The organism is Acinetobacter seifertii (assembly GCF_016064815.1).
Lineage (GTDB): Bacteria > Pseudomonadota > Gammaproteobacteria > Pseudomonadales > Moraxellaceae > Acinetobacter > Acinetobacter seifertii.
Genome location: NZ_CP065820.1, coordinates 115,344 through 173,014, shown reverse-complemented (window position 1 = coordinate 173,014; position 57,671 = coordinate 115,344). Strand labels below are relative to the sequence as shown.

Annotated in this window: 56 protein-coding genes and 1 pseudogene (2 of these 57 cut by a window edge); 26 read left to right on the top strand and 31 right to left on the bottom strand. The window is 37.9% G+C overall.

The window, feature by feature from the left end:
* Positions 1–19: the beginning of an orotate phosphoribosyltransferase gene (gene pyrE, locus I8T81_RS00810; RefSeq protein WP_151792161.1), read on the bottom strand. The gene continues 632 nt to the left of window position 1, outside the view; only the first 19 of its 651 coding nucleotides appear in the window; its start codon is at positions 17–19; its stop codon lies off the left edge, out of view.
* 38 nt (positions 20–57) lie between these two features.
* Here pyrE and I8T81_RS00805 point away from each other — a divergent pair, with 38 nt between their 5' ends.
* Positions 58–882: an exodeoxyribonuclease III gene (locus I8T81_RS00805; RefSeq protein ID WP_004704909.1), complete on the top strand. Its 825-nt coding sequence runs from the start codon at positions 58–60 to the stop codon at positions 880–882.
* Between the two features lie 456 nt (positions 883–1,338).
* Complete coding sequence (locus tag I8T81_RS00800; protein ID WP_039251932.1) at positions 1,339–1,689, top strand: arsenate reductase; 351 nt, start codon at positions 1,339–1,341, stop codon at positions 1,687–1,689.
* Between the two features lie 39 nt (positions 1,690–1,728).
* On the opposite strand, the gene I8T81_RS00795 is transcribed toward I8T81_RS00800, so the two are convergent.
* Positions 1,729–2,166: a DUF2147 domain-containing protein gene (locus tag I8T81_RS00795; RefSeq protein WP_004704906.1), complete on the bottom strand. Its 438-nt coding sequence runs from the start codon at positions 2,164–2,166 to the stop codon at positions 1,729–1,731.
* 149 nt (positions 2,167–2,315) lie between these two features.
* On the opposite strand from I8T81_RS00795, the gene I8T81_RS00790 reads away from it, so the two are divergent.
* A complete protein-coding gene (locus I8T81_RS00790) occupies positions 2,316–3,227 on the top strand; it encodes an alpha/beta hydrolase (protein ID WP_004704904.1) in 912 nt (303 codons plus the stop codon).
* A 176-nt stretch (positions 3,228–3,403) separates the two neighbouring features.
* Entirely contained in the window at positions 3,404–4,585 is a 1,182-nt protein-coding gene (locus I8T81_RS00785) for a sensor domain-containing diguanylate cyclase (RefSeq protein ID WP_198071920.1), read from the top strand.
* An 11-nt stretch (positions 4,586–4,596) separates the two neighbouring features.
* Here I8T81_RS00785 and dsbD read toward each other — a convergent pair whose 3' ends face one another.
* The 4 genes from dsbD to I8T81_RS00765 all read right to left on the bottom strand — a co-directional run bounded on the left by dsbD (position 4,597) and on the right by I8T81_RS00765 (position 8,261).
* The gene (gene dsbD, locus I8T81_RS00780; protein ID WP_198071919.1) at positions 4,597–6,408 is read right to left on the bottom strand and encodes a protein-disulfide reductase DsbD; all 1,812 of its coding nucleotides are present in this window, start codon (positions 6,406–6,408) and stop codon (positions 4,597–4,599) included.
* An 18-nt stretch (positions 6,409–6,426) separates the two neighbouring features.
* Positions 6,427–7,194 (bottom strand): transporter, encoded by a 768-nt coding sequence (locus tag I8T81_RS00775; protein ID WP_198071918.1) that lies wholly within the window; start codon positions 7,192–7,194, stop codon positions 6,427–6,429.
* Between the two features lie 12 nt (positions 7,195–7,206).
* Positions 7,207–7,752, bottom strand: coding sequence for an ankyrin repeat domain-containing protein (locus tag I8T81_RS00770; protein WP_004704896.1), 546 nt, complete (start codon positions 7,750–7,752; stop codon positions 7,207–7,209).
* A gap of 158 nt (positions 7,753–7,910) precedes the next feature.
* Positions 7,911–8,261 (bottom strand): HPF/RaiA family ribosome-associated protein, encoded by a 351-nt coding sequence (locus tag I8T81_RS00765; protein WP_004704894.1) that lies wholly within the window; start codon positions 8,259–8,261, stop codon positions 7,911–7,913.
* A gap of 252 nt (positions 8,262–8,513) precedes the next feature.
* Here I8T81_RS00765 and puuE point away from each other — a divergent pair, with 252 nt between their 5' ends.
* From puuE to I8T81_RS00740, 5 genes are all read left to right on the top strand, one after another.
* The gene (gene puuE / locus I8T81_RS00760; protein ID WP_191103249.1) at positions 8,514–9,479 is read left to right on the top strand and encodes an allantoinase PuuE; all 966 of its coding nucleotides are present in this window, start codon (positions 8,514–8,516) and stop codon (positions 9,477–9,479) included.
* A gap of 99 nt (positions 9,480–9,578) precedes the next feature.
* Positions 9,579–10,082 carry a 2-oxo-4-hydroxy-4-carboxy-5-ureidoimidazoline decarboxylase gene (uraD, locus tag I8T81_RS00755; protein WP_100193413.1) on the top strand — a complete coding sequence of 168 codons (504 nt, stop codon included), beginning with the start codon at positions 9,579–9,581 and terminating at the stop codon, positions 10,080–10,082.
* Entirely contained in the window at positions 10,079–10,402 is a 324-nt protein-coding gene (uraH, locus tag I8T81_RS00750) for a hydroxyisourate hydrolase (protein WP_039251947.1), read from the top strand. Before uraD ends, uraH begins: the two co-directional genes overlap by 4 nt.
* 23 nt (positions 10,403–10,425) lie before the next feature.
* Positions 10,426–11,793, top strand: coding sequence for a nucleobase:cation symporter-2 family protein (locus I8T81_RS00745; RefSeq protein ID WP_198071917.1), 1,368 nt, complete (start codon positions 10,426–10,428; stop codon positions 11,791–11,793).
* A gap of 121 nt (positions 11,794–11,914) precedes the next feature.
* Positions 11,915–12,640: an outer membrane protein OmpK gene (locus I8T81_RS00740; RefSeq protein WP_039251953.1), complete on the top strand. Its 726-nt coding sequence runs from the start codon at positions 11,915–11,917 to the stop codon at positions 12,638–12,640.
* A 53-nt stretch (positions 12,641–12,693) separates the two neighbouring features.
* On the opposite strand, the gene hpxO is transcribed toward I8T81_RS00740, so the two are convergent.
* On the bottom strand, positions 12,694–13,851 hold the full coding sequence (gene hpxO / locus I8T81_RS00735; RefSeq protein WP_039251955.1) for an FAD-dependent urate hydroxylase HpxO: 1,158 nt from the start codon (positions 13,849–13,851) through the stop codon (positions 12,694–12,696).
* Positions 13,852–14,050: 199 nt separating this feature from the next.
* Here hpxO and alc point away from each other — a divergent pair, with 199 nt between their 5' ends.
* Both alc and I8T81_RS00725 read left to right on the top strand, forming a co-directional pair.
* Positions 14,051–15,061 (top strand): allantoicase, encoded by a 1,011-nt coding sequence (alc, locus tag I8T81_RS00730; RefSeq protein WP_198071916.1) that lies wholly within the window; start codon positions 14,051–14,053, stop codon positions 15,059–15,061.
* Positions 15,058–15,561 carry an ureidoglycolate lyase gene (locus I8T81_RS00725; RefSeq protein ID WP_198071915.1) on the top strand — a complete coding sequence of 168 codons (504 nt, stop codon included), beginning with the start codon at positions 15,058–15,060 and terminating at the stop codon, positions 15,559–15,561. Before alc ends, I8T81_RS00725 begins: the two co-directional genes overlap by 4 nt.
* 264 nt (positions 15,562–15,825) lie before the next feature.
* Here I8T81_RS00725 and I8T81_RS00720 read toward each other — a convergent pair whose 3' ends face one another.
* Positions 15,826–16,290, bottom strand: coding sequence for a 3'-5' exoribonuclease (locus tag I8T81_RS00720; protein WP_198071914.1), 465 nt, complete (start codon positions 16,288–16,290; stop codon positions 15,826–15,828).
* A gap of 191 nt (positions 16,291–16,481) precedes the next feature.
* Between I8T81_RS00720 and I8T81_RS00715 the strand changes: the two genes are divergently transcribed.
* Positions 16,482–17,678 (top strand): AAA family ATPase, encoded by a 1,197-nt coding sequence (locus I8T81_RS00715; protein WP_198071913.1) that lies wholly within the window; start codon positions 16,482–16,484, stop codon positions 17,676–17,678.
* Between the two features lie 4 nt (positions 17,679–17,682).
* Positions 17,683–20,091 (top strand): S8 family peptidase, encoded by a 2,409-nt coding sequence (locus tag I8T81_RS00710; protein ID WP_198071912.1) that lies wholly within the window; start codon positions 17,683–17,685, stop codon positions 20,089–20,091.
* A 304-nt stretch (positions 20,092–20,395) separates the two neighbouring features.
* Here the strand turns inward: I8T81_RS00710 and I8T81_RS00705 are convergent, their stop codons facing one another.
* From I8T81_RS00705 to I8T81_RS00690, 4 genes are all read right to left on the bottom strand, one after another.
* Entirely contained in the window at positions 20,396–21,025 is a 630-nt protein-coding gene (locus tag I8T81_RS00705; RefSeq protein ID WP_061524342.1) for an NAD(P)-dependent oxidoreductase, read from the bottom strand.
* Between the two features lie 69 nt (positions 21,026–21,094).
* Positions 21,095–22,171, bottom strand: coding sequence for an alkene reductase (locus I8T81_RS00700; protein WP_133237657.1), 1,077 nt, complete (start codon positions 22,169–22,171; stop codon positions 21,095–21,097).
* A gap of 70 nt (positions 22,172–22,241) precedes the next feature.
* Positions 22,242–22,823, bottom strand: a complete 582-nt coding sequence (locus I8T81_RS00695; RefSeq protein WP_061524344.1) for a TetR/AcrR family transcriptional regulator — start codon at positions 22,821–22,823, stop codon at positions 22,242–22,244.
* A gap of 127 nt (positions 22,824–22,950) precedes the next feature.
* Positions 22,951–23,838 (bottom strand): LysR family transcriptional regulator, encoded by an 888-nt coding sequence (locus I8T81_RS00690; protein WP_133237658.1) that lies wholly within the window; start codon positions 23,836–23,838, stop codon positions 22,951–22,953.
* A gap of 153 nt (positions 23,839–23,991) precedes the next feature.
* Between I8T81_RS00690 and I8T81_RS00685 the strand changes: the two genes are divergently transcribed.
* The 4 genes and pseudogenes from I8T81_RS00685 to I8T81_RS00670 form a co-directional block, all read left to right on the top strand.
* Entirely contained in the window at positions 23,992–25,056 is a 1,065-nt protein-coding gene (locus I8T81_RS00685; protein ID WP_133237659.1) for an alkene reductase, read from the top strand.
* Positions 25,057–25,085: 29 nt separating this feature from the next.
* Positions 25,086–25,814: a pirin family protein gene (locus I8T81_RS00680; RefSeq protein ID WP_198071911.1), complete on the top strand. Its 729-nt coding sequence runs from the start codon at positions 25,086–25,088 to the stop codon at positions 25,812–25,814.
* A gap of 13 nt (positions 25,815–25,827) precedes the next feature.
* A complete protein-coding gene (locus tag I8T81_RS00675) occupies positions 25,828–26,415 on the top strand; it encodes an isochorismatase family protein (protein WP_065343444.1) in 588 nt (195 codons plus the stop codon).
* Between the two features lie 224 nt (positions 26,416–26,639).
* Positions 26,640–26,747: pseudogene (locus I8T81_RS00670) on the top strand (IS6 family transposase); the annotation flags it as partial.
* Positions 26,748–26,821: 74 nt separating this feature from the next.
* On the opposite strand, the gene I8T81_RS00665 reads toward I8T81_RS00670, so the two are convergent.
* The 8 genes from I8T81_RS00665 to I8T81_RS00630 form a co-directional block, all read right to left on the bottom strand.
* Complete coding sequence (locus I8T81_RS00665) at positions 26,822–27,079, bottom strand: helix-turn-helix domain-containing protein (RefSeq protein ID WP_061524414.1); 258 nt, start codon at positions 27,077–27,079, stop codon at positions 26,822–26,824.
* Between the two features lie 150 nt (positions 27,080–27,229).
* The gene (locus I8T81_RS00660) at positions 27,230–28,693 is read right to left on the bottom strand and encodes a TniQ family protein (protein ID WP_061524349.1); all 1,464 of its coding nucleotides are present in this window, start codon (positions 28,691–28,693) and stop codon (positions 27,230–27,232) included.
* Between the two features lie 38 nt (positions 28,694–28,731).
* Complete coding sequence (locus I8T81_RS00655) at positions 28,732–29,289, bottom strand: hypothetical protein (RefSeq protein WP_133237662.1); 558 nt, start codon at positions 29,287–29,289, stop codon at positions 28,732–28,734.
* 28 nt (positions 29,290–29,317) lie between these two features.
* Positions 29,318–30,313 carry a TniB family NTP-binding protein gene (locus I8T81_RS00650; protein ID WP_061524351.1) on the bottom strand — a complete coding sequence of 332 codons (996 nt, stop codon included), beginning with the start codon at positions 30,311–30,313 and terminating at the stop codon, positions 29,318–29,320.
* The gene (locus tag I8T81_RS00645; RefSeq protein ID WP_133237663.1) at positions 30,313–32,229 is read right to left on the bottom strand and encodes a Mu transposase C-terminal domain-containing protein; all 1,917 of its coding nucleotides are present in this window, start codon (positions 32,227–32,229) and stop codon (positions 30,313–30,315) included. The genes I8T81_RS00650 and I8T81_RS00645 overlap by 1 nt, the downstream gene beginning before the upstream one ends.
* Positions 32,219–32,854 (bottom strand): TnsA endonuclease N-terminal domain-containing protein, encoded by a 636-nt coding sequence (locus I8T81_RS00640; protein ID WP_133237664.1) that lies wholly within the window; start codon positions 32,852–32,854, stop codon positions 32,219–32,221. The genes I8T81_RS00645 and I8T81_RS00640 overlap by 11 nt, the downstream gene beginning before the upstream one ends.
* A 113-nt stretch (positions 32,855–32,967) precedes the next feature.
* Positions 32,968–34,851 carry a DNA topoisomerase IV subunit B gene (parE, locus tag I8T81_RS00635; RefSeq protein ID WP_004704878.1) on the bottom strand — a complete coding sequence of 628 codons (1,884 nt, stop codon included), beginning with the start codon at positions 34,849–34,851 and terminating at the stop codon, positions 32,968–32,970.
* A gap of 14 nt (positions 34,852–34,865) precedes the next feature.
* Entirely contained in the window at positions 34,866–35,447 is a 582-nt protein-coding gene (locus I8T81_RS00630) for a YqiA/YcfP family alpha/beta fold hydrolase (RefSeq protein WP_198071910.1), read from the bottom strand.
* A 211-nt stretch (positions 35,448–35,658) separates the two neighbouring features.
* Between I8T81_RS00630 and I8T81_RS00625 the strand changes: the two genes are divergently transcribed.
* Positions 35,659–37,002, top strand: a complete 1,344-nt coding sequence (locus tag I8T81_RS00625; protein WP_004704875.1) for a PGAP1-like alpha/beta domain-containing protein — start codon at positions 35,659–35,661, stop codon at positions 37,000–37,002.
* Between the two features lie 114 nt (positions 37,003–37,116).
* Here the strand turns inward: I8T81_RS00625 and I8T81_RS00620 are convergent, their stop codons facing one another.
* The 10 genes from I8T81_RS00620 to gshA all read right to left on the bottom strand — a co-directional run bounded on the left by I8T81_RS00620 (position 37,117) and on the right by gshA (position 49,075).
* On the bottom strand, positions 37,117–37,782 hold the full coding sequence (locus I8T81_RS00620; RefSeq protein WP_198071909.1) for a hypothetical protein: 666 nt from the start codon (positions 37,780–37,782) through the stop codon (positions 37,117–37,119).
* Positions 37,783–37,902: 120 nt separating this feature from the next.
* Complete coding sequence (locus I8T81_RS00615) at positions 37,903–38,334, bottom strand: hypothetical protein (RefSeq protein WP_227602147.1); 432 nt, start codon at positions 38,332–38,334, stop codon at positions 37,903–37,905.
* A gap of 391 nt (positions 38,335–38,725) precedes the next feature.
* Entirely contained in the window at positions 38,726–39,079 is a 354-nt protein-coding gene (locus I8T81_RS00610) for a DUF5991 domain-containing protein (protein ID WP_198071908.1), read from the bottom strand.
* Positions 39,080–39,303: 224 nt separating this feature from the next.
* Entirely contained in the window at positions 39,304–39,756 is a 453-nt protein-coding gene (locus I8T81_RS00605; protein WP_227602146.1) for a hypothetical protein, read from the bottom strand.
* Between the two features lie 291 nt (positions 39,757–40,047).
* Positions 40,048–40,773, bottom strand: a complete 726-nt coding sequence (locus I8T81_RS00600) for an SH3 domain-containing protein (protein ID WP_198071906.1) — start codon at positions 40,771–40,773, stop codon at positions 40,048–40,050.
* A gap of 112 nt (positions 40,774–40,885) precedes the next feature.
* Positions 40,886–41,626 (bottom strand): lysozyme inhibitor LprI family protein, encoded by a 741-nt coding sequence (locus tag I8T81_RS00595; protein ID WP_198071905.1) that lies wholly within the window; start codon positions 41,624–41,626, stop codon positions 40,886–40,888.
* Entirely contained in the window at positions 41,613–43,517 is a 1,905-nt protein-coding gene (locus tag I8T81_RS00590; protein ID WP_198071904.1) for a glycoside hydrolase family protein, read from the bottom strand. Before I8T81_RS00590 ends, I8T81_RS00595 begins: the two co-directional genes overlap by 14 nt.
* Entirely contained in the window at positions 43,507–46,800 is a 3,294-nt protein-coding gene (locus tag I8T81_RS00585) for a type VI secretion system Vgr family protein (RefSeq protein ID WP_198071903.1), read from the bottom strand. Before I8T81_RS00585 ends, I8T81_RS00590 begins: the two co-directional genes overlap by 11 nt.
* Before the next feature lie 167 nt (positions 46,801–46,967).
* Complete coding sequence (locus I8T81_RS00580) at positions 46,968–47,483, bottom strand: disulfide bond formation protein B (RefSeq protein WP_004704854.1); 516 nt, start codon at positions 47,481–47,483, stop codon at positions 46,968–46,970.
* Positions 47,484–47,497: 14 nt separating this feature from the next.
* Complete coding sequence (gene gshA, locus I8T81_RS00575; protein WP_198071902.1) at positions 47,498–49,075, bottom strand: glutamate--cysteine ligase; 1,578 nt, start codon at positions 49,073–49,075, stop codon at positions 47,498–47,500.
* A 168-nt stretch (positions 49,076–49,243) separates the two neighbouring features.
* Between gshA and I8T81_RS00570 the strand changes: the two genes are divergently transcribed.
* The 5 genes from I8T81_RS00570 (at position 49,244) to I8T81_RS00550 (ending at position 54,386) form a co-directional block, all read left to right on the top strand.
* A complete protein-coding gene (locus tag I8T81_RS00570) occupies positions 49,244–49,783 on the top strand; it encodes a DUF924 family protein (RefSeq protein ID WP_198071901.1) in 540 nt (179 codons plus the stop codon).
* Between the two features lie 60 nt (positions 49,784–49,843).
* Entirely contained in the window at positions 49,844–50,407 is a 564-nt protein-coding gene (locus I8T81_RS00565; protein WP_004704850.1) for a CC0125/CC1285 family lipoprotein, read from the top strand.
* A gap of 13 nt (positions 50,408–50,420) precedes the next feature.
* The gene (locus I8T81_RS00560) at positions 50,421–51,731 is read left to right on the top strand and encodes a DUF445 domain-containing protein (RefSeq protein WP_198071900.1); all 1,311 of its coding nucleotides are present in this window, start codon (positions 50,421–50,423) and stop codon (positions 51,729–51,731) included.
* Between the two features lie 27 nt (positions 51,732–51,758).
* Positions 51,759–52,913 carry a pyridoxal phosphate-dependent aminotransferase gene (locus tag I8T81_RS00555; RefSeq protein ID WP_198071899.1) on the top strand — a complete coding sequence of 385 codons (1,155 nt, stop codon included), beginning with the start codon at positions 51,759–51,761 and terminating at the stop codon, positions 52,911–52,913.
* Between the two features lie 105 nt (positions 52,914–53,018).
* Positions 53,019–54,386 carry an MATE family efflux transporter gene (locus I8T81_RS00550; RefSeq protein ID WP_198071898.1) on the top strand — a complete coding sequence of 456 codons (1,368 nt, stop codon included), beginning with the start codon at positions 53,019–53,021 and terminating at the stop codon, positions 54,384–54,386.
* 56 nt (positions 54,387–54,442) lie between these two features.
* Here I8T81_RS00550 and I8T81_RS00545 read toward each other — a convergent pair whose 3' ends face one another.
* On the bottom strand, positions 54,443–55,276 hold the full coding sequence (locus tag I8T81_RS00545) for an SDR family NAD(P)-dependent oxidoreductase (protein WP_198071897.1): 834 nt from the start codon (positions 55,274–55,276) through the stop codon (positions 54,443–54,445).
* A gap of 196 nt (positions 55,277–55,472) precedes the next feature.
* On the opposite strand from I8T81_RS00545, the gene I8T81_RS00540 reads away from it, so the two are divergent.
* The 3 genes from I8T81_RS00540 to phoR form a co-directional block, all read left to right on the top strand.
* Positions 55,473–56,144: a TetR/AcrR family transcriptional regulator gene (locus I8T81_RS00540; RefSeq protein ID WP_198071896.1), complete on the top strand. Its 672-nt coding sequence runs from the start codon at positions 55,473–55,475 to the stop codon at positions 56,142–56,144.
* Positions 56,145–56,399: 255 nt separating this feature from the next.
* Positions 56,400–57,110: a phosphate regulon transcriptional regulator PhoB gene (gene phoB, locus I8T81_RS00535; RefSeq protein ID WP_000650776.1), complete on the top strand. Its 711-nt coding sequence runs from the start codon at positions 56,400–56,402 to the stop codon at positions 57,108–57,110.
* Positions 57,111–57,119: 9 nt separating this feature from the next.
* Positions 57,120–57,671: the start of a phosphate regulon sensor histidine kinase PhoR gene (gene phoR / locus I8T81_RS00530; protein ID WP_049066296.1), read on the top strand. It continues 807 nt past the right edge of the window; 552 of the gene's 1,359 nt are visible here — the first part of the coding sequence; its start codon is at positions 57,120–57,122; its stop codon lies off the right edge, out of view.

The following is a 57,671-nucleotide window of genomic DNA, read 5'->3' as shown; positions in this document are numbered from 1 at the left end:
ATGACACAGGCGTTGTCATGAGGTGCTCCAAATTCACAATTGAGGTTAAATTTTCGCATGATACCAAAGGATCAGTATCCAAGTGATGTAAAAATTCTTCGAGTCGTTTCCATTAACGTAAATGGCTTACGTTCTTCAGTAACGAAAGGCTTACTTGAATGGTTAGAACAATCCGATGCCGATGTCGTATGCATGCAGGAAAGCCGCATTACCCATGAACAATGGACTGAAAAATTTAGACCCGAAGGATGGCATACCCATCTGTTTCCAGCAGAGCGTGCAGGCTATGCAGGTACTGCAATTTATAGCCGCTTACCCTTTGTCTCTATTAAAGATGGTTTAGGGTTTGAATTGGCCGATAGTCAAGGCCGCTTCATTTCTGCCGAATTCGATTTAGGTTTGTCACATCCCGTACATATTGCATCATTATACTTACCTTCGGGCTCAAGTGGTGAAGAAGCGCAAGCACGTAAAGATTTATTTTTGGGTGAATACGCAAAAATCTTAAAACAATGGCGTGATGAAAATAAGTCCATCATTATTTGTGGCGATTACAATATCGTTCATAAACGAATTGATATTAAAAACTGGTCGGGTAACCAGAAGTCGTCTGGCTGTTTACCACATGAACGTGCATGGCTTGACCATATTTATGATGAACTTGGCTATGTAGACACCTTCCGTGTGGTAAGAACAGAAGCCGAATTGTATTCATGGTGGTCAAATCGCGGTCAAGCGCGTGCGAAAAATGTAGGTTGGCGTATTGACTATCAAGCTTGTTCACCAGACTGGAAAACACGTACAACAAACGCATGGGTCTATAAAGATCAATGGTTTAGTGACCATGCTCCAGTTATTGTTGACTATAAAATTCAAGAATAAGTGAACACATGTTCACTTACATTGTCGTTTTTGCTTACAGCACATGTCGTTTTTGAGTATTTTTCTTACACACGTTTAACGGCATTATAGCCCCACGGCACAGGGAAGCAGTCAGGATGACGCGAAAGGATAGGACGCCGTAGGAAGATAAAATAAACTTATGATAAGTTTATTTGCAAGGATGTGACAATGGACGTTGAAATGAGACCCGCATGATCAGGATGATTAAATGCGGGTTTTCTCTTTTCTATCTCTTATTTTTTGCGCTAAGTTCTTTTAGTTTTCTAGATTCTTCTTGTTGGGCTCATTATTACCTCGTCTTATGACAGTAACATGACATTGTTTATTGTTTTAATCATTATTTTTCATTTGTTTTAAAACTATCTGTATAAAGTAGTCCTTAAAAGCATTTTGGGTTAGGCTGTGTGTTCTTTCTTTTTGACATGGTCCGATAAAATGTTAAAAATTTATGGTATTAAAAACTGTAATTCAATGAAAAAAGCATTTGATGCCTTACAAGCAAAAGGTTTGAGCTACGAATTTCACGATTATAAAAAACAAGGAATCGATGCCGACACCCTCAAAATCTGGTTAAAAGAAATAGGACAAGATACTGTTCTCAATAAAAAAGGAACCACGTGGAGAAAACTATCTGAAGATGAACAGACGCGTGCATTAAGCAGTGAAGATCATCTTATTGAAGCTTTAATTGCTCAACCAAGCTTAATTAAACGACCAGTTCTACAGACGTCTAAAGGTTTTCTGGTAGGTTTTGATGAAACTGCCTATCAAAATCTAAGTGCATAAAAAAACGAGCCATTTGGCTCGTTTTTTTTATTTACAGATTTAGTTCGCACGAATCCATGTTTGGTTACGGCCTAATGCTGACACACCAATATAACCGCGTAATTTAAGCTTTTTACCGCCCTCGGCCAACTCACCTTTTAATTTATAAGTTTTGCCAGATTTAGGGTCTAAAATTGTACCGTTTTCATAACTGGTGCCACCTACATTTTTTAGATTATGTACAATGGTCACACCTTTAAGCGGTTTGTTTTTATACGGCCCTTCACATTTTGTACAGGAGTTTTCTTCACCTGGTGTCAAAATGTTTTGAATGGTTGCAGTTAAGGTTCCATCCTTCTGTTCCGTAAACTTTACTACGGCTTTGGGCTTATTGGTTTGGTCATCAATCGTTTTCCATACCGTTCCATTGAGTGGATCAGCCGCATTTGCAAATGCAGCCATACCAACAAGTCCTAAAGCTAAAGCAATCTTTTTCATTTTTGTAATATCCTTGGGTCTTTCAAGACTTCAGTATTCAAAACTCGCAACGATATTGCAATTTTTGAATGTGACTGTTTCGTGTAACCTTGTAACCTTGAAAAATAAAATTTATAGGGAAACAAGTTATTAACATAAGCGGATACTATATGAATATACCAAACGTTTTAAAATATTATTTAACTGAAACATTTCTAAAAACAGCGATTCGTAAACCAAGTCAGTTGAATTTACCTCCAACTGCCCTTCGTCCGATGCTTGAACAACTTTGCCGAGCATTTCCAAAACAAAAAAACGTAACTGTTCGTCCGATTCGACTTGCTGGTGTAAAGGGTGAAGAGATTAAAGCTCAGGATTCAGCGACGCAGCTTATTTTTCATATTCACGGCGGCGCTTTTTTTCTGGGCAGTGTAAAAACCCATCATGCATTTATGACGGATTTAGCGGCCCGTACTCAAATGCAAATTATTCACGTGGACTATCCTCTTGCTCCTGAGCACCCATACCCTGAAGCGATTGAGGCATTATATGATGTATATCAAGCGTTATTAGTTCAAGGTATTCAGCCCAAAGATATTATTTTATCGGGTGACTCATGTGGGGCCAATTTAGCTTTAGCACTTTGCTTACGCTTAAAAGAACAACCTGAACTGATGCCAAGTGGTTTAATTTTATTGTCTCCCTTTTTAGATTTAACCCTAACCAGTGAATCTTTAAGATTTAACCAAAAACATGATGCCCTACTTTCTTTTGAAGCCCTGCAAATCGGTATTCAACATTATATTGGCAATCATATTGGAGCAGATGATCCGCGTGTTTCTCCTATTTTCGATAACTTAGCAGGTTTGCCACCGACTTTAGTACAGGTGGGTTCTAAAGAAATTTTATTAGACGACGCAAAGCGCTTTAGAGAAAAAGCTGAAGAAGCAGGTGTCAAAGTACATTTTAAACTTTACACAGGCATGTGGCATAACTTCCAGATGTTTAATGCTTGGTTTGAAGAAGCAAAACAAGCGATGGCAGATATTTCTGAGTTTGCACATGAACTCGACAAAACTTAATTGAAATAAATGAAGTGACAAGTTTTAAATACTTTTCACTTCATTTTTTATAAAAACCCTAATCTTAAGGTTTAATAATTGAATCATGATATGTTTAGGTTATGAATCATTCCAACTCTCCCATTTTAGGATGATCTGAAGAGGAAACATCTCTATTTAGGAGTTCATCTATTATTATGAAAATTCGTTTCATCACTTATTCTATAAATAAAATAAAACAGGTGGTTCTCGAATTCATCCATAACAACCATATTATTAATTGGACCCCATTAGAAAAAAGCGCACTGATGCTTACACTTGCATGTGCAATGAATTTCAGTTGGATTTTATGGAAAGCTTATATTTTAATAACACCTAGCGTTTGGCAATGGGCAAATTTACCGCTCGTAGAGTCACAACTCTGGCTGAATTTATTGACCTTATTTTTATTGGCATTACTGATTATTCCTTGTTATCGCTACAAAGACCAAGAGTGGGCTCAAAATATTGTTCCTTTGGTTAGTGTACAAGTCTTCATGCTTATGCTGTGTCATGATGGATATTTAATTGGTAGTATCAGTCCTGCCACAATGGTTGGATATGTAGGCACCATTGGTGTAGGCCTGGTTTTATTTGAAAGAAAAATTGTTTATAGCGCCTTTATACCAGCAACAATTATTTTAGCAGTATGCACTTATTTAAGTATGAATGGCGTTATTCCCTACGCTCCTTTATTTAACTTCACCATAATTCGACACGCCCAAACCAATCCATTTTGGTTAGGAAGTATGGCTTTTTTTATTATGCCTATTTTATTGGCCTGTTTTATTTTATTTGAAATATTACTCACCCAATGGCGTCAGCGAGAAACTTATATTCAACGTCTAAGCCAAATCGACCCTTTAACCAATGTTTTAAATAGACGTAGTTTAAACACACATTTAGAGTCGCTACACCAACAACAATTCGATTATGCTTTAGTCCTTCTCGACATAGACCATTTTAAAAAAATTAATGATGTCTATGGGCATCATCAGGGTGATCAGGTCTTAATTAAAATTGCTCAATGCTTGTCTGAAAACTTGCGTAATGAAGACATTATTGGTCGATTTGGTGGAGAAGAATTTATTTTATTGCTCCCTCATACCGATATTACTCAAGCGGAAAAAATTGCAGAGCGTTGCCGACTTGCCTTACAAGAGCTGTCTATTTTCAACAATCAAAATATTCAGATTCATGTAAGTGCAAGTTTTGGAATTAGTAGTTCCGCTTTTGCAAACGATCCCTACCTCGTCATTCGACAAGCAGATGAAGCACTTTATGCGGTAAAGGCTTCAGGGCGCAATCAAGTGCGCACTTTTCAACAAATACACATATAGAATCAATTTAACTATTTAGCTTTCGATAAGCTTGCAAGCTGTTGCAACAGCTCTTGCTGACTAAATGCACCAGTTAACCGTAAAGAACGTATTTCTTGTTGATGCTCATTTAAAAACAGATAAGTTGGTGGCCCTAAAATACTCCACTGCTTGAGTAGAGCCTCATGTGAATGGTCATAATGACTCAAATCAAGCTTAATGAGATAGTAAGGCGCAAGAGCTGACTGAACTTCTGGTGCTTTTAAAATACGATGCTCAATAGGCTGACAAGCCACACACCAGTCTGCATAGACATCAATGACAATAGCCCGATCAGCAGGCGCTGCTGCTAAAATTTTCTGAAAGTCTGCTGCTGTTGTCGCAATGTGCCATTCAGCCATGTGCTCGGAACTTTGCAAACTGCGATTTTGAAAATGCTGATACTGGTTATAGGCAACAAACGGAGTAACCAATAAAAGTAGAAGCGCATAGAGCCACTGTAACTGCCCTTTTTTCCAAAAGAACTGATAAAGTGCGTAGGCAATAAAAGCGAGGCCTAGCAATAAACTAAGCACTTGCATGCCCCAATCTGGCAATAAAGGGCGAATAAAATAAAGACTTAGACCTAACATCAGAAAAGCAAAAATTACTTTAATCTGATGCATCCAGTCGCCAGCTTTAGGTAAAAATCTTGCACCTAAAACACTAGCGATGAGTAAAGGAATCCCCATTCCAAAACCTAAACAAAATAAAAGCAAAGCACCTTGCCATTGGTTTTGGGTTTGAGAAATAAATAGTAAAGTTCCAGCCAAAGGTGCGGTCATACATGGACCAACCAAGAGCGCAGAAACTACGCCCATGACTCCTGCACCAACTAAAGTACCACCTTGTTGCATGGACTGAATGCGATCGAGTCGATTTAACCAAGTTTGCGGTAAACGAATCTCAAATAACCCAAACAGATTTAGGGCAAAAACCACAAATAACAAACTAAACGCGATAAGCGTGGCGGGCTGTTGCAACCAACGTTGGAAATTTAGCCCTGCTGAAGAAGCAATTAAACCTAGACCTGCATAAACCAATGCCATACTACATACAAAAGTAAGTGCAATAGTCCAAGCCTTTAAACCTTTATGCTCTCGAATAATTAATGAAGTTAAAATCGGCAACATGGGTAAAGAGCATGGTGTAAATGCGAGCAACATGCCTAAGCCTAAAAATAATAAAACACCATACCAAAGCGAGTGTTCAATTAGTTTCGCCGACCAAATCTGGTCTTCTGCAATTTGTGGAGTAGTCGCATCTGCTTTAGTTTCTGAACTTGTCTGATTAGTTAGAGTTTCTTGAGACGATGCTTGTGTATTTGCCAAATCTAATAAGCGTTTCGGTGCTGCCCCTGCTTGGTTTTGCACACCAACCAATCCATCTGCATCGGTTTGAAACTCGATGGTTTGGGGTGGATAACAAATACGGTCTTTGGCACAGCCCTGCCAAGTTACAGTGTAGTGCTCTGAAGGCTTGGTTTTAATCTGGAAATTGATTTGATGATAATAAACCTGACTTTGCCCATAGTTCTCATCATATTGAGAAACTGCCTTAGGCAAATTCAAAGTTAAAGGTTGAGTACCCTGTTGTACGGTAAATTTATGCTGATACAAATAATAGTTCGGCTGAATCTGCCACGATAATTTCGCAGTATGCGATTGTGGCGACTCAACCGAAAATGAAAAAGCCTGTTCTGGTGCAAGTAGCTTATCTTCTGCAAAAACAAACTGACTAAATACCAACGTAGCCGCAGCTAGAAAATAAATAATTCCCTGAGAAAAAAGCTTTTTCATTAACATCTATTCAAGTTAGTTTTATCAGAATAAGAATGCCATACCCAAGCCACCGCGGTAGCCTTTATATTGACCATCTAGATCTACTCCAACACTTGCATCAAGCTGAGTACGCTTATTAACTGCATAAACTAAACCTGTGCCTAGGCTATATTGATAGTCTTCGCTTTCAGCTTTACGATATACAAACTCAGAATAACCAGAAAGTTTGCCGACAATTTTATAGTTGATGGTTGGAATAGCAGTCACAGCCCAGTTGCTGTTTTGCACTTCGTAACGCATGGTAATTGCTGTATTGATCAAATCATTATATTGATAAGCCACTGCCGAACTTAAACTATAAATATCGTCATGTGCAGTAAATTCATCATTACCTGTTGCAATAAGCGCTTGAGCCAATACAGCCATTGTTAAATTTTCATCATTTAAATCAATCGCTTTTTTTAAGCCGATGCTTACATCACCTAAACCAGAGGTATCTGTCTTTTTACCTGCGCGTTTAGTTTGAGTCCAAGCCGGACCTTGCCAACCTAATTGTAATTCTAGGTCCTTAGCCAAACCTGTACGGAATAACATATCTTCATTGACGGTTACGGTCTTTTCTCTCACACCATCAACATTTGATTCTGTATAAGTTGCACTTGGTAAGCCTTGTTCCCAAGCTAACTGCCCTACTGGAGTGATGCCTGTTCCAAAGCCTGAACCAGGACGGTCAAACGAGAACTCAGCAGCAAAAGTACTTCCTGCGGCAACAGTGGTCAGAGCAAAAGTTAAAATTTGAAATGTTCTCATTCTATTATCCAATCAAGTAGTTAGTTCTTTTGACATTTTTGCCCCATGATGGCGCAACAATTCTAATGTTTCACGCTCTTCTTGAAGCGCTTCTGACCAATCTATTTCATCAAAATCACAATCAAAGAACAACTGGCTGATTGAAGATAAAATGGTAAGTCCTTCTTCATCACGTGTATTTGGGTCAACTTTTTCATCAAGTAAACGTTGAACCGCTGGTGCGCATGCCGAACTTGCCGCATCCCATAGTGGGCCATAAAATTCTTCTGCATCCCAAAGATGAACATTTGCTTTAGCTTGGATTAAGGCATCAAGGATATCGAGATAAACTTGTAATGCATCTTGCTTTTCTTGTTTTGATAAAGGAGTACCCGCTTCATAAGCTTCTGAAACGTCTTCCCACCATTTAAAAATTCCATCACAGATAATTGACACGGGTGGCCCTTGTTCCGGATCAATGAAATTCGGATCAAGCCCCTCAGCAAGTAATTTTTGTACTTGCGTAAGTTCTAATTCTTCTATGGCTTGAATTAAAGCCTGCTGTTGGGTGGTTAACATGACCATCTCTCAAAAATATATTAGGGCTATTATGCCTAATCTCTGATAAAGATTTTAGAGGTCAATGCTATTGCATTGCAAACCAAAAGTTGTGAAGAGTTTTTATTCTTGTTTTTAATATTCCATAAAAAAAGCCCCGAAGGGCTTTTTAGCTATTTTTAAGCTTCATCATCAATGAATTCAGGTTGACCACCTCTCGGGTGTTCCTTTTTCTCAAACGTATGTTCAAGGCTGCGTTTTAGTTTTTCAATCGCGCCATGAATTGAAGCATCAATATTTCCTGCTTTATGGTGCACTGCAACTGGTTTCAAACCGGCAGGACGGGCTTCAATCATACAGTGGATATCTTTGTCACCACCTTTGTCCCCATTTTCATCACTAAAATGAACCGAAAAATGCGTAATACGTTCGCTATGACGTTGGAATTCTTGAGTAAGTTCTGCACGTACATAAGTAATTAAACGTTCACTATTATGGATGTTTTTATCTGTGCGGATTTCAATATTCATAAATACCATCCTCTCTTTCTTACTGTGGATCTTTTCTATGCAAAACTTTTTTATGTTGGCATGTTTTAAGCATGCATGAACTGACTTCAATTGTACATTTTGATGGTGTAATGGTTTGTTATCTCCTGACTTAAACGTACTGCTTTTAATTTATTTTGAAGATCTTCATATCTTCAATATCAGTCCATCTATAAAAATATGCAAGCTGATTTTTTAAATTTTTATGAAAAATTGAACAAAAGGAGAGCAATTGTGACCGAATCTTATCTATATGGAGCAGAACTCATTGAGCAGATTCAGAAGTCTCCTTATTCACGTGATTTAATCGGTTATCACGGACAGCCTCCAGAGGTGAAATGGCCCAACAATGCTAAGGTTGCAGTGCAATTTGTCCTGAATTATGAAGAAGGTGGCGAAAAGCATATCGAGCATGGCGATGAGGGTTCGGAACAGTTTTTATCAGAGATTATTGGTGCTGCAAGCTATCCAGCCAAGCATATGTCGATGGACTCTATGTACGAATATGGTTCACGTGCTGGTTTTTGGCGCATTCATAGTGAGTTCCAACGGCGCAAGCTCCCAATGACCATTTTTGGCGTTGCTATGGCGTTGGCGCGCAACCCTTATATTGTCGAAGCGATTAAAGAAGCTGATTATGATGTGGTTTCTCATGGCTACCGATGGCTTCACTATCAAGACACTGACATTGAAGTCGAAAAACAGCATATGAAACAAGCTTTATCTGTTTTAAAAAACTTGTTTAAAAATAAAACTATAGGCTGGTACACTGGGCGCGATAGTCCTAATACCCGTCAGTTACTCGCAGAGTTTCCGCAAATACAATACGACTCAGATTATTATGGCGATGATCTACCCTTTTGGACGACCCTTACCAATGAGGCAGGTTCATCCCGTCCGCACTTAATTATTCCTTATACCCTCGAATGTAACGACATGAAATTCTGCTCACCAGGTGGATTTAATAGCTCTGAACAGTTTTTTCAATATTTAAAAGATAGTTTTGATGTGTTGTATGCAGAAGGTGAAACTGCACCAAAAATGATGTCGATTGGAATGCATTGCCGTATTTTGGGGCATCCGGGTCGTTTTAAAGCATTACAAAGGTTTCTCGACTATATTGAAATGCACGATCGTGTCTGGGTCTGTCGCCGTCAGGATATAGCAGAGTATTGGTATAAAAATCACATAACTCGATAGTTGATTATTCATTTTGCTAATTCATTAGCGAAATATTAACCACTTTTGGCACTGTTATTGCTAAAACTCTATATCACTATATTGAGTTTAGGAATGACAGTGTTTTTAGCCGAGTTCAACCAAGCCCCACCCGATCAACTCAAGACTCTGTTAAATAACTGCGTCCATATTCCAGCTTGGGCCGAAAAAATTATCTCAGAACGCCCCTACTCATCAACGTCTGTTCTTTTAGGATATGCGGAACAATTGAGCCACACATGGTCATGGGAAGAGATTGAAAATGCTTTAACAACTCATCCAAAAATTGGTGAACGGCAAGCAAAAAAACAACTTAATGCAAAAGAACAAAATTTTTCAGCTCAAGAGCAAGCTGGCATTTCTTTAGATGAGCAAACACAACAAGCTCTGCTACAAGGCAATCTCGATTATGAACAGAAGTTTGGCTTCATTTTTTTAATTAAAGCCGCAGGTCTTAGTAGCGATGAGATTTTAAAAAAACTTAATCAACGTCTTCAAAACAACTTAGCTATAGAAAAAGTCATTGTACATGAGCAACTCGCAGCAATTGCTCTATTACGTCTATCTCAGGAAATACAAGCATGATCAGCACTCATATTTTAGATACAAATTTAGGTAAACCCGCTGCAGAAGTCGAAGTGAAGTTATTTCATGCAGCAACCCATGAACTGATTGCAACCGCAACCACCAATAAAGATGGTCGAGTAAGTGATTTTGGTATCAAAGATTTAACTGAAGGGCCATATCAACTTGAATTTGAAATTGCGCCTTATTTTTCATCAAAGCAAGTCAAAACTTTTTTCCCGCGTGTTTGCATTCAATTTTTTATAGAAGACATCAAGCAGCACTATCACATTCCACTACTCATTAGCCCGTTTGCTTACTCTACTTATCGTGGTAGCTAACTGAATTAAAATAGGAGAAAAATATGAATGATCGACAAAAGAATGCGATTTCTCCAGAGCATGAATATTTAGGAATCTCGAAAAGTTTTGCTTACGGTTTACAGCATGTGCTGACCATGTATGGTGGTATTGTGGCTCCGCCCCTTATTATTGGAACGGCGGCTGGCTTAAGCTCGGCACAAGTCGGAATGCTCATTGCAGCAGCCCTATTTGTAGGTGGGTTGGCAACACTCATACAAACCATAGGAACCAAATATCTAGGCGCAAAACTACCTTTAGTTCAGGGGGTGTCTTTTGCTGGCGTGGCAACCATGGTCGCCATTATTACCACTGGTGGCGGCTTACCTGCTGTGTATGGGGCGGTCATTGTAGCCTCTCTAGTTGGACTTTGCCTTGCACCTTACTTTTCAAAAATCATTCGTTTTTTTCCCCCTGTTGTGACGGGATGCGTCATCACGATTATTGGGCTATCTCTGTTACCCGTTGCGATTCGCTGGATGATGGGTGGCAACGATAAAGCACCCAACTGGGGAAGCGTAGAAAATATTTCTTTGGCCCTACTAACCTTAGGCATTGTGATTGTTTTAAACATGCTGCCACAAGCTGGCATTCGACGTTTATCAATTTTGTTGGCTATTGTGGCTGGTACTACCCTCGCCTACCTCATGGGGTTTGGTGATTTTAGTCAGGTGAGTTCAGGTGCATGGCTGCAATTTCCACATTTCTTTGCATTTGGTTTGCCTACCTTTGAACTGAGTGCCATTTTATCAATGCTCATCGTTACCTTGGTGATTATGACGGAAACTACAGCCGATATTATTGCTGTAGGAGACATTGTAGGAACCGATGTCGATTCTAAACGTATCGCCAATGGTGTTCGTGCAGATATGTTCTCAAGTGCTGTTGCACCTATCTTTGGTTCATTCATGCAAAGTGCTTTTGCTCAAAATGTTGGGTTAGTTGCGATTACAGGCATCAAAAGCCGTTTTGTTGTGGCTGCAGGCGGTGTCATTCTCATTATTTTGGGGTTATTGCCTGTTATGGGGCGTCTAATTGCAGCAATTCCTATGCCTGTACTTGGTGGTGCAGGTCTGGTCTTATTTGGGTCAGTTGCAGCGAGCGGAATTCGCACTTTAGCAAAAATAAATTATAACGATCAGAAAAATTTGATCATTGTCGCGACTGCTTTATCGGCAGGAATGATCCCAATTATTAACCATGAGTTTTATGCACATTTTCCAGTTTGGGTACAAACTTTGTTCCATTCGGGTATTAGTTCGACTTGCATCTTTGCTATCTTATTGAATTTATTATTTAATCATTTGCCTTCATTTCGTAGCTCATCGACTCCTCATTTGAGCCAAACCATAAATACTAGAAATACACATTAATAGATTGGTTTTTAGCGCCCCACTTCGGTGGGCCTTTTTTTAACCGTTGATCAAATTTGGCTTCATTTTTGCTTAAGACCCTGTATCCTTAGCGTGCTTTATTTGGGGGGAGATCATTTAAATGCAATTAAAGCAACTTGCGGCGACTTGTGCCTTGTTATCTGCAACTGCCATGGTTCAGGCAAAACCAATTTGGCAAGATTTTAGCGTGACTGGACTTTATGGTGAAAACTATGAAGTTGTAGACGACAAAGAAACTACGATTACTTTGGAATATGCTGCAAAAGTTAAATATGCTGATGTGTTTTTCTTCATGGACCGTATGCGCGGTGAAGACGATCATAAAAGTACATATTTTGAGTTATCACCACGTTTAAGCTTGGGCGAAGTGTCTGGCAAAAAACTAGCTTATGGCCCAATTAAAGATGTACTCATTAGTACCACTTGGGAAAGTAACAGCGAAAACGGCAATAACTTTGATAATTTCTTATATGGTTTTGCTGTTGATTTAGATATTCCATATTTTAAATATGCGAATTTAAACTTCTACCGTGCAAATAATGAGAAAACTGACGACGATTATCAAATGACTTTCGTTTATGGTATTCCATTTAACATTGCATCTGAAGAATTCTTGGTTGATGGCTTCCTAGATTGGTCAACTGCTGAAGGTGACCATGCTAGCGAGTTAAACTGGACAACTCAGTGGAAATGGAATGTAGGTAAACACATTTCTCCTGACACACGTCTATACCTCGGTATTGAACACTCTGTATGGAATAATAAATTTGGTCTACAAGGCCGAGATGAAAATAACGTGAGTGCTTTGGTTAAATACCACTTCTAAAATTTTTATTTAGAAGCTTAAAACAGCAAGGAAAAATCCTTGCTGTTTTTGTTTTAGTCGAGTGGATTACCTACAATATTACTAATAATCCCCTGCATAATATGTCCACCTTGTTCACGGCGTAATTCTGCATACCAAGCTTGGGTCACAGTTTCATCTTTCATATGGGTCACATCACAACGTTTACGGGCACGAAGAACCAACTCATTGGCCCGTTCATTACGCTTGTTTTGATAACGACGTAAAGCGTCCTCTAAACCCAAAGTATTTATTTGCAAAGAACGCGCTAAATAAATCGCATCTTCCATGGCTTGGCAGCCACCTTGTCCAATATCAGGTGTAGTGCTGTGTGCAGCATCGCCTAAGATCACCACGCGGCCTTTATAAAATTGGGCAAACGGTTCAATATCATGGATTTCTACCCGATTGGTCTTTTGTGGGTCTAAGCGCTCAATGAGTTGCTGTACAGGTTGGCACCAATCAGCAAAATATTGTTTTAAAAGTTTTTTATATTCATCTCGATTATTGTCTAATCCTGCTGGCAAAGGCACATCTAAAAAGAAGTAAAACTTACCATCTGCGACGGGCATTAAAGAAGCTCGCTTACCTTCTCCTACATAGGTCGTCCATTGCTGAGCTGGCGCTAAATCTTCAGAAATCTCAACCAAACCATTCCAGTTTACATAACCAGCATAACGGCGCTGTACTTGCTGACCCAACACATAGGCACGAGTCATTGAATGAGTACCATCCGCCCCAATCAGTAAGTCAGCTTGTGTTGAACTGCCATCTGCAAAATGTACTTCGACATAATCGGTCTTGTCTTCAAGGCTCACCATTTTTTTGCCTAGATAAATCTGGTCTCGGCCAAACTCATCCATCAGCATATTTTGTAAATCGGCACGTGCAACCGGATATGGCCGTTGTCCTACTTCTTCAATTAATGGCAATAAACTGAATTGTGTCATCACATCTCCAGTTAAACCATCGACATAGGCTAAGTCGTCCATTTGTCCGCCCAGTTTGGCGATTTTGTCAGTTAATCCGAGATAGTTCAGACATTTCACACCATTTGACCACAACGAAATAGCAGCGCCGACTGGAAGAATCTTTTCAGTTTGCTCAAAAATACGAACTTGGTGACCAAATTTTTTTAATGCAATGCCTGTGGTTAGACCTCCCATTCCCGCACCAATAATCACCACATTCATAACACTCTCCTATAGATATTCACCTATAGGGTGCTTATGCTAAAAACATGCCATCGTTCAAAATTTATTTATCTTTTCCACAAAACTGGCATGCCCCATGCTTATATATTTAAGTATAAAACTCGTCTCAACGTGCTCTGTATGTTGATAGTTTTAAATGAAAAATCATGTTTTTAACAAGAAATACGGATACCCCATTATGGCAACTTTACACGCTCCAGCTTTTGAACTTCCTGAAATTTTGAACACAAAAACCAATTTGGTAGATGTCCGAATTGGTGCACAAGTCATTGAGTGTTCAGATGATTTCTTTGCAGAAGCAAAGCGTATGCTGCAATTTGAAGCACCTATTTTTGTTGAAGATAAATTTGATGACAACGGTAAGTGGATGGATGGATGGGAGACCCGTCGTAAGCGTCACGCGGGATATGACTGGTGTATTGTGAAGCTAGGAGTGAGTGGAAAAATCACTGCACTTGATATCGATACCAGCTTTTTTACAGGAAACTATCCAGCATCTGCCTCATTAGAAGCGTGTTATGCACCAAATGGAGACCTAACAGGTGCAAAATGGGAGAGTGTTCTAGAAAATACTGAGCTAGGGCCAAGTCAGCATCATATTTTTATGGTCAATAATGATGCACTTTTTACCCATATACGCCTCAATATTTTCCCAGATGGCGGTGTTGCTCGTTTGCGTGTTTATGGAGATGTTCACATTCAGGTGACTGATAGTGAGCAAACTCTCGATTTGTTAGCCCTTGAAAATGGTGGTCGCGTAATTGCCTATAGCGATGCGCACTTTGGACACCCACGTAATTTGATTAACCCTGGTCGTGGTATCAACATGGGCGATGGTTGGGAAACCAAACGCCGCCGCGCACCGGGTTATGACTGGTGTATTCTTGCGTTAGGTAAAAGCGGAAAAATTGAAAAGCTCGAAATTGATACGGCTCATTTTAAAGGGAACTTCCCTGCCCAAGTATCTATACAAGCGGTTTACCTTGAAAATGCAACCGATGCACAGTTAATTCCACAAAGTATGTTCTGGTCTTATTTACTTGAAGCTCAACCAATGCAAATGGACCATATTCATGAATATGTGAATGAGATTTTACAGCATGAAAAGATCTCTCATATTCGCATTAACATGATTCCAGATGGTGGTATTAGCCGTGTTCGTTTATGGGGGAAAATTGCTAAATCATGATCATGAATACTGTTCAAATTCAGCCCTTAACTATTGAAAACTTTCAGCCCTTCGGAGAAGTCATTTGTTGCGACGGGCATGACTTTTTTCATATTAATGATGCCCACACCGAGCGCTACCATGCGCTCGTTGAAACCGAAATTGAAGGTGAAGCAAAGGCAGGAATTAGTATTTTCCGTAATATTAAGGCTAGTGTCCTGCCTCTGGAAATCTCAATGCTAGAGCGTCATCCGAAAGGTTCTCAGGCATTTATTCCATTACAGCAACAAAAGTTTTTAATTATTGTGGCGCCCGCTTTAGATGAAAACACTCCCGATATTTCCAAGCTCTGTGCTTTCGTCTCGAATGGTAAGCAAAGTATTAATTATCGGGCAGGCACATGGCATCATCCGTTGCTTACCTTTGAAGCGCCGAGTGATTTTGCAGTAGTAGATCGCATCGGAAGTGGAGCAAATTGTGATGTTTTTCAGTTTCCAAAATCTATAGAAATCAGGTTTTAAATAAAGAGCAATTTATACAGACTTGTCTGTTTTAAATTGATTATATAAATACACCAAATTATCTGTCGCTAAAATAAAAATCCCCGCCTATTGAGCGGGGATTTTTTTAATTTTATTTTAATGTCAGTTGTAGGATAAGTTTATAAAAAAATGGCCCAGCCCCCGCTCAACTAAGCCTTTTGAAGCATAAGTCTATAAATTAAATTGTAGGATAAGATTATAAAAAGCCACCTTTAGTCAGGTAGAGCTAAATTCAAAGCTCACTCACTTTGTGATCTTATTAGCGTACTTTAATGCATAATCTTTGCTCAAAGCTCTAGCATCAGCTAAGGCATTGTGAGGAATCATAGAGTTCTTCGTAGTGAGTGACAAATCGAGTAAGAAACCTAATACTGGAACATTAATACATTGCCCTTGTCCTAAGAGCAAAATACGGTTAAATAACTCTATATCTGAAGGATAGTCAGCTACTATAGTGATATCCCCATCTTCCTGGTTATTCACTTCCCATAAAAAGCTGCATAGCTTATTAACTAACTCCCATACAGGAATAGCTGATTGTCCTAAAATTGGCAGGACATGTTGTTCAACAAAAGGACTAGGATTCTTACAGCTCACCACCTCATAAAACTCATATTTGCCGTCGGCAGACACTAAGCCTAATGAAATCAATTCACCTGTACCTTGATCATGCCAACCATTAAATTCACAATCCAAGAATAAATACATTTTTTGTCATCGGAATACAAGATATATCTAAAATATGCTTTTAGTTATAAAAAGTATAGTTTCTTTTATAGAAAAATCCATTTATAGTATAAATTCACTAAAAATACAATATTTATCTGATTTTTTGTTATATAATACTAAAATTAGTTATAGTTTTTTATTTTCTGGAATAGAAAGCAATTAGGTGGAACATGCAACATTATTCAATTGTTGTCGCTATATGCAGAGCAGCACTACAAGTCGAAAATCCAGCCATATCAGGTCATGTTGAAAGGTTGATAAAAGCTTTGGAGAAAGATGAAGAGGTAGATCAAGTTGCTGGATTAAAAAAGCTTTTACAAGCTAAAAAAAAGAATATAGAAATCTTGCCGAGCAGAGTTATTCTTTCATCAAATGCTTTAACTGGTGAACAATTGATTCCAACAGTGAAAGCTCCTGTTGATAGAGAAACAAGCGCATCATTAGCCGAAATTATTTTTCCTAACGCTAATCATATAACTTTGCCAATTTTCGAAAGTGGATTAGCTTCAAGTATCAATAATATTTTGGATGAATGGAAACATGTCGATAAATTAAAAAGCAAGGGAATTGAGCCTGCATTATCATTAATGCTCTTTGGAGCACCTGGTACTGGTAAAACATTGTTAGCACATCATATTGGTGAAACATTAGGATTGCCAATTATTGTAGCTCGCCTCGATGGGTTACTTTCATCTTTTTTAGGTACAACTGCGCGAAATATTGCAAATCTTTTTGCTTTTGCAAATAGGTATAAATGTATTTTGTTGCTAGATGAGTTTGATGCAATTGCTAAGTTGCGTGATGATCCAAATGAACTTGGTGAACTAAAGAGAGTTGTAAATACCCTACTTCAATGTCTTGATGAAAGAAGCAAGATTGGTTTTACAATTGCGATTACAAATCATGAATTACTTTTAGATTCAGCTATTTGGCGTAGATTTGATTTAAGAATCGAAATTCCAAAACCTATTGCTCTAGCACGACGCACCATGTTGCAGAATCATTTTAGTGATTTAATTAAAATAACAGAAGTTCAACTAGATTTTTTAGTATGGTTATCAAAAGGTTATAGCGGGTCAGATATTGAAAAATTGGCATATTTTATTCAAAGGAAAATTGCCATACTAGACAAGGAGTTTCATTTTTTAGAAACAATTAAAGAATATTTGCGCTTGAATGCGAATACAAATAGTAATGATCGAAAGCAAAAGGTATTAAGTTCACCTGAAGAATTAGCTCAAATATTGAACAATGATACTGAGTTAGGTTTTTCACAAATGAAAATAGCTCAATTATTTGGTGTAACACAACCGAAAATTAGCAAAATGTTAAATTCAAACAAAGATATCGTAGCTTTAGAAGGATAAAAATATGAGTAATAACCCAGTACAAATTGTCCTAAATACACAAAACTATGTGGTGGCCAATAATAAGCCACCAGGTGGAGGAAATAAGGATTTTTACGCTGGGCTTGATGAAGATTTTAAGACTCATAAACAAAATTTGATCGAAGAAATTCAATATCTTAGAAGTAGTAAAATGCTCAAAGATAATGAAGTTATATACGCGACTGTTGAATTACAATCAGCTGCTTGGGCTAAAAGTCATAAGCCAACAGATAAACTTTTTCCTTTAAAAAAAGTACGATCTATTGGTGGTAATGAACTCGGACGCTTAATTGTTGAGTTATCTGAAGAGGATCTCCAAACAGCTGAATTGGCTGTAATCGCTGCTGAAGAAAAAACAAATTGGGTAAAGGATAAAAAGGGTAAAACAGTTGCTAAACCAAGTGCTCAAAGGAGTGAGGTTGGTGCAATTACTACAATTAGAGCTTATTCAACCCAAGAGCGAAGAAATTTTACGACAGAGCAAGCTTGGAATTGGTTAAGTGATGCTAGAACAGGCGGAGCTTATTATATAGAGACGTTCTATTCAGCTGATTTTGTTTCACAAACTGTTAATGACAAGCAGAAGAGTCAGTCTTTAAAGCTATTGAGAAAATTTAAAGCTAGCCTAAACGCATTAGATATTCCAATTTCTGTAACAGAAGTGAATAAGGATTGGCTTTCTAACTCTTTTTTTGTAATTAAAATGAATCGCCCAAATGGAGCAACACTTGAAGATCATGAGTCATTACTTGCCTTTTTAGATAATTCACAAATTGTCAGATCTATCTTTCTTCCACCAATTTTACAAGCATCTAATGAATCCACAGTTAATGAATCTGTTTGTACTTTGAATTTACCTCAAGCAGGTAAAAATTATCCTGTGGTTGGAATTATTGATTCTGGTGTTGCTGACATTGCTGCCTTAAATTCATGGAGTATTGGAAGTTCTGATTTTGTATTTCCAAACATGAAGAAAACTGATCACGGTACATTCATTGCAGGGCTTGTAAGTGCTGGGAAAAAGTTAAATCCCTTACCTGAATTAGAAGAAAGTGAATGTAAGTTTTATGATTTGGGGATATATCCAGATGAAAAGAAATTTTCATATTACTACCCAAATGGATTTATTGACTTTCTTGAGCAGCTTGAAATTGAAATAGCAGAAGCAGTTTCACAAGGAGTTCGTATTTTTAATATGAGCTTGTCTGTTGAAACTTTAGTTGAGGATACTCGCTATAGTTTATTTGCAAATACAATAGACCAGATATGCGATAAATACGATGTTATTTTTGTATTGCCAGCAGGCAATTTAGATCAAAATACTGTAAGAAAACCGTGGCCATCAACTGATAAAGATGCTTTGCAAATGCTTGCAGAGTATAGACACTCAGGAAAAGATAGAATTTTTCAACCAGCAGATAGTCTACGTTCTATTACAGTAGGAGCTTTAGATCCAAGCTCAATGACAGGTCATGTAAAACCAGCTCAGTATACTAGAAAAGGACCTGGTCCATCATATGGAGCAAAACCTGATATTGCACATGTGGGGGGAGGATTAGCAAAATCACATGGTCTTTATTCGATAAGTCCTGACGGTAATTTATGTCAAGGTTGCGGTACTAGTTATGCTGCACCGTTAGTAGCAAAAACTCTTGCAGCACTAGATTTTGCAATTGAGGGGAAAGTGCCTAGAGAGGCTTTGAGCGGATTGTTATTACATAATTCTGAAGTACCGCAAATATTACAAACGAAGAATTTAAAAAGAGTAGCAAAAGATTATGTTGGGGTTGGATTACCTCAAAATGCAAGTTCATCACTATTATTAAATAATCATGAAATTACAATGGTGTTTAATGGTGAAATAGGTCATAGACAGCAAATGGTTTTTGATTTTGCATGGCCATCTTGCCTAGTTACTCCAGAAGGTAAATGTCAAGGTAGTGTGAAAATTACGACAGTGTATCGCCCTCCAATCGAAAGAGAAAATGGCGCTGAATTCGTCTTAGTCAATATAAACACATGGCTAAGACAAGCTAAGTTAGATAAAAATACAGGAAAAATTTCTTATCGTGGAATGATTAGAAATGAAAAAGCAGATAGTGGCTTAGAAAAAGAAAGAATTGCACAAGGAGCTAAATGGTGGCCAATAAAACAATCAAGTGATGTATTTATCGAAGGCGTTGGACAATCCTCACAGTGTCGTTTGGTAGTAGAGCCATTAACTAGAGCAGATTATGTAATTAAAGAACCGATACCATTTAGTGTAATTGTAACGATTAGTGATCCTAATCAAGTAGAAGATGTATTTAATGCTGTTCGAAGTCAGTTACAATCCGAGGGTGTTCAGCTTTCTGATATTAGAACTGCATTGAGACCACGTTTACAGTCTTAGAAAAATTTAGCTCTTAGGTGTGAATACCAGTACTTCTACTGACACCAAGATATTAACATAATTTTTCTTTTTATCGTTCATAGGGCATTTTCCCATTCATGGCTGCATGAGGTCTGGCATAGTTGTAGAATCTACAGGAATGAACTATTTAGATTTCTTATCAAACATCAAAAAATCATTATAGTACTTAACATAATGGCGCTTATACAGATTTTTAAAATTTATTTAATTATCAAAACGATAGTCTCAATTTTAAAAAATTTCGTATAACGCGCATTATGTTAATTTTAGAGTAACTAAATAACTAAACTTGAGTCGCAGCACTAATCAATTGGCCATCATAAGCATTTGTTGTAGCGGCTTCTAGAATGACCCATGCAGCATCTTCATATGATACAAAAGGCCCAGCATCACGATTAATACGGATAGTTGACGCTACATCAGGACTTCGCTTCCCAACACTTTGCATTCGCCCTGGGCAAAAGATAACGTAGTTAATTGCAGCTTGTTGAACCGCATTAATACTTGCACCGTGTGCTCGATATGCACCTTCAACCCAACTACCTAAATGCTTGAGCTGTTTATAGTTTGGGGTAATACCGTCTTCGGCCATGACATTGGTCGTCCCACCAGGCCAAGTCAGTTTACTGATACCATTGCGTTTCACCGCAGCAGCTAATTCTTTGGCTAATGTTGGATCTGCACCTCGACCAGACAAAACGACATCAATACCTTGCATCGCTTCATCAAGAGTTTTGGCTTGTGTACCATCACCCACAATAATTTTGGTGAGTCTTGATAATGTTTCCGCATCGAGTTCCGCTTCTAATTTAGAGCGATCTCTGACTAGCACTGAAACCGAAAGACCTCGTTGCAATGACTCTTGAACTAAGCTTTTTCCAAGACCACCCACTCCAACAACTAAAACATTCATCGTTAGCTACTCCCTCATTGAATCATTCTCATAGGCTTTATGTCTCCATAAAGCCTATGACTACACTTATTACTCTTGGTTTAGTGTTGGATAGTCAGTATATCCACGCTCTTCACCTTGATAGAACGTTGTACGATCAGGTTGATTTAATGGTGCACCTAAACGAAAACGCTCAGGTAAGTCAGGATTGGCAAGGAACAATGAACCAAATGAAACCAGGTCAGTATCACCATTTAAAATTGCAGCTTCTGCACGTTCTGCATCATAGCCACCATTTGCAATGTAGTTCCCGCTATAGATTTTTCGAAGTTGAATATAGTCAAACTCACCCTTACCTGGTTGAAGTGCATGTAAATACGCTAGGTCGTATTTGCTAAGCATTTCAGCAACATAATTAAAGGTTGCTTGAGGGTTGCTATCACTCATTGAGAAAGCATCAAAGATTGGAGATAGACGGACACCGACATGCTCTGAACCGAGTACAGACACAACAGCTTCAACCACTTCTTTCAAGAAACGTGCACGGTTTTCAACCGAACCACCATATGCGTCTGTACGAATATTTGAGCCATCACGTAAGAATTGATCAATCAAGTAACCATTGGCCGCATGAATTTCAACACCATCAAAACCTGCACGTTTTGCATTCACGGCTGCTTGTTTAAATTGTTCAACGACACCAGGAATTTCTTCAAGCATTAAAGCACGTGGCGTTTCAAGCTGTTTTAAACCTTCTGAGGTGAAAATGTCGCCATCAGCCTTAATTGCAGAAGGTGCTACTGGAAGGTCGTTATTTGGCTGGATTGAACTGTGAGATAAACGACCAACATGCCAAATTTGGAGAAAGATCTTTCCACCCTCAGCATGAACAGCATCTGTCACTTTTTTCCAACCCTCGACTTGAGCATCTGAATAGTTACCAGGTGTACGTGGATAACCCTTAGCTTGTTGTGAAATCTGAGAAGCTTCAGTAATGATCAAGCCTGCTGTAGCACGTTGACGGTAATATTCAACCATTGTGTCGGTTGGAACATCACCTTCACCTGCACGGCTACGTGTTAAAGGAGCCATCACCATTCGATTTTTTAGGCTAACAGCACCAATTTGTTTTGGTGAAAAAATTGCTTCTAGTTGAGTTGCGGTCATTGTCTTGTCCTTTTTAAATATTGGACTATACAGTCCAAAACTTTGAAAAAAATAACCTAGCCGAAGTAGGTTACTGTAATGCCTCAAGCATTACGCTTAATGCATCTTCAAGCCTTTCAATCTCAGTATTTGCTCTCGCCATGAGCTGTAAGCCTTGATGGTTAATCATTAAAAAACGCGCTATTTTCTTCGCATCTTTAGATTCTGAAATAGAACCATCTATCTTGCCACGTTCAATAGCATCGACAAATGCATTCTCTATTCCCAAGAAGTCGCGTTCAATCAATTGTTGAACTTGTAAATCATGGGGGCCGAACTCTACAGCTTCATTACAACTCATACATCCAAATGGCTTTTCTTCTGCACGAGCATGTTCTAAAACCATATTAAAGAATGCTGAAATAGACGCATAAGCTGTCGCTTCACTGGTTAAATAAATGTTGAGCATCCGCATGCGTTCTTGCTGATAAATTTCAAACGCAGCAAGAAATAGCTCACGCTTATTACCAAAGGTATCGTACAAACTACTTTTACTTAGGCCCGTTGCTTTTAAAAGATCTGTTAATGAAGTGGACTCATAGCCCTGGCTCCAAAATACGCGCATCGCTTGTAGCAATACTTCTCTTTCATCAAATTCACGTGGTCTAGCCATTTCATTAATCCTCTCGATGTAAGAAGATTATCAATTCTGGACTCATCAGTCCAGAATAATTCTATAATTTAATCATTGAACTTTTTAATCACTTTGATCGGATGATTGATCTTAGAAAAAGATACGCTCAAAAAGAATGTATTAAACTGGGCAGTCTCTTTCGTAAAAAATCAATAAAAGCGCGAACTTTTGCTGGTAATAAACGCGTTTCTGTCAAAGCATAGACAGGCAGAACATCACCTTGCCACTCAGGAAGGACTGGCTTTAATAAACCATCATTTAGATCATCATGCACCACTTCATAAGGGGTAAATATTATGCCTTGACCAAGAAGAGATAACTTTCGTGTCATACCTACATTATTCAGCATGAATCTTGCACCAATCTTGACTTCTATTTTCTCTTCAGCTCGATACAGTTTCCAACGTGTATTATTCGGAAAGCTTAAACATTCATGATGAACTAAATCATTCGGATGTTCAGGAATGCCATGCTGTTCTAGATATTTGGGTGAAGCAAAAAGATTGCCTCTAAATTGCATGAGTTTATGTGCAATTAGATTAGAATTAGGAGGATTGCCCATACGTATCGCGACATCAATATTCTGAGTAACTAAATCAACTAATCTGGGCGTGAGATCAATTTCGAAATTAATGCCTGGGTAATGCTCTGCAAACTCTACCAATAATGATGTTAAAAAAATGGTTCCAAAATCAACAGGTAAAGAGATTCGTAATGTTCCACTGGGGTTAGAAAGCATTTCACCTAATTGTTCATGAGCCAATTTAGCCTCTCCGACAATTCGTTTACAACGTTCAAAATAGATCAGCCCAGCTTCTGTCAGCTCAACTTTTCGTGTAGTCCGATGTAGTAAGCGTAAACCAATTGCTTCTTCCAAATGGCTGATTCTTCGTGAAAGCGTTGAACTCGGCATATCCAAATTCTCTGCTGCCTTTCTAAAGCTCATCGCTTTACAGACCTCTACAAACAACGCCATGTCATTCAAAAGTTCCATTGTTATTGTTCCATTTATGCAGCAATCATTTCCATTTTAGCTTATTTATCCATTTTTTAAATTAATGAATACTAATCAACATACCGCAGTAATTCAAAAATCAGATTTCATGTCACTGAAGCTGATTGTAAAAATTTAAAGGCAATATAGAACATGAACAAAATATTCAAACCCGCTCAACTTGGTCGTTATACCTTAAGCAATCATCTTGTGATGGCTCCAATGACTCGTTCTCGTGCCCAATTCGATGGCACACCTGGTGAACTCTCAGCAGAATATTACGCACAGCGAGCGAGTGTTGGTTTAATTATTACTGAAGGTACGCAACCATCTGATGATGGGCAAGGCTACCTCACTACACCAGGGATATACACCGATGCTCATATTCAAGGCTGGAAAAAAACCATTGATGCTGTTCATGCAAAAGGCAGCCATATTTTTATCCAATTAATGCATGCAGGTCGTATGTCACATCCAGACAATACACCTCATCATCGTTTAGGGGTCGCACCTTCAGCCATTGCACCAGGAACGGGTATGTTTACAGCCACTGGTATGCAAGATATTCCAACACCTAAAGCCTTAAGCATCGAAGAAATTAAACAAACAATTCAAGATTTTAGACATGCAGCTAAATCTGCAATTGAGGCTGGCGCAGATGGTGTTGAGATTCATGGTGCCAATGCCTATTTAATTCAGCAATTTTTTGCTTCAAGTGCCAATACACGTACCGATGAATATGGTGGTTCCATTGAAAACCGTGCTCGTTTTGCCATTGAAGTCGCTACAGCAATTGCAGAAGAAATTGGTGCAGATCGCACAGGTATTCGCCTGTCACCAGGAACAACTTTATGGGGAATTGATGAAGGTGAAGAAGGTCCAGAGTTATATCGCTATCTAGTAAAAGAACTAAATAAATTAGGGCTTGTTTATGTACATGTGATGCATCAAGGCAATGAAGAACTTTTAGCAGATATTCGTAATCTTTGGACGCAAACACTCATTCTTAATCGCCCTGGCCAACCACGAGAAAAAATTGGAACTGATCTTGAAAGTGGTTTAGCTGATCTGGAAGCTTATGGACAAATGGTCTTAGCTAACCCTGATTTTGTAGAGCGTTTAAAAACCAATGCTCCAATGAATGAGGCCGATCGTATGACGTTCTTTGGCGGTACAGAGAAGGGCTATACCGATTATCCAACACATGGCCAAGCATAAGTGAAGTCAATTGAAAGGAGGAGAAATCCATGTCTGAGATCTTATCACTTGAACGCATGAACATTGGTAGCCATTTTAGAGCGTATAGCTTAAGAGGTGCGTACAACACAACTAATCCATTTATTGGCGTTGATCATGCTTGGATGAGTGGGCCGACTTTTCCTCCCCATCCACATCAAGGCTTCTCAGCAGTTTCATATTTATTCCTTGATTCAGAAACAGGAATTAATAATTGTGACTCAATTGGGACCAAAAATCTTATAAAACCAGGTGGTCTACATTGGACGACTGCTGGTCAAGGGATCGTACATGAAGAAGTTCCTGCTGAAACAGGAAAGACCGTACATTCCCTACAAATCTTTATTAACTTGCCATCGCACTTACGAGAAACAGCACCAGGTTATCTCATTCTTGAAGCTGAAGATGTCCCTATAGTACATCGAGAAGGGGTTAAAGTTCGTGTGCCTTTAGGTCATTTTGAAAATGTTCAATCACCACTGACCCCACCTACTGAAGTCACAATGTTGGACATTAGTTTTGAACCAAATGCAGAACTTATATTGACCTTAGCACCTGAACATTCTGGCTTTCTTTTACCTGTCTATGGCGAAGTTAGCGTAGATGATCAAACCTTTAAGCTTGATGATTTACATGTCCCTATTTTTAAAGCAAAAGAAGTAACTCAGTATATTTCTTTGAAAGCTCTCGAACGAGGAGCAAAACTCGTTTTCTTTAGTGCAAAACCATTATCAAATTAAATGAGGTGTTCAAATGACTTTTAAAAGATTTACAAGCGAAGACTCAGCATTATTGTTGATTGACCATCAAGTCGGAACTATGAGTTGGGTGAATTCGATCTCATTCGAAGAGATGAAACGCCATGCAATTATGTTGGCTAAAACAGCAAAAATTTTTAATATTCCAACGTTACTTACCTCAAGTATGGAAGAATATGCTCAGGGTCCTTTGATAGAGGAACTTAAAGAGATTTTCCCCGTTGAATTTGAGGCACGTATTAAACGTTTAGGTATAGTTAATGCCATGGATGATGAAAACTTTGCCAAAGCTGTCATAGCAACTGGTCGTAAACGTATTATCATTGCAGGTGTAACGAATGATGTCTGTACTGTTTATCCAGCACTAACTTTGATTGATCAAGGTTATGAAGTTCAAGTGGTGGCTGATGCAGGTGGTTCTCCAAGTAAAATGGCAGACGATATTGCTTTACAACGTATGTTAAAAGCAGGTGTTACATTAACAAGCACAAATCAATTAATCGCAGAATTGACTGGCAATTGGAGTACTCCAGAAGGTATGCAAATTGTGCAAGAAGTTATGATGCCAGCGTTGCAAGGTTAATTTACTAAGGATGATTTATAAAAAGGTATGGATCTATGATTCATACCCTTTTCTACTGAAATTATATTGATCTGGAATCCCGATTTAAAATAATGGCGATTATACGAAATTAACATGTAAGCCCAAATTAGATACTACTCTCTGTTCATTTGTTTGTGAAATTTGGTGTCCTTTAGAATCCCTTTCATGGCCGACATTTTCAGAGTGAAATCATTCTTTGATCTGTGCATTGGTATTGTAAGTATGGCATTAGTTATCGTGAGCTTCAGGAAATGCTTGCTGAACGTTGTGTAAATGTTGCACACGACATTTATCGTTGGGTTCAGCATTATAGGGCTATCAAAATTGGGACATTGAACTGTCACCAATTTGATAGAATCCGTATTAAAAACTAATGTGGCCTTTATTAATCATTTTCCGCAAAGAGTGCTTCTATTTCATCCCAATGCGGAAATACATGCTTTTTCTTAGAAACTTCGAATTGTAGGCCAACACCATTTATTACACGCTCAAAAATATCAAATGAGCCTGTAAAGTGACCATTCTCTATCTCAGAGATTGTAGTTTTATTAACATATATCTTTTCTGACAAAGTCTTCTGTGTATATCCCAATGCTTTTCTTGCCGAACGTATCTCTTTGCCTATTTCTCTTCTAGATGCCATATGAATTTTAAAACCCTTTAATTTGTTAGCCATATAGCAATCTTTTATATAATTTTACCAAATATTAGCTATATAGCAAACTTTTGTGTGGAAATTCAATTAATAGCACTAGTACTTCTCTATTACAAGTCAGTTTTTTATCGGCGAGGGTTAGTAGCTATTTAAAGTAAAATCCGAAAATTGCTTCCAACTGAAAGGGTGGTCAATATCGTGGGATTGCCCATATTCGAGCTGCCCAGCTTGCATAGCTAGAACTAATCGAACAATTGAGTAGCCTTTGCGCTGCATGCTTGTCATTGAGTATGCCCCTAAGGGAGGAGAACTCTTCCGAGTTTTTTTACACAAGCTTTCAATCAGCTCTTGGCATTGTACTTTATCAATGATCCAATCTCGGTTGAACGCATCTGGACGCTGAAGCGTATGTAATATACCAGCATCTAACAACTGCTTTAGCTGATATCTTGTGAGCTGTAACGCCTCACAAGCCTCATCCATCGTCCAATTTGAGGATATTTGCATTGCAAGCCCCTCAACCTGTTCACGGGAATAGTGCTTTTTCCCTTCAAAAACACGAGGTGTAAGCTTTTGTTGTTGTACTAATTTATCTACTCTATCTGGATGGCAATTAAGAATTTTGGCAGCTTCCTTTCTGGAAACAACATTTCGTTCTCGGGTAGTTAACTGGATGCGTGTTATACGCTTCGACTCTAAGACACTAGGCCAATAATTCTCTATGTAATGGTCAAACTCAACTTTTATCCGAGCAATCCCCTTGTTTTCACTCTGACGATGTAGGGACTCATATAAATCCCTAAAATGTTTATGTAGGCCACCAACACCTTTCTTACTCATCGGATGCTCTAGATATTGATTGAGAAACTTGTAGTAAGCATCTGGCCAATTCTCAAGCATTGCCCATACGTACTGATAATGTTGAACAAGCTCACCATTCGTTATCGAAAGAGGTTGAAACGAGCCACCCAATAACCTTGATCTATAATGAGCAATAAAATGAATTAAGCTAAGAGATTCTCGGAGCTCCAAACCTTGTAGAATTTCAGGACAAGAAATTCCATTTCCTCCTTGTAACAGTTCCTCAATATATTGACTGAGTTTGATTGCCTCAGACGGAGCAACATCACTTAATGAGTTGATAACATCAGTATCATCAAACTTATTTAAATACCTACGATACCAATTTAGTCGTTTGCCAGTACCAGAATGCATATCTATCAATAATTTTCCATGTCGAACACATGCAAGGTATGGCAATAAGCTCCATTCAAATCTACAAAACCGAAATTCTTCGATACAATCTGGACAGACCTTTGGATACTTCACAAGTAGATAGGGGGTATCAATGACGTGTTGAAAAGAATGAAATATTGGCTCAATTTTAGAGGAATAATTTGTTAATCCAAGCTGTAATAAATACACATTGAGATCAAACTCACCAGTTAGAATCTGATGAACTGGTACACGATTATTTTTCCAAGCCAAACCAGCGTGACGCAACAAATGACCTATGTGCTTAAAGCCATTTTTCTCTGATATTCGAATCAAATAACTAACTAAGCATTCATTTGGTTCGATGCTAGGTCTGGCGAGAAGCATCTCAATGATCTCACAATCGATAATAAAATATCTAATAGTTACTGAGATCTTAATGCTATCAGCCTATCTATGGAAAGCTCTTTCATCCCTCTATAGTTTCGGAAACGTTTCATTAGTTCTTCTTTTGAAGCCAGATCCGCAAAATAGAACCCATCTGGTACTGGTGAAGTACTTAGTCCGAGCTTACTCATAGAACACTTTATTAAACCGCAATATTCTTCTTTATTTTTAGTTTTAAATGCTTGCTGTAATGGCTCAAATGTTTTACTGGTATAAGCTTCTGGCCCTACGCATTCGTACTCAGCTATCTTATTCCATGACCATATCTCTGGGTATCGATCAAGACACTTAAAACATTGTATCTGCATAATATCTGATACTTCTTTTTGATCAATACCAAGCTCAAGAAATAGCCCAGAAATAGCCCTATATCTATCCAAATTATTAACAGAATAGGTGCGATACCACTTTTTAGAAGAATTTACTAGAAATTTTTTAAAAGCTTTAATATCCGAAAAACCATTTTTCTTTGCTAAATCATTCAAGTAATCATCAAATGTTTGTTGATCATTTGGCCTTGTTCGGTCAAGTAACATTTTTTCCTACTAAAATATTGTTTATCACTTATCCAACCAAGTTGAATACCTTATTGCTTTTCGATACACCAAACTCGGCATATTCAGCATCAATGATCGCATTTTTATTTGCTCTATACCCAAAATGCCAGTCTGAATGAACAAGAAGCTCTCTCAAGACCAACTTCTCCATCGGCTGTAAAAAAGCATTATTTCGCTCATCAATACCATAGCTACTAAGAACCGCAGCAAACAAATCAGTATCAACCTTCATGTCTTCCATTTCAGACATCATCTTAGCATCTCGAACAAGATTAGCCGTAGCTGCTAGATTTCCACTCGTTGCACTAAAACACCTTAGCGACATTGTAATTTCTTCTAGTTTAATCTTTTTAGAAAGCCCATATGCCTCAGATAGGCACATCAAGAGTCTTCTGTAATCATCACGCTCTTCGTTACTGCTAATCCTAAAGGGTGGAATGGTGTAGCGGTATGATATTCGACGTGCTAATTGCTGATTTGATTCAACGAGATATCTACTCCAAGGCATTCCCATAAAAATAATCGGTATCTCTGTATCATTGATTAGGTCTTTAAATAAATCTGCAATTCCTGTAACAACCTTTGCACTACGACGTTCAATGATCACCTGAATTTCATCAAGGATCAGCAACTCTATGCCAACCACCTTAAGCAACGTAATCAATCGCTCATAAAGTTCACCTTTGTTTCTCGCACCTCGTCCGCACTGTGGGTCGCCAATAGTGACCAACAACGATCTTAGGAATTCTTCTGGTGTAGAAACTGATCTTAATTCGTAGTGTAAAACAGGGATATGTGTCCGCTCCACTTGCTCTATTTTCGGATTATTCTTTGCATAATATTTTGCTAACTCAGATTTCCCACTTCCAGATTCTCCAGTTACCAACATGCAAGAAGCAACACCATATTTTTTCTTTTTATTGCGCAAAGAATCAAATAAGTTCACCATCTTTGTAAGAAATGGACTTTTAATGAATGGACGATCCTCGAAAGTAGTTTTCATTAGCCCATACTCCATCCATTTAAGCTGAGATTATCCCCATCATCTTCAAAATCAACTTTCATCGTACGATGTGAATTGTCCACCACAAGGCTGATATTAGGGACACCTGTTTTATCCGATCTTGCGGCTTTAGATGTTGTTACTTGCTTACTTCTTCGAACATTTCTTGCATGATATTCTTCACGCTCTTTAGCAAGTTGAATTTTAGCTTTTTGGAGATTCAGGTTATCAAATTTTGATTGTCGAGCAGCTCTTGCAGCAGCTCGAATCTTATTATGTTCAAACTCAGAAAGATTGGAAGCATAAGAATATTTCAGGCAATCTACTTTTAAATAGACCTTGTTAATCTTATCTAGCACCAAGATATAACCAATATCAAAAGGATTGTATTTTACAGTTACTTCCCCTGGCCCATCTCTTCTATATAAATCTTTAAGAAGACTTGAGTCATAGTTCATCGAAAAAATTTCGATACCACTTTTATTCAACGTACGTGTGGCAGTAGCCAGTAAAATAGTAGTCAACTCCATTTTATCTTCTACTGGCACTGGAAAGCCCTCCTCCGAGCTAGCCCAAATTTCATAAGGTGTTAAATCTGAGTCTTCTAGAGGCGTATGGTGATACTCTTCTGTCACCCACTTCACAAAATAGCGTTTAAACTCTGAAAATGTGAGCGCAGCTTCTTGCCTTGCGTCATAGCCATCACCAGATTTACCAATTTTTCTAACCACACCAGGCAAATCATCAAGTACCAGTGCATTGACTATACCGAAAAAACGTTCAATACGACTTTTATAGTTACCTTTACGAATCGGACAATACTGAAAAACTGTCCCTATTTCATCCGCAACTGCAATAAATTTCTTACCCCAAAACTCATTAGCATTGTCTGTTACAAGCGTCGAAGGAATTCCGTGGGCAGGCCAAGAACCGTCCAATTTCAACTCATTCATAAAGTCATTTTTCGGTAAGAATGCATTCAAACAAGCCAAACAAACTGAGGCATATGAAGGTGCTTCAAAAGAAATTTGGAATCCAAGTAACATTCCAGAATAATGATCTATCAGAGCAGTGATATTAGGTCGGCCAAGTAAAGTCTTATAGTCGTCATGTAGAACATGAATATCCAACTCTGTATGATCAAGCTCAACACGCTCTAAGACTCTAGTAGTAGTTATCCCACTTAATGCTTTAGCAAGCTCCGCCTGCAAAACTCGAGCACCATATCGCCCTTTTCTCTTAGTTTGGTAAAGGCCACTTAACACACGATTCTGAACCGTATGATATGTTGGCTTCTGAAGCGGTGCATCAGGATGATCTAAATTGTGTGACATAATTTTAGCTTCAACATTACGAACCACTGAAGCCATTGATGACTGGCTGAGTGTATAATATCGCTTTGCACAATATTCAATAATTTCAACAACCTTAGCATCAATCTTAGGATTTCTATGCCCTTTAAATCGATGCTTAGGATAAAGACCTTGTATCTTTAGACCTGCCTCGACAAAACTAGCATACCAACTTCTTACTGATTGCCAATGTGGTGCTTTCTCACCTAATTCTAAAGCGACTTCCTCTATCGTATTTCTGGCACTTTTCTCAGTGATTTTACTAATACCATTTTCTTTAAGCCTTTTGATATATTTATATTTTCTATTGGTTTCACGCTGTTCAGCTTCTGAAAGATCAATGAACTTAAGATCCCCAAAATCTCGCGATTCCGCAAGAAATTTGATACCTCCTGAAGCGTAAACTGTACCTAGTTCTTCTCGACTCAATCTAGATACGGCACCATTCTCAATATCTACTAAAACGACTTCTGCTTTTCCTACAGACCGAACCATAGCACGATGACAAGGAATACCCTTGTTAAACTCAATGATTACACCTTGTTCCCATAACTCAACAGACATCGAATTTCACCTCTGTTGTCATACTCAATGGCTCAGAGCGCATATCAAATCGCAAATACCCTAGCGCAATCCATGAATATATTTCTCTCAAGTGCGCTCGATCACCAAGTCTATACACTAACTGTGCTAATGGCATCGAATCATTAATATCTTCGGCGCACTGCTGAAGATTCTTCATTTTTAATAAAGGGCGCTTTTTATATTGGTAAAGCTTTTCATAGTTTGATAGTAATGGCTGCTGATAGATTTCAATTTCACTCACTATCAAGAAGTCTGTATTAGTACCTTGCAAGAAATTGGAAAATCGAGAAAAGAGAAATTGATAGTGTTCAGTTTGAGCATTTTCAGAGGGTTTGACCTCTACATATTTCCTAACACCAGAAGTATAAATAACTTCAAAATCAGGTGTATAGATATTACATTCTCCATCATTATCAGAAACTTCAAATTTTCGAGGTTGCGGAAAATATGTCTCTACCTCAGTGTCAAATTCTAAATGAAGACAATATTTCGACTCTAAGATGGATTCAACAAGAATTGTCTTTCCATCATTCGCTTTTATTGAAGGAAAACGAACAATATTCTTAACAGCAGATTTCTGAATTTTGCGCGCAGGGCTATTCATTTTCTAGCTCATCCTGAACTTCCTTGTTCAAATTATAAGCTTTTTTATAAGTTTATCCTACATAATTTATAGACTATTCCTACAATTTTATAAACTTATCCTACAATCTACATTTAAACAGTGATATCGGCTAGGTTACCCTTCTGCTCAAGCCATTGCTTACGATCTGCGGAACGTTTTTTCGCAAGCAACTTATCGAGTAAACCAGCTGTTAAATGTGCATCATCCAGATCAAGTTGTACTAAACGACGAGTGTTAGGGTCCATCGTTGTTTCGCGAAGCTGAATCGCGTTCATCTCACCCAGTCCCTTGAATCGAGTAATTTGAGGATTTTTATTGCCTTTGACATTTTTCAAAATGGTTTCAAGTTCATCATCATCGAGTGCGTAATGGACATCTTTACCAATATCGATACGGAACAGTGGTGGCATTGCTACAAATAAATGACCTTCTTCCACCAATGCAGGAAAGTGCTTAACGAATAAGGCACAAAGCAAAGTCGCAATATGTAAACCGTCCGAGTCGGCATCGGCCAAAATACAGATTTTGCCATAGCGTAGTTCTGACAAATCATCACTACCCGGATCTACACCAATCGCAATCGCAATGTCGTGAACTTCTTGAGAAGCGAGTACTTCATCTGAAGAGACTTCCCATGTGTTTAAGATTTTTCCACGAATTGGCATGATGGCCTGAAAGTTTTTATCACGCGCTTGCTTGGCACTCCCGCCCGCAGAGTCACCCTCGACAATGAATAACTCACTTTCTTCACGCGTTTGACCAACACAGTCTGCCAATTTACCCGGTAAAGCTGGGCCTGAAACAATTTTTTTACGCTCAACTTTCTTGGCTGCTTTTAAACGACGACCTGCTTTAGAAATCGCCATTTCCGCCAGTTGCATAGCAATTTCAGCATGTTGGTTGAGCCAGAGCGCAAATGCATCTTTAGCAATATTTAAAACAATATTTGATGCTTCACGACTCGAAAGACGCTCTTTGGTTTGACCAGAAAATTGTGGTTCTTGGAACTTGAGCGACAAGATATAGTTCACGCCATCCCAAACATCTTCTGCCGAAAGTTTAAGATTACGCGGTAACAAGTTACGCAATTCACAGAACTCACGTAACGCCTCGGTCACGCCTGAACGTAAACCGTTCACATGCGTACCGCCTTGTGCAGTTGGAATCAAGTTGACGTAACTTTCTTGAACCTGCTCACCGCCTTCTACATTCCAGCAAATCGCAAACTCACAGGCTGCGCGGTCTGCTTGTCCACTACTTACAAATGCAGGGTTTGGCAAAATTTCGCGGTCTTGTAATTCATCCATCAAATAATCGACCAGGCCATTTTCAAACTGCCATTCGATTTTTTCATCATTAATTTGATCGATATAAATAATTTTTAAACCAGCTGCTAATACAGCTTTCGCTTTTAAATTATGTTTGAGTGCTTTTAACGCAAATTTTGGACTATCAAAATATTTAGCTTCAGGCCAGAAATGTACCGTTGTACCAGTCGCACGTTTTGGTGCTTTACCTTCTAGCACTGCTAAAGGCGCAACAGGTTCACCTTGCTCAAAAGCCATCTGGTATAAATTACCCTGACGCTGAACCTCCACCTCAACACGTGTAGATAAAGCGTTTACAACCGAAATCCCCACACCATGCAAACCACCTGAAAACTGGTAGTTATCAGTACTGAATTTACCACCAGCATGCAGCTTGGTTAAAATGATTTCGATACCACTTTGGCCATATTCAGGGTGAATATCGACTGGCATACCACGGCCATTATCTTCAACCGACAATGAACCATCTTTATAAACCGTGACACAGATTTTGTCGGCATGACCAGCTAATGCTTCATCGACAGCATTATCAATAACTTCTTGGGCTAAATGGTTAGGTCGAGTCGTATCGGTATACATCCCCGGACGACGACGAACAGGGTCTAAACCAGAAAGGACTTCAAGCGATTGAGCCGTATATTGTGTCACGTTGTACGTTTTCCTTATTTGATGGTGTGCGCAAAGAATTCGATCACTAAGGGTAATTTTTCTTCAAAATCTTCCATGGCATGATTGCCATGAGCATCCGTCAAAATCAATGAGGATGGTGTTGCAGCACTATAATAGCGTTGTGCTTGACGATAATCCAAAATTTCGTCGCCTTGTTGCAATAAGACGAGTATTTTGTCGGCATTTTCGGGTTGTTTCAGTTCCAGTTGTTCTAACTGTCGTAACTGAACATGATCAATTGACCATTGATCATTCACCTTATAAGGCATGCTTTCAACTTGAAATAACTTATCAAACAACTTCCATGGTTGCATAGCAGGGTTAATCAGTACAGCCGGAATATTATATTTCGCGACAAAATATGTCGCAAAAAACCCGCCGAGACTACTGCCGACTAACGCCACATCTTGTAAAGACTCTATCAGCTCTGAAACTTGCGCTACGACCTGATCTGGAGATCTATTTAAATCTGGCAAATGCACATTGATGCCCAATTCGCTACAATACTGCTTAAGGCTCAGCCCTTTAATTGAAAGAGAGCTGCTATTAAAACCATGGAGGTAGATAATATTCATATATTTCCCTCTTAAATTGAGAATAAACTCACATTTTTGTTCTCAGTTTGTATATAAAAACACTATTGTCAGACAAGAAAAACGATTCAACTTACCATTCATCAGTATTTTAAAAACATGTGTTATTTAAACTACTAAGATGGAAACGTTAGCTGCCGTTGATAAAAAGTACAGCTTAAAACGTCGGTTATAACGTAAATGGGGAAAAGATATGCCGAGCTTAACACCGTTACATGAAACTTATTGTAAATGGGATCGTACGCCACCGAGTCAGGCCGACGTACTAGAAGGTTTAGCTCAACTGTTCAGCACCAGCTTAAATGGTGTACATGAATTAATACAAGTCATTAATATTGAAGTATTAAAAAATGCTTTTGGTATTAGCGCCCAAAATGCAAAAAACTTTCAAAAACGACCATTTGTGCAAAAGTTATATCAATTTTCTTATGGCGCTTTACAAAAATATGGTAGCCACTTTTTAGCGCCAAGTTTACGTCACATAATTGAAAAATATCCCACACTTCACGAAAAACCACTCACCCCGAGCCAACATTTTTTGGTGGGTATTTTAAATGGTATTTTTGGAGACTATTTACTTAAACAACATAGTCCCCTTGCCTTACCCATGGTGCTATACGACCACTACGGTGCAATCCAGCAAGGCGAACTTGCAGGCCGTATCGTGATTTTGGCTCATGGTCTATGTATGAACCATCTGACTTGGTCAAATGCACACTATGGTGGCATTGGTGAGCGTCTGCTCGCGCAGCGTGATCACAACACCATGCTGTATTTAAACTACAACACAGGTCGCCGCATTTCAGCCAATGGCCGTAGTTTCTCTAACTTATTAGAAGATTTGGTACAACGTAATCCAAGAATTACCAGTATTGATATCATTGGTCATAGTATGGGTGGACTGGTTTCCCGTAGCGCACTGTTTTACGGTAAACAAAATATGTACCAATGGATTCATATGGTCGAGAACCTTGTCTGTATTGGTTCCCCACATCATGGTGCAGTACTTGAGCGCTTTGGCTTTGCTATACAAGATAAGCTCGGAGCATTCCCATTTGTTGGGTTACTGGGTCAGTTAGTCAATATTCGTAGTAATGGCATTTTAGACCTACGCCACGGCAGCGTTCGTGATGATGACTGGGAATATATGGATGCCCGTATTGGCATGATGGATGACAACCGTGCTCCAGCTCCTCTACCTTCGCATATCAATACCTTTTTAGTGGCAGGAACACTAGAGTTTGAAAAGGTGCGTAATAAAGCGCTTACCGTGATTGGCGATTACTTAGTGAGTGTGAAAAGCGCACTGGGCGAACACCCAAATCCACGTTTTCAACTTAAAGTTCCAGACTCACACAAAGCGGTGTTTTATGGCTTAAACCATTTTGAAATTCAGTATCATTCGAGTGTTGCTGAGCAGATTACTCGCTGGTTATATCCTCATGTGAATGATTATGTGCAAGACGGTATTCAAACCCATATTATTGATATGCCGAACTATACACTCGAAGATTTGGAAGGGATTGTTGAGACGTAAAAAAAGCCCAACTTAATGTTGGGCTTTTTCTAAATTGTATAGTTTACAATCATTTAAATCTGTCATAAGTTTTATATTTAGAAAGATTTTAAATCCCCACAATCAATCATTTTATTATTCACAAGCTTTCTTGATTATTTTATTAAAGTATAAACTATTACCATTTTTATCAACATCAGCTAACATGGCTACTAAATGCAGCTGTCCTTGATCATCAAAATATGAACTTTCTTGAAATGAGTTATATATAGCAACATCGATTGGAACATTATTAAATTCTTTATTTTTCAAATCAACGATCATTTTTTTATTTTTATTAAAAAGTTTTCTAGCATAAATAAGATTTCGTTTAGAATCACTTTCAACTAGGCAATTATTATTTTTATCTAAAGTAATAAACTCTTTAGTCTGATCTTCCGCTGTTTTACTTATAAAAAAGTGATATTGACATGGTGAGCCACAACTACCATAAGCATGAAAAATATTTTTATTTACTTTATCAACCTCTGGGTATCTCATGTCTCTTAAAATAAAATTAGTTTTATTATCAGTGTTTTTTACGACATCACAATATTCTTGATCATGCCCTTTACATTTCAATTCAACATTAAATGTCTCTTTTGCATAGATGGCTGAACAAATAATAAATCCAAAAAAAGTAAGAGCCAATATAGTTAGCTTCTTAATATAAAAAAAGTAAAATTTTATAATTTTATTTTTTAAATATTTAAGCAGGTTTATGTTTTTCTCTATAACCATGAACACTAATCTCTCAATCATCAAAAGACTCAATTTTCCATCCAGAAATTAATTCTGATACTAATTTTTTAACACTTATACTAGACTTAATAAGAAAATTAGTATTTCCATCAATTAAAGGCACTAAATAAATTATTTCACTTAACTTTCACAAGGATTTTTTATTTTCTTTTTAACCAATATTTCCCCATAATCATTTGCAATTAAATTTAAACTACCATCAGGTGAGAAAAAACTTTCCCCTTTAAAATAACTATAACAATCAAATCCTTGCAATAAACCACTAAATTCTTTGGTTTTTAAATCGACAATTTTTCTAGGCTTATTTGTAAACAATTTTCTAGCATAAATAACTTTTTTCTGACTATCACTTTCAATTAAACAATTATTTTTATTATCAACAGCAATAAATTCGTCTGTAGAATCCTCTTTATTTTGACTATAGAAAAGCGTAACTAAACATGGAGACCCACAAGATGTTTTCACTTTATATAAGTTTTTATTTATTTTTGAAATATTTAAAAGTTTGACATCTTTTATAACTATTTCATTCTTACTATTTGTAGTTCTCAAAATGTCACAATTAGAACTATATTCATCCTTACATTTTGCAGAAACTACAAAAGTATCCTCATTTGCATATATATTAAAACTAAAAAATAATTCCGCTTAATAAAAAAATTGATATAAAAGTCTTTTTCATATTAAATCCTGTAACTTCCGTTATTTTTCGTTTAAATATTTCAATCATATTCTATCCTATAGCTACTTCCATAAATATCTTCATCACTTAAGTATTAAAACCTTCATCTTAGATATGCCGAGCCATATGCTTAAATGTTAACAATGAACTGTAAAGATATATAAAAAGTGAACTTATGTCGGTTTTTTTTAAAATTTTAAATCTTTTCTTATTTTTTCAAATATTAAAAAATAGAAAAGGTTATAAAGAACTCTATATCAATTATTTATCCTTATAAAATAGATTATTTTTGATATCTAAAACTTCATCGGAATAAAGATAATATTTTCCTTTCTTAAAGACTACTTTTCCTAACTTTTCACCACTTTGAACTTTAAAGAAATATAGTTCGTTATTTTTCTCTTTTACTTTACATATATAAGATTTATCAACCTGAAAGCCAGCAACAGAATACTCACACTTTTTGGGTGTTAGCGTTAAAACCGATTCTATCGTCGCAACATTACCACCCGACAACTCTTCTGAACTATAATAATGATAAGTACCATTCCACTTATCTGCATTTGCAAATGTGGTAACAGAAAGAGCCAGCAATAATAAACAAAATTTTTTCATTTAATTAATTTATAAATAATCAAGTCAAACTATTATAACCAAATTACAATACAATAAATTATTTTATAATTTTTTCAGTAGAATTAACAAATTTATTGTTATTTACTTTGTATACTTGTGAAGAATTTGCATAATAATTCTCAGTTACATATTGGATACTATGCAAGCTTAAGCCTAATAAATATACAGAAATTAATTTTTCAAATTTAATCGTTTTATCATAATTAATCCCCCTTATACCAATCTCCTACTTTATAATAGCTCATACTAACTGAAGTATTATTTTTTAAATAATTATTTAATACAGATCTGGCTTCATCATATTCTCCATTTTTTGCACAACTCAAAGATACTTTAGAATTTTCTCCTTCTTTTTGGGGTGAGTTTACTTTTCTGAAATAAGAAAATGAACTTTTATCATTATATGCAATCCATATTTCATCTCTATCTTCCTTATAATATGCACGGTAAATATAATAATTGTTTTTATTATATGAAACTTTAGAACATTCACCTATTGACATCCATTGATTATTCTTTGGGTTTAATTTCAATTGGTTTAATAGTTTCAAGCGATCTTGGGTCGCCCTACTCTTTCCATATTCCCAAATATTTTCACATTCCACCTCTTCCAAAACCTTGAGAGATGCAGCAGATTTTTCATGCCAATACTTCATACACTCGCTCGTACTTTCTGCATATAAGCTTATACTGTTTAATAGAATATATGTACCCATTACTATCTTTAATACTTTCATTATCAGTTTAGTCCTTGACTCTAAAGTTTACAAAATATGATTTTAAATCACTATCGATACCATCTTTAGAAAGAATATTGTTTCACCACAGTTTACTGATTTGAATTCTATTATCTTTTTCTTTAACAAGAATTTTAATAGCTTAATAAAGCCCAACTTACGTTGAGCTTTTTCAAAAATCAATTACCTATCATAAAAGAAGAAAATATTTTAAATTTCAACCTTCCAAGCTTTATTAGCAACTAATTTTCCATTTTTTACATTTAAAACAATATTGTAAGCTGCTGCACCACCATTATTAAAAGTATTTAAAATATAAATATTATTATTTAAATAATATATTTTAAAATCAGCAAGCTCATTCTTGTCACCATCTATACCATTTTTAGGAAAAAAGTATTGCTCTATATCATTTTTACCAATTTCCATTTTCTTATCTTTATTCTTAATTATGATTTTATCAAGTTGTAAAAAATCATTATTAGGTAAAGTACCATCAGTACCAAAGAATTGTTTATTATTAAAATACTTATATTCACCTTTAAAAGTTTTATAAAGTTTAGGATCTAAAATGGCTTTTTTTGCATACACTTCTACTATTATATTTTTATCACTATAGACAACCTTTTCTCTAGAATATTGAGATATCTTAATAGAAGTGTAACCACTAAAATTATTTATTCTATTTTTATAGACAAATCCAGTTACACCATTGCTTGCATTAACTAAACAAAAATTATTTGTCCCTTCATCCATCATACAAGAAACAATTTCATTATTATTTAATTTGGTTGTAATTTTCGAACTTAAACTTGAATTTTCCCTTACATTCACATACCCATCTTTATCTTGAATAAAACCAAAATTAGCATATGAAGCTTTAATAGATCCAATCATGAAAGCGGTAAAAACTATAAATTTAAGACATTTATTCATTTAAGCTAAGCTCATTATTTACTTTAAATTTCAATTTTATAATAATAGCAATATCATATTTTAAGCTGATATTACTATTATCAAATACAATCAAAACCTTAATAACACATAATTACTCTTCATCATCATGACAATCATTTTTCTTGTTTTTTATATTCATATCAGTTGTATACTTAATTGCAAAATTTAAATTTATTAAATCTTCTTTTCTAAAGATTTTCGGAACTATATTCCAAACATTTTTACCGTTAGTAACGAATGCCAAATTAAATTCCGGAACTTTATTATTATTCGTATCAATTTGATATTCCACAGAAAATCCGTCTTTTTTCTTGCCAACAATATTATATATACGTGGCTCCTTTAACCCTTGATCACAAGCTTGATATATATAAATTTTGTTTTTTAAAATTTTAATTGTACTTTCACTACAATAACATCCACCTGTTTCTAACTCTTTCACAATACCATTTGTGTATTTAAATGGTTTTATTAGGTTTCCCTCTAAACTATCAAGGTCCAAATATGACTTTTTCAAATCTTTTATTTTAGAACTGTTAAAGTCACTTAAACATTTATAGTTTTCACTACTTGCTTCTTTCCCATTAAATTTACATTTTAAATTTCTATCTTTCAACCAAGAGCGTTGAGTATCTACCAGATACTTAACTTCATTTTTATTATCACTGATATAGCTTTTTATATCTGAATATATACTATTCAGATCATGCTCACTATTACTATATATTGTTTTCTCGTCTAACCGTTGTGGTTTATAATCTGCAGCATTTGAGCAGGCACTCAAACTAAAGACTAACAGTAAGCCAAGAAAATTAATATTAATGCCTTGCATCATATACTCCTTTAACAAATAATTGATATTCACTATTACGTCTTTTAGTTAAACCGAGATCTGGAACCCTTTTTCCATTTACAGTTATTTTATTTATATCCAACATTTCTTTAGGCCCATCTTTATAATTAGTTTCATTAATAAGCTTACATAAATTAGGTGCTTTACTAGCAATATTCCCAATATTGAATGCTAACGATACTAAAGCATCAAATTCATATTGGTAAAGCGGAACTCTAATAGCTTTCTTAACATAAGCTTCATGTTTCAAAACATCTTCATCAAAATAAGTTTTAGCCTGAGATATTGAGATAAAATCTTTTAAAGCCTTTTTCCCTAAAGCTTTACATGACGCTTGACCTACTAGATGTCCCCAACCAACTGTACAATATCCTTTAGAATCATTGTAATAATATGTCCCTTGCCCGTCAGGAGTTAAATATTTACCTTCCCATTCTTGAATAAATAATCTTGCATTTGTACTTGTTATTAAATTGCTTATAGGTATTCTATTTCCTTTCGGAGTCTGAGAAGGAGTTTGAGGTAACTGTAAATCAAAACTATTTCTATATCCTTCTAACAATATTGCTAAGGGATCAGCTATATCATCACGTCTTGAATATAGTCCATGCTCTTTTATTGTAAGATTTGACGCATCATCTAATGAAAAACCATTGCCTGTAAAATATTCAAAATGTAGCATCGAGACATTATGTGCTGTTTTTCCAGCAATAGGTATAACTGCTGGTCCATTGTTTTTTTTCATTACGCCTGTTTTACCCAATATTTGGCCTTGCGTAACGGGGTCGCCCACTTTTAATGTTATTGATTTTGGATCTAGTTCACCATACCTAATTATAAACTCTCGACCATCATCAGTTTTATGTCTAATACTTATTTGATTAGTGTGTAAATAAAATCCTTGTGAAGCTATTACTTTACCAGGCGCTATAGCTACTACTTCAAAGCCACTTTCTGCCTTGCTGACAGGTTTACAATTACTATATAAATCTCTTCCCGCGTGTCTTCTATTACCACCTCTATTTCTTCCAAAAATTGCCATAGAAGCATTAGTATCATTGAGTTTAGCGCCCCAATAATAATTTGACAGTTCTCCACTTATATCATTAATAGGTTTTACTTTAAAAGGAAAAATAATACTTGGTTTATAATTAGATATATTTTGTTTTGGATTACCAGTATCTTGACTTTCAGCATTCACATTTTTTAATTCTGGTGCTGTACTATTAAGAATCTGATCTTTAATATAATTATAGACTTTATCTGCACTAATATCAGACACCCAATCTGGAGCTTTTGCTAATGTACCAAACCAATGGTCATCTTTATCATCATGATTATCCTTCTTAGCAGCTCCATTATTAATATTAGAGTTATTATTTATTTTTTTTGGTTCTGCTTTAACTCCCTTGTTTAAAGGTAACTTTAGTATTTGTCCTTCAGAAATCTTATTTGCATCATTAATTTTATTTATTCTTTGAATCTCTTCAATATTACAATTCATTTCTTTTGAAATTTTTAATAAAGTATCGCCTTTTTTCACCTTATATGTTTTTCTACTATATTGACCAGCTTGCCCTTTCTCTCTGAGCTGAGTTTTTATTAAAACTGATGGACTATATAGCTTGACAATAGCATGGCTTTTTTCAAGACAGACTCTATTGATAAGTTGCATTTGATTTAAAATATTTTGAAAGTAGATATCAAGAACTACTCCTTTATCTCTACTTATGTCAACAATTGCTCCTTTAGAATTTGTTAATCCTTCAGCAACGAGTTTATTACCATTTTTTATTTGATATTTAGCATTCTTAATGGGATGTCCTAGCAAGTCTAATAGAATAAAGGTTACTAAACACTTATTTTTCATTCTTTTTCACTCCTAAAGTAAAATCCTCATCATCCCATTCATCAACAATTACATCCCACAGTTCTTGCTCTTTTCCAACTAAAACTTTTATATTCAACGGATCTTCTTTTGTAATTTTCCCAGTTCGCCCATGTTCATCTAGGCCTCCTGAGATAAATGAATTTGTTGCTGGAATAAAAGCTTTATAACTAAACTGACTAAAATCATTCTGCCAAAACAAATCATAAACATCCAACTTATTACTATACATCATGGTACTTGGCAGTTGAGGTACCTCATAAGAAACCTTGGCTCCACTCGTAAACAAATGCTGCCCAGCTTTACTTTCAAACTTACCGCCTGTTGTTGAAAACACGCCATTGGCATTAATTTTGAGCTGTGACCCACCAGCTGTTAATACAATTTCTTTAGGACTCGTAAGCTCGATTTTATCTTCAGTAGAAATGAGCTTGATGACCTTCTTGGCAATTGCTTCAATAGCATCATCTTGTGCTTGTAGTTCGAGCTTTCCTTTTGCTGCATAAGCACGCAAACCTTTTTGCGCAGCAAACAAACTGATTTTGTCTTGTGCATGTCCAATAATATTTTTCTGTGCACTCAAATTAATTGAACCGCTGGCACTTTCAGCAATATCTTGCGACGCTTGCAAAATAATATTTTCAGGCGTCGTCAAAGCAATGCCATTTGGCGATGCTAATAACATAAGCGCTTGTCTAAAGATTTTGCCTTGTTCTTGCTGTTTAGTATCGGAACTACTTTCTAAACCTTGGGTATAACCCTCCATAAAGCCTTGTAAAGAACTCAATGCTTTAGAAGGTAATACTTCCAATTTACTGCCTTTACTAAAAGTTCCGCATACACTCATCATGTCGAAGTCTTTAGTCTCAACATTGGCTAAGACTTTTCCGACCTCTTTAATACTCTCAAATGGATTTTTATAAATGCGATCTTTAATGCTGGCAAGTTTACCTTTAACGATATCGGCACCATGTTCTTCAACGTTTTCGATGAACGCTTTTAAGTTTTCCACTGCATCTTTGGCATCGGTAAAGAAAGCATTAAATTCATCTACAACGCCTTTTGCATTGCCGCCTAGTGCACCAATGTCTTGAATAAAGCCGCCACAGTCTTTTAAAGCGTGAATAGGATCGTTATTAATCCCTTCTTTAAATAGATTCACCGTACTATTTAATGCCTGACCTGTGGTTTTTAGCTCAAGCGACTGGATGAATTTAGGTAAGCGATTAATCACATTCAAAGCATCAGTTTGTTGCTTGGCTGCAACCTCACTGAGCATTTTCATGCTTTCATAGCCTTGTGAAAGTAAAGATTGTGCTTGTGCAGCCTCTAAATGGTCTGCAATCGCCTGCTCTTGTGCATAGGTACTAATCAGCATGCCTTTACCCGCACGCACAGCTCCCCAAGCATCTGTTCTGAGCTCAAAGCCTTCACCTCGGCCTTGGCTCGTCTCTTGTTCTTTCGGATGGCTTAAATTACCCAAATTCAGCTGTGTTGCTGCATGGCTACTTTGGAGTTGGGTACTAATTTGTCCAGTTGTGTCATCAAAGCGTAATTGGTTGAAGCCACTTCCATTGATTTCTTGACTGCGAATCCCGCTCAGTTTTTTAGTTGCAGGAAGCTGACCTTTTATATCGAATTTGGTTGGTGAGCGCTGCGCTTCATGGATGCGCCCAGTCACAAATGGACGGTCGATATTGCCATCAAAAAAGTCAATGACAACCACTTCACCAATACGCGGTAAGAAACGTGCGCCATAACCTTCTCCTGCCCAAGGAGTCAGTACATCCACCCAAGCCGAGTCGGTATCATTGTCATTGCTACCTGCGCCACCATCATGGCCATGATCATCACTACGGGTAAATAGAAAACGTACCTTAATACGTCCCCATTCATCGACATGAATGGTTTCTCCTTGTGGTCCCACGACTTTCGCTCTTTGTGGGTAGGCAATGGGGCGATGCTGTTCTGGATTATATTCAGGCGCAGTTTTGATTTGACGGCGTATTAGAGTCAGTTCATTACCTTGACGCTCTATATCATCGTAGCCGTGTTGATCCCAACGACTTTGGGTTAATAACTGGCTAACTTGCTGATGTAAATCTTTAGGTAAGTTATTTTGATTATAGAAGTTTTTAGCAATGATCAGGAACTCTTGATCTGCCCCTTCATGCTGATCAATTTCAGGGTGTTCACGTAGATTAAACCAATAGCCGACTTGGCTATCGCGGACACTACTATAGGCTTTAAAGTATTTAGCCCGACTCGCATGCATATCGGTGAAGTGCTGATTTAGTTTTTCTAACTGACTACTACCCGAAGCCGTTGCCTGATCTTCTCCTTTTAAATCTTGCATCCAAGCGGGGCTTACATGCCATGCTTGCTCAAGACTTAAAGTGGCTGAGTCAAAGCTGTCTGAATGTGTATGTGTAGTAACAACCGAACCATTACCCTCTTCTTGTGCAAGGGCATCGGGTTGCCAGCGCTGTACATGTACTGCTGTCGGTTGCAAACTTCGTACTGCAACAAAACCAGTAATACTATCTTGATATTCGGTTGCGCTACTTCTGTGATAGCGAATACTACGACGCTCTAAAGCCTGATACTGGCTATTGTCATCAATGAGTCTTAGTTTTTGAGCTTGTATTGGCGCAGTAAAATGTGGAACAAAAAGCTCTGACTCATCAATGAGCCAACTAATGCCTTCACTTCGCCATAAGCGCGTAAGAAAGTCATAGTCAGACTCATTGTGCTGCATGGTGAAAGGTCGAATATCATAGTTTTGACTTAACCCACCCAAGTCTAGACTTAAACTCGCAGCAAACAGTGGACTTTTTTCTTGCCACTCTTTAAATAGAACTTCGGTAATTTCTACGATACTTTTATTCATAAAAACACGACTATTACGGCGTTTGTGCCATAAATTTGTCGCATCTTCTAAAGTCAGCTTATAAAGCGTTAGAGCGCCATCACTTTGTCCATAACTGGCTTCAGTCACAATACCTGTTGTTCGGAACAATTGTCCCGAATCTGTGACCTGATCAACAGCGACTTGAACACCAATAAATTGCTTCAATGCAATTTGGGCATTGGTTGAAAGGCAAATCAACTCTGCCATTAGGCCACCATTCAGCTGATGTTGGCCTTCTATACGTTGTAAGAATATTTGGTTATTGAGTAGTTCATTAGAGAACTGTACATGGATAGCACGTTTCTGAGCATTTAGCCCTATTTTTTCCAAGACACTAAATATATTAAAAAGCATTTTTTTATAATCGTAAGGATATATAAACGGGTGCACTTTATAAAAAACAGAACTATCTGTCTACAAAATTATGCGCTATTTTTATCAATTTTTCTTATATTCTCACTTATTCTAAAGTGATTAAAAAAAAGCCCAACTTGAGTTGGGCTTTTTTAATCATATTAAACTTAGTTTTTAGCCGTCTTAAATACTGGATAAAAACGGAATAATTGCCATAAACAAACCAGTAATAGCAAAACAAAATACACTAATGACCAAACTGGCAAAGACTGACCTAAAAAGGTCCAATCAATAGCAGCACATTCACCTGAACCAGAAAGCACTTCTTGTAAAACAGCTTTCATCGGTAAAGCATCAATCAGGTAATTTAAACCCGGTCCACAACTTGGTACTTGGTCTGGTGGTAAATGTTGTATCCAGACATGACGGCCTGCCACGCCTACAGACCATAAAATTGCAATGCCTGCTAAAAATGCGTAGAAGCGTTTAATCGCATTGGAAACTGGGTTATGCAAAAATGCGATGAGTGCCACAAAACCCATTGCCATTAAGCCAACACGTTGAAAAATACAGAGCGGACATGGCTCTAAACCTTTTACATGTTCCAAATATAACGCAAAAGACATGCCGACAATGCTTGCCAGTACAAGCAGTCCACTCACCAAACGGTAACTTAATCGCATGTAAAACCTCGTTTTTATCTATATTGTTCAAGATACTGATCAAAGCTGATCTGACTATCTTGCTCAAGTTGTTCTTGCTGCTGTAAAGATTGTGCAGCCAATTGTTCAAAATATTGTAAAGTCTCTGCACTGATTTCATGCTTTTCATAACTTTCAGCATGCATCTGTGCCATATGACTGCCAAAGCTCCAAGTTCCACCATGCTTTAACGTGTCATCAATCACATGTGCAGATAATGTTTCATCTACTTCATCAATGCGTTCTTGCATTACGGTCAAAGCCGAGCTGTACAGAGTTGTTGCATAGGTCTGATCAAGTAATTTGGCACAAGCCTGCATGTTCGAAATATGCTGACGTGCCCAGTCCTCAATATGGTAAGACCCGTTTAAATCAGTAATGGTTGCGTTTGGCGCTCGACCACGGTTAACCACTTCTGTCTGGTTCTTCTCAATCAAATCTTGCTCAGGACACAACAACTCAAGGCTATCACTGAGTAAGCAATAAAGCGCCAATGCCTCAAGGAAACCAGCCGTTGTTTCATTTACACCAATTGGTGAATATGGATTTACATCTACTGCACGGAGTTCAACATAACCCACGCCTCGATTTTGCAAGGCTTGAGATGGTGTTTCACCCGCATGCGGTACCTGTTTTGGACGCACGAGACTGTAATATTCATTCTCGATTTGTAAAACATGGTCATTAATTTGCAACGGTTCACCAGAGGCATCATTTAACCCTAAACGGCTAAATGGCGGGTAAGGAGAATGTACTGCTTTTTGTAAACCAGCCAGATAACCAGATAGGTTGTTGTAGTGAATACCTAAACTTTTTTGTGCCGAGTTTTGGTAGCCTAAACGTCCCATACGGAGTGCTGTAGCATACGGCAAATAGTATGACCCTTTGATTAAAGGCAATAAATGATGTTGATGCCCAGTCAAAAAACAACGACAAACTGATGGACTCGCCCCGACTAGGAACATTACCAGTGGCGTTAAACGAATAAAGTTACGAATAAGTCCAAAATAACGGTGACTACGATAATCTTGCAGACTGAGTGATTTTAATTTTTCGTCAGTTTCATGTGCCTGCAAAGCAGAAAAAAGAGAATCTGGAAAAGATAAATTATAGTGTACGCCCGAAATCGTCTGCATACGGCGACCATAACGAATACCCAAACCACGGCGATAAAGCGTTTTAAAGCGACCAATATTAGAAGTACCGTATTGAGCTAAACGAATACGTTCTTCGTTGTCATCAAGCATACATGGCATAGACAACGGCCAGAGCTTTTCACCATTTTCTAAATGACGATGCACAACTGCATGAATATCGGTGAGTTCATGCAAGGCATCACCAATGGTTGGCTGTGGTGAAGTAATAAACTCCATCAACGCTTCTGAATAGTCAGTCGTAATTTTTGGATGTGTTAAAGCTGAACCTAATGCCTTTGGATGTAACTCTTGTGATAAGAACCCATTACTTTGCATACGTAGGCTTTCACGTTCTATTCCACGTAACATGCCTTGTAGTAGCGACGAATCCACCCAAGCAGGAATAACTGATTGAGATGGTGTAGTGGGTTGACTCATGCATTTGCTCGCTTATAAAAGATCACTATATACAAAATCGTGACATGATATGGATGTTGATATGATCACATCATTTCAGTTTGGCAATTTTTATCACAATCTTGTTATTTAAGACACGAAAGAATTGTGATTTTATTGAAGAATAATTGCTAAAGAGTTGTCAATATCATGAACGATCAAGACATTTTAAACTTCTGGTTTTCACCTGAACACCGTTCACTTTGGTTTGCAAAAAGTGATGATTTTGACAAAAAAATCCGTGATCAATTTGCAGACATTCATCATCAGGCGACTCAAGCAGAACTTTGGTCTTGGCGAAAAACAGCAGAAGGTCGTCTTGCAGAGATTATTGTGCTAGATCAGTTTTCTCGCAACATTTATCGTGATCAACCTGAATCTTTTGCTTATGACAGCCTCGCTTTAGCTTTGTCACAAGAAGCAATTAGCTTGCAACTCGATGCACAGCTTAATCCTGACCAACGCTCATTTTTGTATATGCCATTTATGCATAGTGAATCAAAATTGATCCATGAGTTTGCTTTAAAGTTATTTCAACGCCTCGGCAATGAAATTAATTTAAGCTTTGAGAAAAAGCATAAAGTGATTATTGATCGCTTTGGACGTTATCCTCATCGCAATGCCATCCTCGGACGTGTTTCAACACCAGAGGAAACCGAATTTTTATTAGAACCGAACAGCAGTTTTTAAGACTGCTCTATTTTTTAATGCTGAGTTATCCATTCTTCCATGCTCAGCTGGGAGTTCACCATGAAATATCTCTCTCTTTGTTTAGCTTTAGGCACTGCCTTAACTCTAGGTGCTTGTTCTACCATACCTAGCAAACCAAAAACTTTCGATCAACTTGGCCAGTTTTCAGCCTATCCGTTAAATGCACAAACGTTCCGAATCAGCTTCCAAGCTGACTCAAACATGAGCTATGGAACAGCTGAAGAAATTACCTTGGTGAAATCAGCACAAACGACTGTACAAAAAGGCTTCCGCTTTTTTAAAGTACAAAATGACCCAAGTAATCAAAGCCAGAAACCACCTCGTCAGGCCGTGGTTTACCCAGCTGCGCCAAGCTTTTATCCGTATGGATATGGGCGTCGTTATCCGGGTTTCTGGCATGATCCATTCTATGATTTCCCACAAGTGGTCAATATCGACCCTGTTCAAGTGTCGTATACTATTGAATGTTATCGGGATCAAAAGCAGGCTCCGCAGGACGCTTTTGATGCAACATTAATTCTCAAATCTATCGGACAAAAATATGGCTTAAGCCCGACAGGAGAATTGCTGCCACCGCCTGAGCCTCCAGTAAAACAAAAATGAATAGGATGACCGTATGAATATGGCAGAAGAAGTACACCATGCACCCAATCTGAAGCGCAGCAAATACTTTGCGACGATGGCGCTGGTTATTGTTGTAGTGTTGTGGATTGGGTTATTGGTTGCCAATCGCTTTTTGCCAGAGTACAGCAACTTAATTCATATTTTAATGTTAGGTGCGGAAGCTGGCGTAGTGGGTGGACTCGCAGACTGGTATGCCATTACCGTTCTGTTTCGCAACCCATTTGGTAAGCTTCCTATCCCTAAATTTTTGCGCGATCATACCGAAATTATTCCGCGCAATAAGGCTCGTATTGCAGAGTCAATGGGTCGATTTGTGCAGGAAAACTTCCTGTCACCTCAAGTGGTTGAACGAAGCTTAGAAAAAACCGACCTAAGTCTTGCCATTGGTCAATGGCTAGCAAGCCCACAAAACAACACACAAGTGGTACAGCTCATTCAACAAACGGTACCGAAAATTTTTGAATTTGTGAGCCAAGAGCAAATTGCCAATTTTGTGCAAAACAACAGCGTGCAATGGGTACGCAATACACAAGTCAATAAACTTGCCAGCGAAATGTTACGTGCAGTCTTGGAAAATGACTTCCACCAAGACGTATTGCAGCGTGGTCTCGATATCGCGCATGAGTGGGTCGTACAAAACCCTGATAAAACCCGTGAATTGACCCGAAAAATGTTTAAAGCGCTGGGTGTCTGGTCACTGGCAAAGGGTGCAAGCTGGATTGGTATTGATGTTCAGCAGCGCACGATCGACTCACTGATTGAAAAAGTAGAATCAATGCTAGCTGACCCTGAACACCCATGGCGGCAAGAAATTGAAACTGTTGCTCACTCTCTCATGCTTGAGCTGGCAAAACCAGATAGTGTTGCGAGCCAACGTCTAAATAGCGGTAAAGATGCACTGTTAGATAGTCCTCAAGTCCTAAACTTCATTAGCGGTGCTGTCACAATTTTATGTGATGCCATTAAAGAAGATTTAATGAAAGAAGACTCTGGCATTGCAATGAACCTACGTGCAGCAATCCAGCAACTCGGTGAAAACCTTGTTCAAAATACCAAAGTACGTGAAGTTCTCAACAAAGAAATGACAGGGCTTGCACTGACTTTTACCGATCAATATAGCCATAAAATCATACGCTATGTGAGTGAACGCATTCATGAATGGGACTCACGTGAAATGATTGGAAAAATTGAAAATGAAGTCGGTGGCGACTTACACATGATTCGCGTAAACGGCGTTGTAGTTGGCGCATTTATCGGTTTAACTCTAGGTGTAATCCGCGCAGCAATTGAATCGATTTTATAACCCTAATCATTTCTTTAAGAGAACAACATGCTACAGCTTCAGTCAAAATTGCCCGCACAAGGGGTCACTATTTTTAGTACCATGACGGCAATGGCACAGCGTTTGGGTGCACTTAACCTTTCACAAGGTTTCCCTGACTTTCCTGCACCTCCTGCTTTGCTCGAAGCCCTCTCACAGGCAACTTTGGCTGGACATAATCAGTACCCACCAGGTGATGGCATTCTCGCTCTGCGTGAACAGCTTGCTTTACAGTTTCAACAGCGCGACCAACTTCAACTTGAACCTGTCACACAAATCACGATTACACCTGGCGCGACCATCGCTATTTTCTGTGCCATACAAGCCTGCATCAACACAGGTGATGAAGTGATTATTTTTGACCCGAGTTATGACAGCTACGGCCCTTCTGTTCAACTAGCAGGTGGTAAAGCTGTTCATATTGCTCTGCAAGCACCTGACTTTAAGGTTGACTGGCAGCAAGTTAAAGATCTGGTCAATGACAAAACCCGTATGATTGTGGTGAACACGCCCCACAATCCAACTGGCACCATCTGGGAAGAACAAGACTGGTTAGAGCTTATTGAACTGATTCGAGATAAAAATATCGTGGTTTTATCTGATGAAGTGTATGAACACTTAGTTTTTGACGGTCAGCAACACTTTAGTGCCTTGCATTTTCCAGAGCTTAGAGAACGTAGTTTTGTGATTGGTTCTTTTGGGAAAACCTTTCATGTGACAGGTTGGAAAACAGGTTACTGTGTGGCTTCACCTGAATTAATGCGTTTATTCCGTCAGATTTACCAATATGCGAATTTCTGTGGCACGACACCTTGTCAGATTGCCCTAGCGCAATATATGCAGCAACATCCAGAACATATTCGGGAACTTTCACAGTTTTATCAAACTAAGCGGGATCGATTTAATCAGGCAATTCACAATAGCCGTTTTTTACTTAAACCGTCTCAAGGCACTTATTTCCAAAACCTTGACTACAGCCAGATTAGACCCGATTTAAACGATGTTGAAATGTGCCAGTTTCTTGCCGAGCAACATAAAATTGTGGCCATTCCAGTTTCGGTGTTTTACCAACAAGCGCCTGAGTCTTTACGCCTCATTCGTTTCTGCTTTGCTAAAAATGATGAAACATTGCAAAAAGCAGGAGAAATCTTGAATGAATGTTAATAAATTTAGAAACTTAGCATAGCAAAACACTACAAGAAATTTCCTCTAAATATGCTAAGTTGAATATCTGCCCCGCTCATCAAAGAGATGGGCGATGGAGAATACATGCCACCAAGACAGTCTTTAATTCATCAGCAAAATCTATGGAAAACATTTTTTGTTTTCTTATTGCCACTCATTGCAACCAATATTTTGCAGAACTTGTCCGGCACCATTAACACCATTTTTGTTGGCCAAATGATGGGGGTCGATGCAATTGCCGCAGTTTCTGTATATTTCCCCATTTTGTTTTTACTGCTGGCTTTTATTATCGGAATTTCAACGGGTACGACTATTTTAGTCGGGCAAGCATGGGGTGCGCAGGATATAGAAAAAGTTCAAAGTGTCGTAGGGTCTACTCTGTTTATGACCATTATTGGCGGTATCATTACCGCAATTATTGGTGTGTTTTTTGCCCATGATATTTTAGAGATTTTAGGCACCGACCCAAAGGTCATGCATCTCTCGTTGCCTTATGTGCAGTGGATGTTGGCAGGTAGTCCACTTCTCTTTGTCTATATTATCTATACCTCTATTTTACGCGGTGTAGGTGACAGTACGACACCTTTACTGGCACTTGCTTTAACTAGTGTAATTGGCGTAATTATTACCCCTATATTGCTTAAGGGTTATTTTGGTTTTCCTGCTCTCGGTATTATTGCACCGGCTATAGCGTCTATTATTAGTTATATTGCGATTCTAATTTTTCTGGCAATTTACCTAAACAAGAAAAAGCATCCGCTTCGACCGAACCGCCAACTTTTGCAGCATATTCGTCATAACCCAGACTTAAGCAAAATCATTTTGCGCCTAGGTGTGCCAACTGGTATTCAAATGATTACCACCTCTATGGCAGGACTCGTGATTGTAGGTTTAGTCAACCGTTTTGGCGCTCATGCGACAGCTGCATATGGTGCTGTGAACCAAGTACTCAACTATATTCAGTTTCCTGCTTTATCAATCTCAATTGCAGCTTCAATTTTTGCAGCACAAGCCATTGGTGCAGGTAAATCAGACCTACTTGCACGTGTTACCCGCACGGCTCTAGGTATGAACTTTTTATTTACAGGTACCCTAATCGCACTGGGCTATCTATTTTCAAAATATTTAATGGCTTTATTCATTACCGACCCAACTGTGGTGGTGTTAGGGCAGCAACTTTTATTTATTGTACTTTGGGCAATTTTGTTCTTTGGTGCAGGTGCCATTTTTGCATCCATCATGCGTGCTAGTGGTACCGTAACAGCCCCAATGCTATTAAACATATCGGCTATTTTATTTATTGAAATTCCATGTGCTTACTGGTTTAGCTCAATGTGGGGACTTAAAGGGATTTGGTTTGCTTATGCCTTGGCATTTGTCAGCCTCTGTATTGTTCAAGGCTTGTATTATCAGTTTATTTGGAAGAAAAAGAAGATCAAAGTTCTTATTTAGAATGCATTAAGCCTTATAAAAAAAGCCATCAAATGATGGCTTTTTTACATTAAAAGTTATTTCATTAATTTGGTCACAATGGTTGAAGCACGTTGGTACCCTGTCGGGAATAAACGTTGGAATGCATCCAGAATTTTTGCATCACTACCAATGAGTAAACGACGCTTATTTTTCAAAACTGCATCCAAAATTTGACGAGCCGCTTCTTCTGGTGGGGTACGCAATAACTTGTCAAAATTTTGAATCGATTTTGTCGGATCCATACCCAAAGTGTTCAAGCTATCGCTCATTTTTGCAGCTTTCGCAATGTTGGTACGAATACCGCCCGGATGTACGCACAAAGAACTCACGCCACTTTTTTCAATATCTAACTCTTGACGTAACGATTCGGTAAAACCACGCACAGCAAATTTAGTCGCGTTATAACCAGACTGAGTTGGCTGAGCTGTTAAACCGAATAAGCTGGAAATATTGATAATGTGACCATCTTGAGTTTGCTTAATAAATGGTAAAAATTCTTTGGTCCCGTAAACCACGCCCCAAAAGTTAATTCCAACAATCCACTCTAAATCTTCGTAGGTTGCGCCTTCTACAGTTGAACCTAAAGCAACCCCAGCATTGTTAAAAATGAGATTAACAGAGCCATGATCTTGCACGGTTTCCTGTGCCCACTGCTTTACTGCTTCGCGGTCAGAAACGTCTAACTTTTTGGTTGTTACAGTAATATTACTGTAGGGTTTTAATAGCTCAACAGTTTTCTCTAAACCCTTTTCATTAATGTCACTTAACGAAAGATGGCAGCCTTGTTTCGCCAAGAGAATTGCTAATTGTTGCCCAATGCCAGAACCTGCGCCCGTGATTGCAGCGACTTTGTTTTTAAAATTTTTCATTGTCCATCCTTTGTTTTTCGATTTGCACAACCGGTTCATTGCATGTGCATTTTAGACTCTTTTAATATAATTTTGACAATAATCATTGTCAATATAGTACACTGTAATTTCAGATAGATTGGCACAATTCTGCTGACCGCTTTATCATAGGCCTCATATTTGCCGAAAAACCGATAAATCAGGAAACCATTTATTTATGGCGACAAACGACTCAACCAGTAAAAAGAAAACAAAAACTGTGAGTAAAGAACGTCAGTTCAAAGGGTTATCTCTTTCTGAGCGTAAAGAAGCACGCCGTGAAAAACTCATTGAAGCGGGTATTGCGACTTATGGAACCCTTGGCTTTTTTTCAGTGACGGTAAAGGATGTCTGCCAAGAAGCAAAACTCACCGAACGCTATTTTTATGAATCTTTTAAAAAGAGTGAGGACTTATTCCAGACCATCTTTTTAAAAATGATTGAAGAGTTACAGCAAAACTTAATGCAAGCTGTGATTAAGGCGGCACCCGATCCAGAAAAAATGGTCGATGCAGGCTTAAGAGCACTGCTGACCACCTTAAAAGAAGATCCTCGTTTAGCCCGTATTGTCTATGTTGACGCAGTTCTGGTTCAGGAATTACATAATCAGGCCACCATTCAGGAAACCCTTGCTCAGTTTGACCGTATGATCCAAGCGTTCGTTATGCTGACCATGCCGCAAATACAGCATAAGGAAAATGAGCTATCTTTAATCGCAACTGGCTTAAACGGATACGTGACACAAATTGCGATTCGCTGGGTGATGGGAGGCTTTGAGCAGTCTCTGGAGCAAGTTTTGACAGCTTGCCGTATTGTTTTCTTATCTTTATTGGCACAAGTTTCAAAATAATATTAAAGTTTTTTGACACGACTTTGACCTAAGAAACCTATAGGAAAGCAAACTGGTAACACCTTGAATGATTTTAAGAAAATTTATGTTTTCCTGTCATCATTCGGTCATGTGCTTGCCGTATTTTTGTCACAAATTATTGCTAAATTCGATTTTATAGACTTTTCTGCAATGAAATTGTCATAATTAATCTTTGTAATAAGCCTGTCATAACTACAAAACGGTTCACCGTTAAAATCTACAAGGTATTACGCTGTGAAAGATGACTACATTTTAATTGTCGATGATGAGCTTCCTATTCGTGAAATGATCCATACTTCTTTGGACATGGCAGGCTTTCAATGTTTACAGGCTGAAGATGCTAAACAGGCTCATCAAATTATCGTCGACCAACGTCCGGCGCTTATCTTGCTCGATTGGATGTTACCTGGAGGGGTGAGTGGTGTCGACTTATGCCGCCGCTTAAAACGCGATGAAAACTTAGCAGAAATTCCAGTCATTATGCTCACCGCTCGCGGAGAAGAAGACCACAAAGTACAAGGTCTAGATGCTGGTGCAGACGACTATATGACTAAGCCATTTTCAACACGTGAACTGGTTTCTCGTATTAAAGCAGTTCTACGTCGTGCAAATGCATTAAGCGGTGAAAAAACAATTGATGCCAATGGTTTAATTCTTGATCCTGTAAGCCAGCGTGTAAGCTTTGGCAACAGCATTTTAGATATGGGACCAACTGAATATCGCTTGCTTGCATTTTTTATGACCCATCCAGAGCGTGCATATACACGTGCACAGTTGCTCGATCAGGTATGGGGCGGTAATGTATACATCGAAGATCGTACCATCGATGTACATATTCGTCGTTTACGTAAAGTCCTAGAACCTTTTGGTGTTGACCGATTTGTTCAGACAGTACGTGGTACAGGTTATCGTTTCTCAACACGTGCAGATTTAGCCGCAGGTTAACCAAAATTTATGTATGAACCCTACCCCGTCCCTGAACAGGTACGTGAACAAAAACTTTCTCGTTACAGTAGTTTATGGACGTTTGCTAAACAAGATTTACGGCTTTTATTATTTTTCCTGATTATTGCGGGTTTAGTCGGTTTAGGGGTTGGGTATTTCTGGAGCTGTATTTTTATCGCCTTCGTGGTGTTTTTTGCACTCCAGTTACGTTCTTTATATTTGGTCAATGATTGGATTGCCAATAATCCTTACGATGTTCCTCCCAACTTAAGTGGAATTTGGGGGGCATTATTGTTTAATGTGTATCGTGCTCAGCGTCAGGAACGAATTGTTCAGGCCGAAATGGTTGGGCTGATTGACCGCGCTCAATCCTCTTTAGTTGCGCTAGCTGAAGCCGTTGTACTCATTGATGATCAACATCAAATTGAATGGTGGAACCCTGCCGCAGAGCGTTTATTGGGTATTAGCCCACTCGACCGTGGTCGCAACTTATTAACGATTTTGCGCCAGCCTACTTTTATTGAATATTTTAACAACATTGATCAGGCACCTGACGGCATT

What these genes read in the sequence shown, in the direction of transcription:
- I8T81_RS00805 (WP_004704909.1), top strand. Translation starts at nt 58, where the DNA reads ATGATACCAAAGGATCAGTATCCAAGTGATGTAAAAATTCTTCGAGTC.
- I8T81_RS00800 (WP_039251932.1), top strand. Translation starts at nt 1,339, where the DNA reads ATGTTAAAAATTTATGGTATTAAAAACTGTAATTCAATGAAAAAAGCA.
- I8T81_RS00795 (WP_004704906.1), bottom strand. Translation starts at nt 2,166, where the DNA reads ATGAAAAAGATTGCTTTAGCTTTAGGACTTGTTGGTATGGCTGCATTT.
- I8T81_RS00790 (WP_004704904.1), top strand. Translation starts at nt 2,316, where the DNA reads ATGAATATACCAAACGTTTTAAAATATTATTTAACTGAAACATTTCTA.
- I8T81_RS00785 (WP_198071920.1), top strand. Translation starts at nt 3,404, where the DNA reads ATGAAAATTCGTTTCATCACTTATTCTATAAATAAAATAAAACAGGTG.
- dsbD (WP_198071919.1), bottom strand. Translation starts at nt 6,408, where the DNA reads ATGTTAATGAAAAAGCTTTTTTCTCAGGGAATTATTTATTTTCTAGCT.
- I8T81_RS00775 (WP_198071918.1), bottom strand. Translation starts at nt 7,194, where the DNA reads ATGAGAACATTTCAAATTTTAACTTTTGCTCTGACCACTGTTGCCGCA.
- I8T81_RS00770 (WP_004704896.1), bottom strand. Translation starts at nt 7,752, where the DNA reads ATGTTAACCACCCAACAGCAGGCTTTAATTCAAGCCATAGAAGAATTA.
- I8T81_RS00765 (WP_004704894.1), bottom strand. Translation starts at nt 8,261, where the DNA reads ATGAATATTGAAATCCGCACAGATAAAAACATCCATAATAGTGAACGT.
- uraH (WP_039251947.1), top strand. Translation starts at nt 10,079, where the DNA reads ATGATCAGCACTCATATTTTAGATACAAATTTAGGTAAACCCGCTGCA.
- I8T81_RS00745 (WP_198071917.1), top strand. Translation starts at nt 10,426, where the DNA reads ATGAATGATCGACAAAAGAATGCGATTTCTCCAGAGCATGAATATTTA.
- I8T81_RS00740 (WP_039251953.1), top strand. Translation starts at nt 11,915, where the DNA reads ATGCAATTAAAGCAACTTGCGGCGACTTGTGCCTTGTTATCTGCAACT.
- hpxO (WP_039251955.1), bottom strand. Translation starts at nt 13,851, where the DNA reads ATGAATGTGGTGATTATTGGTGCGGGAATGGGAGGTCTAACCACAGGC.
- alc (WP_198071916.1), top strand. Translation starts at nt 14,051, where the DNA reads ATGGCAACTTTACACGCTCCAGCTTTTGAACTTCCTGAAATTTTGAAC.
- I8T81_RS00725 (WP_198071915.1), top strand. Translation starts at nt 15,058, where the DNA reads ATGATCATGAATACTGTTCAAATTCAGCCCTTAACTATTGAAAACTTT.
- I8T81_RS00720 (WP_198071914.1), bottom strand. Translation starts at nt 16,290, where the DNA reads ATGTATTTATTCTTGGATTGTGAATTTAATGGTTGGCATGATCAAGGT.
- I8T81_RS00715 (WP_198071913.1), top strand. Translation starts at nt 16,482, where the DNA reads ATGCAACATTATTCAATTGTTGTCGCTATATGCAGAGCAGCACTACAA.
- I8T81_RS00710 (WP_198071912.1), top strand. Translation starts at nt 17,683, where the DNA reads ATGAGTAATAACCCAGTACAAATTGTCCTAAATACACAAAACTATGTG.
- I8T81_RS00705 (WP_061524342.1), bottom strand. Translation starts at nt 21,025, where the DNA reads ATGAATGTTTTAGTTGTTGGAGTGGGTGGTCTTGGAAAAAGCTTAGTT.
- I8T81_RS00700 (WP_133237657.1), bottom strand. Translation starts at nt 22,171, where the DNA reads ATGACCGCAACTCAACTAGAAGCAATTTTTTCACCAAAACAAATTGGT.
- I8T81_RS00695 (WP_061524344.1), bottom strand. Translation starts at nt 22,823, where the DNA reads ATGGCTAGACCACGTGAATTTGATGAAAGAGAAGTATTGCTACAAGCG.
- I8T81_RS00690 (WP_133237658.1), bottom strand. Translation starts at nt 23,838, where the DNA reads ATGGAACTTTTGAATGACATGGCGTTGTTTGTAGAGGTCTGTAAAGCG.
- I8T81_RS00685 (WP_133237659.1), top strand. Translation starts at nt 23,992, where the DNA reads ATGAACAAAATATTCAAACCCGCTCAACTTGGTCGTTATACCTTAAGC.
- I8T81_RS00680 (WP_198071911.1), top strand. Translation starts at nt 25,086, where the DNA reads ATGTCTGAGATCTTATCACTTGAACGCATGAACATTGGTAGCCATTTT.
- I8T81_RS00675 (WP_065343444.1), top strand. Translation starts at nt 25,828, where the DNA reads ATGACTTTTAAAAGATTTACAAGCGAAGACTCAGCATTATTGTTGATT.
- I8T81_RS00665 (WP_061524414.1), bottom strand. Translation starts at nt 27,079, where the DNA reads ATGGCATCTAGAAGAGAAATAGGCAAAGAGATACGTTCGGCAAGAAAA.
- I8T81_RS00660 (WP_061524349.1), bottom strand. Translation starts at nt 28,693, where the DNA reads ATGCTTCTCGCCAGACCTAGCATCGAACCAAATGAATGCTTAGTTAGT.
- I8T81_RS00655 (WP_133237662.1), bottom strand. Translation starts at nt 29,289, where the DNA reads ATGTTACTTGACCGAACAAGGCCAAATGATCAACAAACATTTGATGAT.
- I8T81_RS00650 (WP_061524351.1), bottom strand. Translation starts at nt 30,313, where the DNA reads ATGAAAACTACTTTCGAGGATCGTCCATTCATTAAAAGTCCATTTCTT.
- I8T81_RS00645 (WP_133237663.1), bottom strand. Translation starts at nt 32,229, where the DNA reads ATGTCTGTTGAGTTATGGGAACAAGGTGTAATCATTGAGTTTAACAAG.
- I8T81_RS00640 (WP_133237664.1), bottom strand. Translation starts at nt 32,854, where the DNA reads ATGAATAGCCCTGCGCGCAAAATTCAGAAATCTGCTGTTAAGAATATT.
- I8T81_RS00630 (WP_198071910.1), bottom strand. Translation starts at nt 35,447, where the DNA reads ATGAATATTATCTACCTCCATGGTTTTAATAGCAGCTCTCTTTCAATT.
- I8T81_RS00625 (WP_004704875.1), top strand. Translation starts at nt 35,659, where the DNA reads ATGCCGAGCTTAACACCGTTACATGAAACTTATTGTAAATGGGATCGT.
- I8T81_RS00620 (WP_198071909.1), bottom strand. Translation starts at nt 37,782, where the DNA reads ATGATTGAGAGATTAGTGTTCATGGTTATAGAGAAAAACATAAACCTG.
- I8T81_RS00610 (WP_198071908.1), bottom strand. Translation starts at nt 39,079, where the DNA reads ATGAAAAAATTTTGTTTATTATTGCTGGCTCTTTCTGTTACCACATTT.
- I8T81_RS00605 (WP_227602146.1), bottom strand. Translation starts at nt 39,756, where the DNA reads ATGAAGTATTGGCATGAAAAATCTGCTGCATCTCTCAAGGTTTTGGAA.
- I8T81_RS00600 (WP_198071906.1), bottom strand. Translation starts at nt 40,773, where the DNA reads ATGAATAAATGTCTTAAATTTATAGTTTTTACCGCTTTCATGATTGGA.
- I8T81_RS00595 (WP_198071905.1), bottom strand. Translation starts at nt 41,626, where the DNA reads ATGCAAGGCATTAATATTAATTTTCTTGGCTTACTGTTAGTCTTTAGT.
- I8T81_RS00590 (WP_198071904.1), bottom strand. Translation starts at nt 43,517, where the DNA reads ATGAAAAATAAGTGTTTAGTAACCTTTATTCTATTAGACTTGCTAGGA.
- I8T81_RS00585 (WP_198071903.1), bottom strand. Translation starts at nt 46,800, where the DNA reads ATGCTTTTTAATATATTTAGTGTCTTGGAAAAAATAGGGCTAAATGCT.
- I8T81_RS00580 (WP_004704854.1), bottom strand. Translation starts at nt 47,483, where the DNA reads ATGCGATTAAGTTACCGTTTGGTGAGTGGACTGCTTGTACTGGCAAGC.
- gshA (WP_198071902.1), bottom strand. Translation starts at nt 49,075, where the DNA reads ATGAGTCAACCCACTACACCATCTCAATCAGTTATTCCTGCTTGGGTG.
- I8T81_RS00570 (WP_198071901.1), top strand. Translation starts at nt 49,244, where the DNA reads ATGAACGATCAAGACATTTTAAACTTCTGGTTTTCACCTGAACACCGT.
- I8T81_RS00565 (WP_004704850.1), top strand. Translation starts at nt 49,844, where the DNA reads ATGAAATATCTCTCTCTTTGTTTAGCTTTAGGCACTGCCTTAACTCTA.
- I8T81_RS00560 (WP_198071900.1), top strand. Translation starts at nt 50,421, where the DNA reads ATGAATATGGCAGAAGAAGTACACCATGCACCCAATCTGAAGCGCAGC.
- I8T81_RS00555 (WP_198071899.1), top strand. Translation starts at nt 51,759, where the DNA reads ATGCTACAGCTTCAGTCAAAATTGCCCGCACAAGGGGTCACTATTTTT.
- I8T81_RS00550 (WP_198071898.1), top strand. Translation starts at nt 53,019, where the DNA reads ATGCCACCAAGACAGTCTTTAATTCATCAGCAAAATCTATGGAAAACA.
- I8T81_RS00545 (WP_198071897.1), bottom strand. Translation starts at nt 55,276, where the DNA reads ATGAAAAATTTTAAAAACAAAGTCGCTGCAATCACGGGCGCAGGTTCT.
- I8T81_RS00540 (WP_198071896.1), top strand. Translation starts at nt 55,473, where the DNA reads ATGGCGACAAACGACTCAACCAGTAAAAAGAAAACAAAAACTGTGAGT.